This is a genomic window from Massilia jejuensis (assembly GCF_042656795.1).
In the GTDB taxonomy this organism is placed as follows: Bacteria; Pseudomonadota; Gammaproteobacteria; order Burkholderiales; family Burkholderiaceae_D; genus Telluria; species Telluria jejuensis.
On record NZ_JBHSMS010000062.1, the window covers coordinates 1 to 56,995 of the forward strand.

The window sequence follows — 56,995 nt, forward strand, 5'->3', positions numbered from 1 at the left end:
AACTTCCTCGCTGCCGTGACCGTGGCAACAATTATGTTATGGCTCCTATGAACTCAGTCAGACACGCCCTAGTGCCCCTTGCGCTGCACCAGCGCGCTGCCTACCCCATGGCGCCGGCCTTCGCTGACCGCCGTCACGGTGCCGTCCGGGTTGAAGACGAGCGCATTGGCGGCGCCGATTTCCTCTGGCGTCGCTTCCCAGGTGTGCCCGAACGCTTCCAGGGCGCGCGCCTGCGCCGAGCCGGCGAAGCCCGGCTCGACCGAGGTAGCGGCGCCGTTGCGCTCGGACAGGCGCGGGGCATTGATCGCCGCATCCATCGGCATGCCGAAGTCGACATGGTTGACGATTGTCTGCAGCACGGTGGTGATGATGGTCGAGCCGCCCGGGCTGCCGATGGTGAACGCCGGCTTGCCGTCCTTCAGGGCGATGGTCGGCGCCATGCTGCTGCGCGGACGCTTGCCCGCTTCCGGCACGTTCGGGCGCGGGCCGGAGAAATCGAAATCGGTCATCTCGTTATTGAGCAGGAAGCCATAGCCCGGCACCACGATGCCGCTGCCGCCCCAGGATTCGATGGTGAAGGTGTAGGAGACCACATTGCCGTCCTTGTCCGACACCGTGAAGTGGGTGGTGTGGGCGTTTTCCTTTTGCAGCGGGCGCGCTTGCGGGCGCAGCGGGATGCTCTGGTCCTCCTGGTACGCGTACGGGTCGCCGGCAGCGACGCTGGCAGCGGCGCGTTTCGGGTCGATCGCCGTGCGGCGCTGCGCCGCGAACGCTTTCGAGAGCAGGCCCGCCACCGGCGCATCGACGTATTCCGGGTCGGCCAGGTAGGCGTTGCGGTCGGCAAAGGCGAGACGGCTCGCTTCCAGGTAGAGGTGCTCGGCGTCGGCACGCGGCATCGCCTTGAGGTCGTAGCCCTCCAGGATATTGAGCGCCTCGGCCACCGTCACGCCGCCGCTGCTCGGCAGCGGCATGCCGTAGAGCGCATAGCCGCGGTAGGTGCTGGCGACCGGCTGGCGGATGCGCGCTTCGTAGTTGGCGAGGTCGGCCAGCGTCATCTTCCCGGCGCGTACGCCCGCGCCGCCCGCCACCGGCGGCCTGTTGACCGCGTCGACGATGGCGCGCGCCATCGGCCCCGTGTAGAAGGCGCGCTGGCCGCGGGCGGCGATCTCGCGGTAGGCCTTGGCCATGCCGGGATTGCGCAGCATGGTGCCGGCCGGGAGCGCCTTGCCGTCCCTTAGGTAAAGGGCGCTGGTCGTACCGAACTGCTGGAATTTCCTTTCATTTTCGCGCGTCAGGCGAGAGAAAATGTCGGTCACGGTGAAGCCTTGGTTGGCGACGTCGATGGCCGGCGCCAGCACCTGCTTGAAATTCATCGTGCCGTAGCGTTCCAGCGCCTCGTGCCAGCCACGCACCGTGCCCGGCACGCCGACGGCCGCGCCGCTGGCCACGGCCGTGTCGAAATCGATCTCCTTGCCGTTCTCCAGGAAGGTCGCCGGAGTGAAGGCGGCGGGCGCCGTTTCGCGGTGGTCGATCGTGATCACGCGCTTGTCCTTGGCCAGGTAAATCACCATGAAGCCCCCGCCGCCGATGCCGCAGCTGAACGGGTCGGTCACGCCCAGCGTCGCCGCCGCGGCCACGGCCGCGTCGATCGCGTTGCCGCCCTTGTCGAGGATGGCCAGGGCCGAGCGCGAAGCCTGTTCGCTGATGGTGGCGACCGCGCCGCCGGTGCCGGTGGCGACCGGCGTTTTGGCGAGCGCCAGCGGCGCGTGCAGGATGATCGAGAGGGTGAGGGTGCAGTTCAGGATGCGAGTGCGGGCGGTTGCGGATCGGGTCATGGAGTAGGCAAGGTCGGCGTAAGGCGGAGGGTGGCGCGGTAAACGATGGGGATGCCGGGCGCGGCCGGCGCGGGAAGCGCGGCTTCGTCGAGCAGGATGCGGCGCCCGGCCAGGGCCTGCGGTGCGGCGTCAAGCTGTCCGGGCGTGAGGGTGAAGGTGTCGGGCGCGGCGGCGCCTGCGCGGATGCTGAAGCGGTAGCGCAGCGCGCCGGCCCGGACGCAGCGCATGCCGGGCGGACAGCGGCTGTCGTCGACCGCTTCGAAGACGAGGGTGACGCCCGGCGCCACGTCGACGGCCTGGCCGCGTTCGAGCGTGAACGCGGCGCCCGGAATGGACGCGGCCGGCGCGGCGCAGGCGGCCAGCGTGGCGCAGAAAACGGGCAGGGCGGCGAGATGGCGCATCGGCAAAAGGCTCGTGTCGGTAGCCCGAGCATAACAAAAAGGCCACGGCGGCGGCGCGAATGCTCGCGTCATGCGCCTGTCATATTGGCTGGCTAGACTGCATCCATCACTTCAACGAACCGAGCCACCCGGAGCCAGCACAAAATGAAAAGCAAGCACATGTTTAAAACGATGGTCGCCGCTGCCGCCGCCGCGTTCGCGATGTCCTCCTCGTTCGCCGCCGACGTGACCGGCGCGGGCGCCACCTTCCCGTACCCGATCTACGCCAAGTGGGCCGAGATGTACAAGGCAGCCACCGGCACCGGCATGAACTACCAGTCGGTCGGCTCGGGTGCGGGCATCAAGCAGATCAAGGCGAAAACCGTCGACTTCGGCGCCTCGGACATGCCCTTGAAGGCGGCCGAGCTGGACGAGGCGGGCCTGATGCAGTTTCCGGCCATCATGGGCGGCGTGGTCGCGGTCGTCAACGTCGCAGGCCTGGCGCCGGGCCAGCTCAAGCTCACCGGCCCGGTCCTGGCCGACATCTATCTCGGCAAGATCAGCAAATGGAACGCGCCGGAAATCGCCGCGCTGAATCCTGGCGTCAAGCTGCCGGGCGACGACATCACCGTCGTGCACCGCGCCGACAGCTCGGGCACTTCCTTCCTGTTCACCGATTACCTGTCGAAAACGAGCCCGGAATTCCAGAGCAGGATCGGCGCCGGCACGGCCGTGAAATGGGCCACCGGCATCGGCGGCAAGGGCAACGAAGGCGTCGCCGCCAACGTCCAGCGCATCAAGGGGTCGATCGGCTACGTCGAGTGGGCCTACGCCAAGAAGAACAAGCTGTCGCATACCCAGCTGAAGAACAAGGACGGCCAGTTCCTGCAGCCTGACGACGAACATTTCAAGGCCGCCGCCGCCAGCGCCGAGTGGACCAGGACGCCGGGCTTCGCCGTGGTCCTGACCGACGCCGCCGGCAAGAACAGCTGGCCGATCACGGGCGTGTCCTACATCCTGATGCACAAGTCCCAGGCCGATGCCGCCAAGGGCAAGGAAGTCGTCAAGTTCTTCGACTACGCCTACAAGAACGGCACCGCCGCCGCCGCCGAACTCGACTACGTGCCGATGCCGGCGTCGGTCGTCAAACTGGTGCAGGGCGCGTGGAAAGCCCAGCTCAAGGATGCATCGGGTGCGGCAATTTATTGATGCACGAGCGGGCACCAGCCCGCGCTAGCGATAAGTCCGTTTGGCGGCGATCTTCGCGAGGATCGCCGTTTTTTTGTAACTAATAAGGCTGGGGTCAAGTCTGACATTCGGACATTTAAGGCTGGGGTCAAGTCTGACATTCGGACATTTGCTCTCGATTTTGACCTGTCCACAGCTGGCACTAGGCTGAATGGAGAGCGAAATTATGGCTGAGTTCGTGTCCGAATGACAGACCTGACACCGGCCTTCGTTATGGCTGAGTTCGTGTCCGAATGACAGACCTGACACCGGCCTTCGACATGACACCAGCCGTTCTGTATGACACCGGCTTTCGACACCGGCCTTCTGACACCGGCTTTCCGGCCTTTCCCGGAGTTATTGCTGAGCTCGTGTCTGAATGACAGACCTGACACCAGCCGTTCTGTATTTTTTCCGGCGACACAGCACACGATTCAAACAACGCAGTGCATGGGTTATAGTCCTCCTGAGGGCAAAGCCATTGGAGACGTGCGCGCTTTGCCGGGCTGCGTTGGCATCTACGCCTGGATAAAGGTTGATGTGATGAACATTCGTCTGCAAGGTTTGCATCACGCGTTTTATTGCTTGGGCCTGTCGATGCTGGCGCTTGCGGCCGGCGCGCAAGAAGCCCGGGCCCAGGCCATGCCGGACTCCTGGGCCGCATTCCAGCAAGCGCGCTTTCCCGGCAAGACACTCGAAGCGGCGCCCTTCATCCGCTTGACTGCACCCGCGCGCGCGGCCAGCGGCGAGCAGGTGCCGTTCGCGTTCAGCATCGATCACCCGATGACGGCAAGCCGGTACATCAAGTCCGTTACCCTGTTCGTCGATGCCAATCCGGTGCCCCTGACGGCAGTGTTTCACTTCTATCCGCAAAGCGGCAAGGCCGAACTTGCCACGCGCATCCGCTTTGAATCCGATTCGCCGGTGCATGTCGTTGCCGAAGCGAACGACGGCAGGGTGTACGTGAATTCCACGACCGTGAGGGCGTCCGGCGGTTGCGGCGGCACGACGCCGGGCGACAACGCGGCGGCGATGGCCGCCGCCGGGAAGATGAAGCTCGCGCTCGACGGACCCTTCAAGCGCGGCGAAGTCAACAAGGCTCGCCTGCTGATCAAGCATCCGATGTACACCGGCTTGCAGCGCGACCTGAACACGCACGGTTACCGGCCGGCGTTTTTTATCGACAAGGTCGAGGTCACCTACAATGGCATGCCGGTACTCACCGCCGATACGGCGATCGGCATCAGCGAAGATCCGTACATCGGCTTCGGCTTCGTCGCCGACCAGCCCGGCGCCCTGCAAGTGCTCATCCGCGACAACGCCGGCGCCACCTTCCGCCAGTCGCTCGCCGTCGGAGGCTAGGTGCGGCGCCTGCTGCTGGCCTGGCTGCTCGTGGCCGCTGCGCAGGCCGGCGCGGCGCCGTTGCGCGTCGAGCAAGTCGCGCCCGGCGTGTACGTGCACAGCGGGCAGCACAAGGATTTCGAGGACGGCTATGACGGCGATATCGCCAACATCGGCTTCGTGGTCGGCAGCGAGGCGGTCGCGGTCATCGATACGGGCGGCTCGTATGCCGTCGGCCTGGCCTTGAAGCAAGCGCTGCGCGCCATTACCCGCCTGCCGATCCGCTATGTCATCAATACGCACGGACATCCCGATCACGTCTTCGGCAACGCGGCCTTCATCGAGGCCGATGCCACCACGCCCGGCGCCCAGCCGCGCTTCATCGGTCACGCCATGCTGGCGCAGGCCCTGGCCGCGCGTGGCGACGCCTACCTGCGCAATCTGAAACAGCAACTGGGCGGCGCGGCCGACAGGAGCACGCTGATCGGCCCCGGCGAGACCGTGCGCGATCGCCTGGTCCTCGACCTCGGCCGGCGCAAGCTGGAACTGACAGCCTGGCCCAGCGCGCATACCAACAACGATGTGAGCGTGTTCGACGCCGCCAGCGGCACGCTGTGGACGGGCGACCTGCTGTTCATCGAGCGCACGCCCGCCATCGATGGCGATGTCGCGGGTTGGCTCGCCGCCATGGAGGCACTGGAAAAAGTACCGGCCATCGTCACCGTCCCCGGGCACGGCCCCGCGACCCGCGACAAGCGCGCGGCGCTGGACCGGCAGCGCCGCTACCTGGAGACCTTGCTGCGCGACGTACGTACCAGCATCCGGCACGGTACCGACATGACCGACACGATGACAGAGGCGGCCGCGTCCGAACGAACGCGCTGGCAACTGTTCGACGTCGTCAACCGCCGCAACGTCAACTTGCTGTACCCGGCCCTGGAATGGGAGTGAGGATGCGCAGGCGCGCTGTCCTCGAACTGGCACTGGCCGCGTCGGCCTGGTCGGCCATGGCCGCGGCGTTCGGCAAAGGACGCCATGCGCGCCAGGCGTCGCTCGGGCGCGTGGTCGTCGTCGGCGCCGGCTTCGGCGGCGCGACCGCGGCCAAGTACCTGCGCGTCCTGAGCGGCGGGCGCATCGAGGTCATCCTGGTCGACGAGAACCCCCATTTCATTTCCTGCCCCGTCAGCAACCGCGTGCTAGGTGCCCAGCGTACCCTTGCGCAACTGACCTTTGGCTACGACGCGTTGCGGCTGCAGCATGGCGTCCAATACATGCGCGCCCGCGTGACGGCGATCGACGCCGACAAGGCGCACATCGTGATGGCGGGTAACAAGCTGTCGTACGACCGGCTCGTCGTCGCCCCCGGTATCGATTTCATCCACGACGCCTTGCCCATGCCGGCCGACGCCTGGCGACAGATTCCCCATGCCTGGAAAGCGGGGCCGCAAACGCGCACCCTGCAGCGCCAGCTCATGGCCATGCCCGATGGCGGCGTCTTCACGATCGTGGTGCCGGCACAGCCTTACCGCTGTCCGCCCGCGCCCTACGAGCGCGCCTGCCAGGTCGCGTGGTATCTGAAAACGCACAAGCCCCGCTCCAAGGTCGTGGTGCTCGACGCCAATCCCGTCATCACCTCGAAACGCGCCTTGTTCGAACGGGCCTGGCGAGACTTGTATCCAGGCATGATCGACTACCTGCCCGGCAGCGAATTGCAGGGGGTGGACGTGGCGACGAAGACCGTCAGGACCGCCTTCGACACGGTCAGGTCGAACGTGCTCAACATCATTCCGCCCCAGCGCGCAGGCAAGATTGCACAAGCGTGCGGCCTGGCCGATGGCGAGGGGGGCTGGTGCGAGGTCGATTTCGTCTCGTACGCCTCGAAGGTCTTGCCAAGTGTCCATGTCATTGGCGATGCGATCGAATCGGGCTTGCCCAAGTCGGCGCACATGGCCAACGCCCAGGCGAAGATCTGCGCACGCGCCATCGTCGACTCGATGCTGGGACAAGCGCCCGACCCGGCGCCGGCCTTTGCCAACACCTGCTACAGCTTTATCGACGACAGGCAGGCGATGCATATCTCGACACTGTACCGCTACGACGCGGCAACGAAGAGCATGCTGGCCGGCGGCGCCAGCGTCCTGTCGGAGCAGCCGTCGGCACGGGAGGGCGACGACGCCGATGCCTGGGCACGGCGGATCTGGGCCGATACGTTGAACTAGCTACTGGGGCAGCGCCCGCACATCGGCCCGGCGCGCGCTGCGCATGCCCGAAAAAAAAAGCAGCCCGCGCGGGGCTGCCGTGTCCTGCATGCCGCCTGGCGCGTGTTACACGAACGCCGCCAGCGCACCTTTCATCTTCTTCAGGGCCGCCGATTCGATCTGGCGAATCCGCTCGGCCGACACGCCGAACTCTTCGGCCAGCGTGTGCAGCGTCGCACCCGAGCCATCGTCGTTCGCCAGCCAGCGCGCTTCGACGATGCGGCGCGAACGCGGGTCGAGCTTGCCCAGCGCCGTCTCTAGGCCTTCGGACTGCAGGCGCGTGACCTGCTCGGCCTCGAGCACGCGGGTCGGCTCCTGCTGGTCCGACGACAGGTAGGCGATCGGCGAAAACTTGTCGTCTTCGTCGTCGGTCGGCGCTTCCAGGGCGATGTCGCGCCCCGAGAGGCGGGTTTCCATCTCGATCACTTCCTCGCGCTTGACGTCGAGCATCTTCGCCAGGTCGTCGACCTGGGTCGGGGTCATCGCGTCCAGGCCGACCTTATTGCTGCGCAGGTTGAAGAACAGCTTGCGCTGGGCCTTGGTCGTGGCGACCTTCACCAGGCGCCAGTTCTTCAGGATGTATTCGTGCATCTCGGCCTTGATCCAGTGCATCGCGTACGACACCAGGCGCACACCCTGGTTCGGGTCGAAACGCTTCACGGCTTTCATCAGGCCGATATTGCCTTCCTGGATCAGGTCGGCGTGCGGCAGGCCGTAGCCGAGGTAGCCGCGCGCAATCGACACGACCAGGCGCAGGTGCGACAGCACGAGTTTTTGCGCGGCATCGAGATCGTTCGCTTCCCGCAGCCGCTTTGCCAGCGAAACCTCTTCCTCGTGGGTCAGCATTGGCAGGCGGTTGACGGCGGAAATATACGCGTCGATGTTACCGAGATTGCCAGTGAAACCGAGGTTCAGGGCACGACTGCTGGCCGGGACCAATGCGGATTGTGCGGACATCATAATTTTCCTCGTAAAATAATCTTTACTGCATCGTCATCGGAGCCGGGACATCCCGGCGGCTGACCGCACGCACAACGTCAACTGCGTGCCGGATGCATCTCAGACCTTGTTTACCTTCGCTTGAGCACCTATATTAGCACTCCCCATGGGAGAGTGCCAGCGACCCCACGGAAAGCTCGGGCCGTTTAAGTTTCATTAAAGTATTTCTTTAAGGAATCGAAAAAACATCTGCTTTACTGTAAAGGTGACCTTTGCATAACTATTGATATGCATCAAATGTGCCGGGCTGCGCTAACGGTCTGGAAGCAGGTTACGGGCCGTAGCGGCCTGCTTTCTGTTAGTTGGCGCACCTAGCATGGCCTTCGGCGCCTGCATGCGCGATTGTCTGGCGCGGCGGCGGCATGCATGCCTACAAGGCAGAATGTGAACAGGTGCCGCGGCCCGCATCATGGGCCCGTTTGAACGTGCCGAACGGGAAAAAAGAAACGGGTGATCGGCCTCGGCCATATCACCCGTTTTTCCCTGGCAAGCGCGGTCAGCGCATGCGCGCCAGGTGCCGCTGCACCGACAGCAAGGCCCCGAGCAAGCCGAGGCCTGCACTGATGGCGAGCAGGCCGCCCAGCTCCAGCGCGCCGAGCGGCGCGAGCTGGAATTCGGAGGCATACAGCCGCGCGAACTCGGCAATGGCCCCGTTCAGCGGCTGCAAGGCCAGCGTCACCGCGCCCAGGGCCACCGCGCCCGCGCACAGGCCGAGCAGGGCGCCCGTATAGTAGAACGGGCGGTGGATGAAGTTATCGGTCGCGCCCAGCAGCTTGGAGACGGCGATTTCCTCGCGCTGGGTCAGCACCTGCAGGCGGATCGTGTTGAACACGACCGCGATCACGACCACCCCCAGCGTGATGGCCAGCAGCAGCAGGGCCAGGCGCAGGATGCCGAGCAGGGCCGCCAGGCGTTTCACCCAGGCCGAGTCGACTTGCACGGTATCGACCTGCGCCAGCGCACCCATCTGCTCGACCAGGGCGTCGATGCGCGCCGCATCGGGCGTGTCGTTGACGCCCTCGAGCGTCATCACATAACTGTCGGGCAGGGGATTGTCGCCCAGCGTGTCGAGGGCCGCGGACAGGCCGCTGCGCTCCTTGAGGTCGTCGAGCGCCTGTTCGCGCGGCACGAAGACGATGCGGGCATTGCTGCCCTGCAGTATCTGGCGCAACTGCGGTTCGAGCGACTGCGCTTGTTCCCGCGTGGCGCCCGGTTTCACGAACAGGCTCACCTCGGGATCGACCGAGAGCTGCTCCGACATCGGCCGCACGTTGTCGAGCAGGGTGATGCCGGCGAACGGCAGCGCCAGCGCGACCGCCACCACCAGCACGTTGAACAGGAAACTGCCCGGCGACTTGCGCAGGTGGCTCAGCGCCGCGCCGAGGGCGAAGCGGTGCTCGCGCAGCCACGGGCTCATGCCGCACCCCCGGTAGGCGCGTGCGGCACGAGCGCGCCATGCTCGAGCCGGATCACGCGCGCCGCGCCGTCGAGCACTTGCTCGTCGTGGGTCGAGATCAGGCAAGTCACGCCGACCGAGTGGAAAGCGCGCAAGGCATCGAGCACCTTGTCGGCCGCCACCCGGTCGAGATTGGCGGTCGGCTCGTCGGCCAGGATGATCCGCGGGCGGTTGACGATGGCGCGCGCGATCGCCACGCGCTGCTGCTCGCCGCCGGACAATTCCAGCGGATGCGCCTTGGCCCGGTCGAGCAGGCCGACCTTGTCGAGGGCGGCACGCGCGCGCTGCTCGGCGCCTGCCTTCGGCGCGCCCGAGACCAGCAGCGGCAGCATCGTATTGGCCAGGATGGTACGGTCGTTCAGCAGGCGCTGGTGCTGGAAGATCAGGCCGAGTTTGCGGCGCAGGAAGGGGATGCCGGGCTTTTTCAGCATGCCGATGTCCTGGCCGAACACGATCACGCGACCGCTGCTGGGACGCTCGATGGCGGCGATCATCTTCATCAGCGTCGACTTGCCGGCCCCGGACGGGCCGGCCAGGTACACCAGTTCGCCCTTGTCGATGTTCAGGGACACCTCGCGCAGGGCGGTGGCATCGGCGCAATATTGCTTGGAAACTGAGTGGAATTCGATCATCGGCTCGTCGTTCTTGTGTCTTAACCCAGCAGCGCTTCGACGAACTCTTGCGCATCGAAGGGTTGCAGGTCGTCCAGCTTTTCGCCGACGCCGATGAAATACACCGGCACCGGCCGCGTGCGCGCGATCGCGGCCAGCACGCCGCCCTTGGCTGTGCCGTCGAGCTTGGTGATGACCAGGCCCGTCAGCTGCAGCGCGTCGTCGAAGGCCTTCACTTGCGCCAGCGCGTTCTGCCCCGTATTGCCGTCGATGACGAGCAGCAGTTCGTGCGGCGCGCCCGCCATGCCCTTGCCGATCACGCGCTTGATCTTCTTCAGCTCTTCCATCAGGTGCAGCTGGGTCGGCAGGCGGCCGGCGGTGTCGACCATGACGACGTCCACGCCACGCGCCTTGCCCGACTGCACCGCGTCGAAGGCCACGGCCGCCGGGTCGCCCGAAGCCTGCGAGATCACGGTGACGTTGTTGCGCTGGCCCCAGACCATCAATTGCTCGCGCGCCGCGGCGCGGAAGGTGTCGCCGGCGGCCAGCAGCACCGATTGCTCCGAGCGCTGCATGTGCTTGGCAAGCTTGCCGATGGTGGTGGTCTTGCCGGCGCCGTTGACGCCGGCAATCATCATCACCAGCGGCTCATGGCGGCCCAGTTCGAGCGGCTTTTGCAAAGGCTGCAGCATCTCGATCATCAGCGTTTTGAGCGCGGCCTTGACGGCGGCGGCGTCCAGCAGCTTGTCTTCCTTGACCTTGCGCCGCAGGCTGTCGAGCAGGAACTGGGTCGCGTCCATGCCGGCATCCGACATCAGCAATGCCGATTCGAGTTCCTCGTACAGGTCTTCGTCGATGCGGGCGCCGACGAACAGCAGCGACAGGTTGTTCGAGGTCTTGGACAGGCCGGCCTTCAGGCGCGTCATCCACGACCGTTTTTTTTCCGCTTCGGTGGTCGGGCGTTCGGCGGTTTCTTCGATGAAGAGGTCGGTCCCCGGCTCGGTGTGCAGGATCGGTGCCGGAGCCGGCGTGACTACCGGTGCGGCGGGCGGCGCGGCGGGCGCGCGCACGGAGGCGGGAGCAGGAGCGGGCGCCGGAGGCGCCGCTGCAAGCTCGACCTCGGCCGGCGTCTCGGGGGCGGCTTTTTTTCTCTTGAAAAAACTGAACATGGATTGAGTGGTGGCGGGTAGTGCATGCACATGCCGGGTTCGTTCACCGGCACGACGAAATGGGTCGCGCGTATTCTACCAGAGGGAGGTACTGACGAATCGGCAATGAACGGCGGGCGCGTGAGGCGCCACCCGTGCGCAAACGCGACAGTTCGGCTGCCGGCCCCGGCGGCCGTTCAACGACCTGGAGTGCGCCCGTCGTTCGTCTATCGTGCGCACTGGCGGGCCGGTGCGCGCCGGTCTAGAGTCGACCCGATGCCATCACCGGTAGAAAGGAGAGTGTATGCCATTACCGACACGCCCATGCCGCCTGGCCGGCGGAAACCGCGGGCTCGGCCTTGCCGCCTGGCTGTTCATCGCGCTTGTCGCGCTCTTCCTGACGCACCCCACGGCGGAGCAGCACAGCGTGTTCGAGGGGCCATTGCCGCTGCCGGCCGAACTCGAGCCGCTGTTGCCGGCCCCCGTACTCGACTGGAAAAGAGCCTGCATGCCGGCAAACAGAACCGCGGGCGGTGCAGGGCGGCGGGCGTGCCCCGGTGCGAGCACGGCAAGCACCCAAGCACCGCAGCCGGGGACATTCTGATTCCTGGCCAGTCCTGCGTGGAGCCGGCTGCCTTCTACTGCCGGTTGCGGGTCCACCAGTTGCCCTTTTTTTCCTGGGCGACCGGACTGAGGCGCCAGGCGCCGTAGGGGTTGTTGAACAGCGAGCCCGGGCCATAGTCGATGGGCGCGACCTGTTCGACGCGGTAGACCTGCTTGCCTTCGCTGACCGAAAACGTGTGGCCGTCGGCCAGCTGCGGCGCGTGTTCCAGCAGGTAGCGCGTGAAGAAACGCAGCATGTCGGCCGCCCCGGTCTTGTCGTCCGCGCTCGTGATCGCCTCGGGCAAGCCGAAGTTGTGCATGCCGCACGAATAGACGTCGGCGCCGGCCACGTAGACGACCAGTGCGCGGTGCGAGGTGAGGGCGTCGAGCTGCTCGCACATGTCGATCCAGTAAGCCGGGGCATGGGCGATGCCGGTGCTGTCGATCTTCACGCCCTGGCCGCCGGCATCGATGACCGCCGCGGCGGCGCGCATCATCGCATCGGCCGCCGCGCGCGAGCCGCCCGGTCCGACCAGGTAGGCAACCGTCGTATGGAAGGCGATGTCGGCCATCGCTTCGGTGGCGGCCCAATGCGGGCCGGCCCTGGCAAAATCGGTTGCCAGTTCCGGATCGGCCCGTTGCAGCACGAGTTCGCAGGCAAAGCCGGTCTCGGTGTCGCGCAACAGGGTTCCATCGAGGATATAACCGGTGCCGCTGGCGAGGATTTCGGCGGCCAGGGCGCTGCTGCTCTCCCATGGGCCGGGAATGCACAAGACCACTTCTGGGGTGTTGCTCACGGTGCTAGCTCTCCTCATTATTCTACGTCGGCGCCCGCCAGGAGCGCTTGATTGCTGTGTACGGCATGCCGCGGCGAAACGGCTGCGTTCGCAAGCCGCGCCAGCATGCCCGTCGAACAGCATAGCCTGTTCGGCAAAATGGTGCTTTTAACAATCGGGCAGGGGTGTGGGGGTATGCAGGCTGCCTGGCGAGCCGGGAAAGCGGGGGGAACTTTCGGCGGCGCCCGTGCCGGGCGCGGGGAGCGGCGTGCACGTGCACGCCGGGTCGCGTCGTCAGGCGCCGGCGGCGCCCGCGCCCGCGCTCAGCAGCCATGCCACCAGCAGCAGGAAGCCCATCGCCATCGCGAACAGGATGGCGACGCGGCGGCCGGTGGCGCCGTGCTCGAACAGGGCCGGCTTGTCGTAACTGAAACCGGCGAAATACGCATAGAACACCGTCGCCAGATAATGCACGGCGCCGAAGGTCTCGCCCAGTTCGCCCTTGCGCGGATGCTCGATCAGCAGGTGCGACAATGCCACCAGCACCACGTAGACGATGGAAGCGCCGAGCGGCGGCAGGTACAGGCCCATCCGTTCGATCCAGTGCCGCAGGGCCGGGCGCGAGCGCGCCAGGAAGGGCAGCACCAGATTATGGGTCAGGCCGGCGATCAGGATCAGTTTCAGCAGCACCGTCTTGTGCAGGCTGCCGCTGCCCATCGCCAGGTTGTGCAGGTTGGTTTCGGCCTGACGGTTATTTTCGACAAAGAACTCGGGCGAGGCGACCTTCAGCACGCGCTGGAACCAGCTGATCTCTTCGAGGGCGGCCAGCGCCACCAGCGCGCTCAGGCCGGCCAGCACCAGCAGCGCGAAGGCCGAGGTGGCCGGATCGTGGCGGCGTTCGGCGAAGACAAAGGCCAGCATGCCGGCAATGACCGTAAAGCACAGAAATTGCAACCATTCGACGATGCCGTCCTCGCCCAGCAGGCGCCACAGTGCCTTGGCATCCGGTCCCGACCATGCCAAGGCAAGTGCCAGCAGGAAGACATTGATGGCGACCGCCATGAGGATGACGGGATGTGACTGCCATTTCTTATTTGTCACGCACTTGCTCCTTACTGATTGAAAATGGTTCGATGGGCAAAGCCGCGCGCTGCGGGGCGCGGACCGCGCGGCGCCAGCCGCGCCTGCACAGCGCCGCCAGTGCCCAGCCCCACAGCAGCGGGTCGAGGACCGCATCCCACAGGTTGCCGGTCGGCAGGCGGAGCAGACTGAACAACACGAATGCGCCGAACAGGGCCGGGGCTTCGCGCCCGCCATGCCCGCGCAGGAGCGCCAGCGCACAGCCGGCCGCGCCAAGCAGGGCCAGGGCCGGCGCCGCGGTCGGGCCGAAGCCCGCATGGTAGAGCCCGAGCGAGAGCCAGCCGATCGCGTCCAGGTACAGCGCCGTGCCCGCCACGGCGAGAACGGCGGCGAGCGGGGTCGACATGAAGCTGCGCGGGGCCGCGCCCCGCCAGCGCGCGCACAGGCTGAGCAGGCACAGGCCCAGCAGCAGGCCGCTCGGATACTGGAGCGCCAGGCCCAGCCAGTACGCGGGCGAGGCCTTGCCGGGCAGCGCCATCAGCAAGCCGCAGGCGGCCGGCACCAGGACGGCCGCGGAGCGCGGCAGCCGCCATGATCGCGGCAGCAGGGCCAGCAGCAGGGCGGCCAGCACGGCGGTCCACCCCAGCCTTCCGTAGACGATTTGCCAGGCGAGATCGGGCAGCTGCATCAGATCTCGTCCCCGATCCGGATACGGTAGGCGTGGTAGGCAATCGCCTGGCGCTGGTGGGTATAGGTCACGTGCAATTCGTCGCCGGACTGGTGCATGGCCGGGTAGGAAAATTCATCGCCCGCCTTGCCGCTGGCGATGTCGTCGATCGTGCGCCAGGCGTGGCCGTCTTTCGAGATCGACAGGCGCAGGATGCTGCGCGCGGAGCCGCCGGCGGCGACATGGTTGTGCAGCATCAGGATGTCGCCGCTGCTCAGGCGGGTGGCCGCGAGCGAGGTACTGTGATTGGGCAAGTCGAGCGCCGGCAAGTCTTTCCAGCTGGCGCCGCCATCGTGGCTGTAGGCGTGCTGCACCCGCTGCTCGGCGCTCGCATCGCGCATCCAGGCCCGCACTTCCTTGTCCGACATCGGCACCAGCGCGGGCTGGAGCGTCGACATGCGCGCCCCGATCCGCTGCAGGCGGGTCGGCTCGCCCTGGGCGTCGAAAGCCATCAGCATCGGATACTTGATCCCGAGTTCGAAGTACACCGGCAGCCACCAGCCGCCGTCGGACAAGGCGATCGGCGCATTGCGCACCAGCACGCTGGTATTGAGCAGGGGCGAGAGGGGGAGCAGGCGGCGCACGGTGAAACTGGCGCCGGCATCGGGCGAAACCAGGTGCACGATGCGCGAGGCGGCCCAGCCGCCCAGGCCGGTGGCCACCACATACAGGTTGACCTGGCCGTCCGGGGCCGTCCAGGCGACCGGGTTGCCGATGCGCCGCACGCCGAAGCCGAGCGCCCGTCCAAGCGAATCGCGGCTTGCCACTTCCCAGGGCGCGCTCCATTTGCCGTCGCGCGAGCGGGCCGCGTAGACCTTGACGTCGGGACCGCTTTCACGGCTGCCGGCCCACCAGAAGGCCAGCATGCCGCCCGGTATTTTTGCGAGCGAACTCGCGTGCGCCGAGGGCGTATTGTCCGGCATCGGAATGAGCGACCTCGACAGTTCAGTCACGACCACCCGTCCGCTGGCATCGCTTGCCGGCGCCGTCAGCGTGGCCGGCGAGGGCGCCGCACGCGTCCAGCGCAGGGCTTCGGCGCCGGCCGCGGCAAGCAGGGCCAGGATGCAGACGGCAAGGATACGGTAGCGGCTGTATAGGGGTAAGGTAGCGGGACGTTGCATTATTGTCGGGAGGAGCAGACGAACAGCCAGCGCATGCCTGGGTGTTTCCAGTCGGCAGGCCGCCTTCGAAAGGCACCCCTTGCGGATGCGTTCTCAAATGAGCTGAAAGGGAGGATTCTAACCGAACTGAAGTTTTAGAAAATAAATTGCCGAATTTTTAGCAGCGGTCCGGCCCGCCTACCACGACGAAGCCCCTGGCGGGCAGGGGCTTGCGGATGGAAACCGGGGCGTCAACCTGCTTTCGCCGCCTGCGCCGCCTGGCGCAAGGTCTCCAGCGTGGCGTTCGGCGTGATCAGGTTGCCGTCGTAGCGCAGCTCGATCAGCGCCGGCAAGCCCTTGCCGTTCGCATGCGCCAGCGCCCGCTCCAGGGCCGGAGCGAAGTCGGCCGTCTTGCCGACGCGCTCGCCGTGCGCGCCATAGGCCTGCGCCAGCGCGGCGAAATCCGGATTGTGCAGGGTGGTGCCCGAGACGCGGCCTGGGTAGGTTTTTTCCTGGTGCATGCGGATCGTGCCGAACATGCTGTTGTTGAAGACGAGGATGACGACGCCCGCCCGGTACTGCACGGCGGTGGCCAGCTCCTGGCCGGTCATCATGAATTCGCCGTCGCCGGCGAAAGTCACGACGGTGCGGCGCGGCTCGACGATCTTCGCCGCCACGCCCGAGGGCACGGCGTAACCCATGGCGCCGTTGGTCGGCGCCAGCTGCGTGCGCATGCCGCCGTAGCGGTAGAAGCGGTGCGCCCAGGAGGCGTAATTGCCGGCGCCGTTGGTGACGATGGCGTCGCGCGGCAGCGCGGCCATCAGGTCCTGCACCACTTGCCAGAGGTCGAGCGGAGCCGGGGTGGAATCGGCAGCGTCGGCGAAGACCGGCGGCTGCGCCTGGAAGGCGGCCAGGTCGGACTTCGCCTCGGCCACCGTGTGGCGCCAGGCGCCGGCGTCGACCGGCTCCATGGCGGCCAGCATCGCGCTGACCTGCGGCGCGCCGCTGGCGATCATCAGGTCGGCCTGGTAGACGCTGCCCAGTTCTTCGGGATCGGCGTGGATGTGGACCAGGCGCTGGGCCGGGACCGGCGAGGCGAGCAGGGTGTAGCCGCCGGTCGTCATCTCGCCCAGGCGCGGGCCGATGGCGATGACCAGGTCGGATTGCTTGACGCGCGCGGCCAGCTTCGGATTGATGCCGATGCCGACGTCGCCGATGTAGTTCGGATGCGCGTTGTCCAATAAATCCTGGAAGCGGAAGGTGCAGGCCACCGGCAGCGCGTTGGCTTCGGCGAAGGCTTGCAGGTCGGCGCAGGCTTGCGCATTCCAGGTGCCGCCCCCGAGGAGGACGATCGGGCGCTGCGACTCGGCCAGCATGCCGCGCAGGGTCTCGATCTGGGCCGGGGAGGGCGCGGCCTGCACCGGCTGGTAGCGGCGGGTGTCGGCCACTTGCGCCGTCTCGACCAGCATGTCTTCCGGCAGCGCCAGCACCACCGGGCCCGGACGGCCGCTGGTGGCGACCTGGAAGGCGCGCGCGATGTATTCGGGGATGCGGTCGGCGCGGTCGATTTGCGCCACCCATTTCGCCATCTCGCCGTACATGCGGCGGTAGTCGATTTCCTGGAAGGCTTCGCGGTCGACGAAGTCGTTGCCGACCTGGCCGATGAACAGGATCATCGGCGTCGAGTCCTGATAGGCGGTGTGCACGCCGATCGAGGCGTTGGTCGCGCCCGGACCGCGCGTGACGAAACAGATGCCTGGCCTGCCGGTCAGCTTGCCGTAGGCCTCGGCCATGAAGGCCGCGCCGCCTTCCTGGCGGTTGACGACGAAGCGGATCTCGGAATCGTGCAGTGCGTCGAGCACGTCGAGATAGCTTTCGCCGGGCACGCCGAAGGCGGTGTCGACGCCGTGGATGTGCAATGCGTCGACCAGGATCTGGCCGCCGGTACGGGAAGGGTGCGTCATGTGTCGGTCATCCTTGGAGGTTGGGCCGGGCCAGGCCGGCATCGTGGCATTCTATGCAATCGATGCGGCCCGGGCTTTTCAAATGGCGACACCAAATTTCAGAAATCGCGGCCATGACCCCTATCGGTTACAATGTCGACCGTGAAGCAGGCCAGACAGCCGCTGGCTGGCACTCCCAAGGTGCCGGCGGGAGGAAGGTCCGGACTCCATAGAGCAGGGTGACGGTTAACGGCCGTCCGCCGAAAGCCCGGGTGCAAGCCCGGGTATAAGGCGAGGAACAGGGCCACAGAGACGAGCGTATTCAGTTACGGTGAAACGCGGTAACCTCCACTCGGAGCAATTCCAAATAGGCACGCGTTGATGTTGCTCGCGGAGCGTGCGGGTAGGAAGCTTGAGCGCCGGAGTAATTCGGCGCCTAGAGGAATGGCTGTCATAGGGGCGTCCCGCAAGGGAGACCACTACACAGAATCCGGCCTATCGGCCTGCTTTACACTGATTATTTTGCGCAAGGGGACCCAGGTGCCTCGATACGTCCTTGCTCTCGACCAGGGAACGACCAGTTCCCGCGCCATCCTGTTCGATCGCCAGGGGCAGGTCTTCGCCTGCGCCCAGCAGGAATTTCCCCAGCATTTTCCGCAGCCCGGCTGGGTCGAGCACGACGCGCTCGATATCTGGAACAGCCAGCTCGCCTGTGCGCGCCAGGTGCTGGCCGGCAGCGGCGTCCCCGCTTCCCAGGTCGCCGCCATCGGCATCGCCAACCAGAGGGAAACCACCGTCGTCTGGGACCGCGCCAGCGGCGACCCGGTCGCGCGCGCCATCGTCTGGCAGGACCGGCGCACCGCCGGCGCCTGCGACCGCCTGCGCGAAGCGGGCCACGCACGCCAGATCAGCCGCAGCACCGGCCTGGAGCTGGACGCCTACTTTTCCGCCACCAAGCTGCAATGGCTGCTCGACAACGTGCCCGGCGCGCGCGCACGCGCCGAACGCGGCGAATTGTGCTTCGGCACCATCGACAGCTGGCTCGCCTTCAAGCTGTGCGGGCGCCACGTTACCGATGTCAGCAACGCCTCGCGCACGATGCTCTACAACATCCACACGATGCGCTGGGATCCCTTCCTGCTCGACCTGTTCGGCGTGCCCGCGGCGATGCTGCCGGAAGTGGTGCGCAGCTCGGACCGGGTGGGCATGGCGATGGAAGAATGGTTCGGCCGGCCGATCCCGCTGTCGGGCATCGCCGGCGACCAGCAGGCCGCCACCTTCGGCCAGGCCTGCTACGACAAGGGGATGGTGAAAAACACCTATGGCACCGGCTGCTTCATGCTGATGCACGCCGGCTATGTGCCGCCGGTGTCGCGCAACCGGCTGCTGGCGACCATCGGGTGGAAGATCGACGGCCGCACCGATTACCTGTTGGAGGGCAGCGTGTTCATGGGCGGCGCCACGGTGCAGTGGCTGCGCGACGGCCTCGGCATCATCAAGGAGTCGAGCGAGGTCGAGGCGCTGGCGACCTCGGTGCCCGATTCCGGCGGCGTGATGCTGGTGCCGGCCTTCGTCGGCCTGGGCGCGCCGCACTGGGACCCGTATGCGCGCGGCACGATCGTCGGCATGACGCGCGGCACCACCGCGGCGCACGTCGCGCGCGCGGCGGTGGAAGCGATCGCCTACCAGAGCGCCGAATTGCTGGCGGCAATGCAAAAGGATGCCGCCTGCCCGGTGATGGAAGTGCGCGCCGACGGCGGCGCCGCGCGCAACGACCTGCTCATGCAGTTCCAGGCCGACTTGCTGGGCGTGCCGGTGGTGCGTCCGCTGGTGACCGAAACGACGGCGCTGGGGGCGGCCTACCTGGCGGGCCTGGCCGAAGGCTTCTGGGCCTCGCGCGAGGAAATCGGCGCCTTGTGGAAGGTCGAACGCCGCTTCGAGCCGGAAATGGCGTCCGACCTGCGCGCCGCGCTGCGGGCGCGCTGGGCGCGCGCGGTCGAGCATGCCAAGGGCTGGGCCGAGCACTGACACCGGAAATCGACGTGAATGCGGCAAGCCCGACCGACGCACCGGGCGCCGGAGCCGGCAGACGACGACACGTTAGTGTCCGGGTGAGTATCCGGACTTATCTTTCGACGATCTCCAGGTCGAATTCGTCCACGCCCGCCACTTCCCCATGCACCCGGTCGCCCGGTTTCAAGGCGCCGACCCCGCCCGGCGTGCCGGTGAAGATCACATCCCCCGGCGCCAGCGTCACCAGGCGCGACAGATGGCTGATGATGTCGGCGATCGGCCAGATCATCTCGTTCAGGCAGCCGTCCTGGCGCACTTCGCCGTTGACCAGGATGCGGATGCAGGCGTCCTCGGACGGGTGGCCGAAGGCGCTTACCGGGCGCAGCGGCGTGCAGGGCGCCGACGCATCGAAGCCTTTCGCCATGTCCCACGGCCGGCCCGCTTCCTTGGCCGCTGCCTGCAGGTCGCGCCGGGTCAGGTCGATGCCCACGCCATAGCCCCACACCTTGGCCAGGGCCTCGTCGGCCGGAATGTCGGCGCCGCCCGAGCGCAGGGCGACGACCAGCTCGATCTCGTGGTGCAGGTCGCTGGTGGCCGGCGGATAGCGCAGGGCGCCTTCGGCCGGCACCAGCGCGTCGGCCGGCTTGGCGAAGAAGAAGGGCGGTTCGCGCTCCGGATCGCTCCCCATCTCGCGCGCATGGGTCGCGTAGTTGCGGCCGACGCAGAACACGCGGCGGATCGGGAAGCGCGCGCTGCTGCCGAATACGGCAAGCGAGGGCGGCGCAGGAGGCGTGAAGGCGAATTCGGTCATGAGGCTCTCTGGTGGACGGTATCGCCCCATTATAAGTACCCGCTCGGGAATCGATGTGTTTTTGACTCTAGAAGCCAATTCGCCCGCGCCCCGCCGGCACCCGCAGCCGCACGTCGCCCGGCGCCACATGGCCGCGCCCCTCGGCCACCGCGTAGCCCAGGCTGTCGAGCAGGGTCTTGCGCAAGTCGCGCGGCGCGACCGGCGCCAGCCGGTCGAGCACGGCGTCGGCCAGCTGGGTGTCGAAGCCGGACAAGTTCAATTCCACCAGCAGCGCCGCATAGATGCGCTGGGCGATGCCGGCCGCCTGCGCCGGGGTCGGCGCCGGGACGTCGTAGACGGCCATGCGGTTGAGCAGCGGGGCCGGGATGCCCTCGGTCGAGTTGGCCGTCAGCACCCAGAAGATCTGGCTGGCATCGATCTCGACGTCGATGAATTCGTCGCGAAACGCCTTCGAGGTTTCCGGCTCCAGCAACTGGTAGAGGGCGGCCAGCGGATCGGACTGCGAGGAGCCGCTCGCCTTTTCGACTTCGTCGAGCACGACCACGGGATTGGCATACTGGCCGCGTACCAGGCGCTCGGCCACCTTGCCGCATTTGGCGCCGCGCCAGCTGGCCGAGCTGCCGGTGATGACGAAACCGGCGGAGAGGGCGTTCATGCTGATCAATTCGCAATCGGTGCCCATCGCGCGCGCCAGGCGCTTGGCGAAATGGGTCTTGCCGACCCCGGGGTCGCCCAGCAGCAGGATCGGCATCACGTTGAAACCCTTGTTGCCGGCATGGGCCAGGCGCAGATAGCGCGCCAGGTCGTCCAGCACGGCGTCGAAGTTCGGGCATTCCTCGAACAGCGGGGCGAGGGCGTCGATCGAGGAGGGGGTAGTGACGAAGCGCTCGGGCCCGGCGCCCAGCATGCGTTCGTAGAAGGCTTCGAGCTCGGGCGAGCGTCCGCGGCTACGCTCGAGCGCATCCTGCACGTCGAGCAGATCGTACACGGCACGGGTTCGGGCGATCGTGAGGCTCACCATCATCTCCTTGCTATATCACCAACTTCGGCCCGCGTTCGCCGAACAGCGGGCGATGAGAAATCCTAACCCGTCCCGCATGAATCCGCAATTTCCCGCTGTGCCGTGCGGGAGGGTCCCGCCGGAACGATCGATGCGAAAAAATTTTCCAGATTGCAACGATCGCGCTGACCTGTCTAGATGAGGTAAGACTTTCACACATTTACCTAAGTGCTTAATTTTCCGAGAGATTTTAACGCGACCATACTTCAGCGATGCGCGCTAAGTCCTTCATTTCATTAGCAAAATTCGGATTTTTCCTACGGGAATTCGCTTGACCAGTAACAACGCTTCCTCTAAAGTGGGAATCAGTGTGAAAAAGTGCAGTTTTGTGGGAGAAATTCAGGTCTCCCGGCGCGCAAAACAACTAAACTGATAACTCTCCAAAGCTAGGTATCTACGTGTTTCAAGGCGCGTCTGCGATCAATCTCGATGCGAAGGGCCGGATGTCGATTCCGGCAAAGCATCGTGACGCCCTCGCGCTGCAATGCGAAGGACGCCTCACGCTGACCCGCCATCCGCACGGCTGCCTGTTGTTTTTCCCCCGCTCGGTCTGGGAAACCCACCGCGAGCAGATTGCCGCCTGGCCCATGTCGGCCCGCGCCTGGCAGCGCATTTTCCTCGGTAACGCCTGCGATGTCGAGATCGACAGCGCCGGCCGTGTCCTGATCTCGCCCGAACTGCGCGCCGCTGTCGGCCTGGAAAAAGAAGTGATGATGCTCGGCATGGGCAGCCACTTCGAGATCTGGGATGCCGCCAGGCTGGCCGCCGATGAAGCATCCGCCATCGCCGGCGGCATGCCCGATGGCCTTTCGAATTTCTCTTTCTGAGGCACGGATGACGATTGCCACTCCGGTGCCCGAACTGTTGCATCGCACGGTACTGCTCGAAGAAGCGGTCGACGCGCTCGACCTGACCGGCGCGCGCGCGGGCGGCCTCTATATAGACGGTACCTTCGGCCGCGGCGGCCATAGCCGGCTGATCCTGTCGCGCCTGGCCCCGCACGGGCGCCTGGTCGCCTTCGACAAGGACTTGCAGGCCATCGCCACCGCCGCCCAGATCACCGATCCACGCTTTTCGATCGTCCACGACAGCTTCGCCACCATGGGAACGGCGCTGGCCGCCCAGGGCGTGTCGCACGTGGACGGCATCCTGCTCGACCTGGGCATTTCCTCGCCCCAGGTCGACGACGCCACGCGGGGCTTCAGCTTCCGCAACGACGGCCCGCTCGACATGCGGATGGACACGACACGCGGACTCTCGGCCGCCGAATGGATAGCCACGGCGACCGAACAACAACTGGAAAAGGTGATACGGGATTATGGGGAAGAACGGTTTGCTTTTCAGATTGCAAAGGCGGTTGTTGCTCGCCGGGCAGTCGAACCAATTTCAAGCACACGCCAGCTTGCCGCAATCGTGGCAGACGCGGTCAAGACTCGGGAAAAAGGCAAGGATCCGGCCACCCGTACCTTTCAGGCTATCCGGATTTTCGTCAATCAAGAGCTTGAGGACCTCGAGGCAGGGCTGACGGCCGCCTACGCCATGCTCGCGCCCGGCTCGCGCATGTCCGTGATCAGCTTCCACTCGCTCGAAGACCGCATGGTCAAACAATTTTTCGCCGGTAAAGCGAAGCTGCCGCAACCGGACCGCCGCCTGCCGATCCGCGCCGTCGACCTGCCGCAGCCGCAGATGAAACTGATCGCCAAGATCAAGCCGTCGAGCGAGGAAGTGGCGGCCAACCCGCGCGCCCGCTCGGCGGTGCTGCGCGTGGCCGAGCGCCTGGAGGATGTGGCGAAGGGCGCAATGCGATGAGCAACAAGCTCAACATCGTGCTGGCTGCCGGCCTGATCGCGTGCGGCCTGACCCTCGTTAACGCCCGCTACCAGGCGCGCCACCTGTTCATCGAACTCGAACGCCTGCAGCAGGCTTCGCGCCAGCTCGACATCGACTGGGCCCAGCTCCAGCTCGACCAGTCCACGCTGGGCAAGAGCGAGCGCATCGAACAGATCGCCCGCACCGAATTGAACATGGCGCCGCTGACCCCGGCCCGCACCCAGTACCTGACGGCGGAGGGCGCGCGATGAAACGCGACAAGCCGTTTACCACCGGGCGCGTGGCCGCCTCGAAAGGCATGGCCTTCTCGAAAAGCCCGGTGCTGGCCGTGCGCCTGCCCGACTGGCGCTCGCGCCTGATGCTGTTCGTGCTGTTCGCCGCCTTCGCCGCGCTCGGCCTGCGCGCGCTGTGGCTGCAGGCCATGTCGACCCAGTTCCTGCAAAAGCAGGGCAAGAGCCGTTACGAGCGCACGCTCGAACTGCCGGCCACGCGCGGCAAGATCATGGACCGCAACGGCCAGGTGCTGGCTTCCTCGCTGCCGGTGAAAGCCGTCTGGGCGATTCCCGAGGACGTGCTGTCCTCGCCGCCGGAAAAACTGGCCGAGCTGGCGCGCCTGCTCGAGATGCCGGAATCGGAACTGCGCAAGAAACTCGATTCGGACCGTACCTTCGTCTACCTCAAGCGCCAGGTCGAGATGGACATCATCGCCAAGATCGACAAGCTCAAGATCAACGGCCTGGACACGCGCAAGGAATACAAGCGCTTTTACCCGCAGGGCGAAGTCATGACCCACATGGTGGGTTTCACCAACGTCGAAGACGTGGGCCAGGAAGGCATGGAGCTGGCCCAGCAAAAATCCCTGGTCGGCGTGCCGGGCAGCCGCCGCGTGATCAAGGACCGCCTGGGCCGCATCGTCGAAGACCTGGGCTTTTCGCGCGCGCCGCACGACGGCAAGGACCTCACGCTCTCGGTCGACAGCAAGCTGCAGTACATCGCCTTCACCAGCGTGAAGAACGCGGTCGAGAAGTTCAACGCCAAGGCCGGCGCCGCCGTGGTGCTGGACGTGCACACGGGCGAAGTGCTGGCGCTGGCCAACTACCCGACCTACAACCCGAACGACCGCAAGAAGCTCACCGGCGAACAGCTGCGCAACCGCGTCATCACCGATACCTACGAGCCGGGTTCGATCATCAAGCCGTTCACGGTCGCGCTGGGCCTGGAAAAGAAGATCATCACTCCGAACACGGTGTTCGATACCGGTTCCGGACGCATCACCATCGGCGGGCGCACGATGCGCGACTCGCACCCGAAACCGATGCTGACCACCAGCGGCGTCGTCCAGAAGTCGTCGAACGTCGGCGTCATCAAGATCGCGCAGATGATCCCGCCGCAGGAAATGTGGGAGCTGTACACGAAACTCGGCTACGGCCAGGCCCCGCGCTTCGGCTTCCCGGGTCCGGCCGCCGGCCGCGTGCGGCCATGGAAATCCTGGCGTCCGGTCGAATACGCGAACATGGCCTTCGGCCACGGCCTGTCGGTCTCGTTGCTGCAGATGGCGCGCTCGTACATGATTTTCGCCCGCAACGGCGACATGATCCCGCTCTCGTTCGTGAAGCTGGACGAAGAGCCGGCCGGCCAGCAGATCATCTCGCCGAAGACGGCGGCCCAGGTGCGCACCATGCTCGAATCGGTGGTGAGCCCGGAAGGGACGGCCTCGCGCGCCCAGGTGGCCGGCTACCGCGTCGGCGGCAAGACCGGCACCGCGCAAAAGATCGTCGACGGCCGCTACTCGCAGACCAGCTATGTCGGTTCCTTCGTGGGCATCGCGCCGATGTCGAAACCGCGCTTCGTGATCGCCGTGATGATCGACGACCCGAGAGGCGCCGTGCACACCGGCGGCGGCGTGGCCGCGCCGACCTTCGCCGACCTGGCGGCCAGCGCGCTCAGGGCCGACAACATTCCGCCCGATTCGTCGGTTACCGACATCATCATTCCTGAAATTCCACTCGAGGAGAGTTTGTGATGACAGCAAGTGAGCGCGACATCGGCAAGCGAGACATCGCACGATGGATCGTCGCCGCCGCACCGGGCGGCAAACTCGTATCCGACTCGCGCCAGGTGGAGCAGGGCGACGTCTTCTTCGCCTATCCGGGCGACGCCGGCGACGGCCGCCGTTTTATCCAGGCTGCCATCGACGCCGGCGCCGCCGCCGTCGTCTACGATCCGCGCGATTTCGCCTGGGACGAGGAGTTTACCGTGCCGCACCTGGCCGTACCCGGCCTTAAGCCCCAGGCCGGCGTCATCGCGCACGCCGTGTTCGGCCAACCCGACGCCGACATGTTCACCGTCGGCGTGACCGGCACCAACGGCAAGACCTCCTGCACCGTCTGGCTCGGCCAGGCCTTCGCCAAGCTCGGCGAGACCGCCGCCGTCATCGGCACGCTGGGGGTGGCCATGTTCAAGGGCCGCGGCGAACCGACCTTCCAGGTCACCGGCTATACCACGCCCGACGCCGTGCTGCTCGCGTCGCGCCTGGCGGCCGTGCGCGAAGCGGGCGCGCGCACGCTGGCCATCGAAGTGTCGTCGATCGGGCTGGAGCAGGAACGCACCGCCGGCATGCATTTCGACGTCGCGATCTTCACCAACCTGACGCGCGACCACCTCGACTACCACGGCGACATGGCAAGCTACGAAGCGGCCAAGGCCAAGCTGTTCGCCTGGCCCGGCTTGCAAACGGCGGTCGTCAACCTCGACGACCCGGCCGGACAGCGCCTGGTGGCGCGCCTGCGCGCGACTAGTCCGGCGCTGGCCGTCACCGGCTACACGCTGGAGGACGAAGCGGCGCAACCGGCAATCGAGGGCGTGACGATCCTGCGCGCGGCGAACAAGCGCAGCCGCCCGGCCGGTTCCGAATTCCAGCTCCAGGCCCCGGGCGGCAGCATGCTCGTCAAGACCCGGCTGGTCGGCCAGTTCAACATCAGCAATGCGCTGGCGGTACTGGGCGCGCTGCTGGCCAAGGGCGTGGAACTGACGGCGGCCGTCGAGGCGATCGAAGCGCTGCTGCCGGCCCCGGGCCGCATGCAGCAGGTCGGCGGCCAGGATGCGCCGCTGGTCGTGATCGATTACGCGCACACCCCTGACGCGCTGGAAAAAACCCTGCAGGCGCTGCGCCAGGTGGCGACCGAACGCGGCGGCCAGCTGTGGTGCGTGTTCGGCTGCGGCGGCGACCGCGATCCGGGCAAGCGCCCGCAGATGGGCGCGATCGCCCAGGCGGCCGATTTCGTGCTCGTCACCAGCGACAATCCGCGCGGCGAAGAGCCGGGCGCGATCATCGCCCAGATCGTGGCCGGCATGGACGCAGGCGCGCAGCACCAGGCGATCGAGGACCGCGCCACCGCGATCCTGGCCGCCGTGAAGCAGGCGAACAAGCAGGACGTGATCCTGCTGGCCGGGAAGGGCCACGAGCCCTACCAGGAAATCAAGGGCAAGAAACTGCCGTTTTCCGACGCCGACCACGCCGCGCTGGCCTTGAGCGCGCGGCTCACCATGATGAGGACGAACTAGCATGCGCGGTACGCTCGCCGAATTGATCGCGTCGATGCCCGGCTCGCTGCTGCTCGCGAACGCCAGCTTCGACCAGGTCTCGACCGACAGCCGCACGGCCAATGCCGGCGCGCTGTTCGTCGCGTTGCGCGGCGAAACCTTCGACGCCCACGATTTCCTGCCGCAGGTGGCGGCCAATGGCGCGGCCGCGGTCGTGGCGGAACGCCTGCCGGAAGGCTGGAACCTGCCGGCCATCGTGGTGCCGGACACCCTGGCCGCACTGGGCCAGATCGCCAACCATTGGCGCCGCCGGCACGCCATCCCCGTCATCGGCGTCACTGGCAGCAACGGCAAGACGACGGTCAAGGAAATGATCGCGGCGATCCTGGCCGCCGCCTTCGGGGAAGAAGCGCGCCTGGCCACGCAAGGCAATTTGAACAACGAGATCGGCGTGCCGCTGACGCTGATGCGCCTGGGAGCGTCGCACCGCGCGGCCGTGGTCGAACTGGGCATGAACCATCCGGGCGAGATCGCGCGCCTGGCGGCGATCGCCGGGCCGACCGTCGCCATGGTCAACAACGCGCAGCGCGAGCACCAGGAATTCATGCACACCGTGGAAGCGGTCGCGCTGGAAAACGGCGCCGTGCTGTCGGCGCTGCCGGCCGATGGCGTAGCCGTCTACCCGGGCGACGACACCTACACGGCGCTGTGGCGGAAACTGGCCGCGCACTGCCGCAGCATCACCTTCGGCTTTACCGACGCCTGCGATGTGCGCGCCAGCCATGTCAGCACGGGATTTGGTAACAATTTGAAAGTGACGACCCCGGACGGCGAATTCGGGTTGAAACTGGCGGCGGCAGGCGAACACAATGTGCGCAATGCGCTGGCGGCGATCGCCTGCGCGCTGGCGGCCGGCATCGCGCAGGACCTGATCGTGCGCGGACTGGAAAGCTTCGCGCCGGTCGGCGGCAGGCTGCAGCAAAAGCGGTCCGCCTGCGGCGCGCTCGTGATCGACGACACCTATAACGCCAATCCGGACTCGATGCGCGCCGCGATCGACGTGCTGGCGAGCTACCCGGCACCGCGCATCCTGGTGGTGGGCGACATGGGCGAAGTCGGCACGCAGGGACGCGAGTTCCACGAAGAGATCGGCGCGTATGCGCACAGCCGCGGCATCGAGACGGTGCTGGCGACGGGCGAGCTCTCGACCTACCTTGTGGCCAGCGGCGCACACCATTACGAGCAGTTTGACGATTTATTGGCAGCACTGGACAAGCAACTGGGCGGCAATTCTGATGCAACTGTGTTGGTGAAGGGCTCGCGTTTCATGAAGATGGAACGCGTCGTCAATCACCTGACCGGATCCACACACACTGGCAAGGACGCCCACTAAATGCTGCTCTGGCTTGCACAATACCTGCAGGACTATATCGGTCCGATGCGCGTATTTAACTTCATCACCTTCCGCGCGGTGTTCGCCACGATCACGGCGACCGCGCTCGGCCTGTTTACCGGCCCCGCCGTCATCCGCAAACTGACCGAGATGAAGGTCGGGCAGGCGGTGCGCACCCAGGGTCCGCAGACCCACCTGAAAAAACACGGGACCCCGACCATGGGCGGGGTGCTGATCCTCATTTCGATCGCCATTTCGACGCTGCTGTGGTGCGACCTGTCGAACCGCCTGATCTGGCCGGTGCTGATCGTCACGCTCGGTTTCGGCGCCGTCGGCTGGGTCGACGATTACCGCAAGGTGGTCTACCAGGACCCGGAAGGCATGCGCTCGCGCGAAAAATACTTCTGGATGTCGCTGGTCGGCCTGGCCGCCTCGCTCTATCTCGCGTTCTCGGTGTCGGCCAAGTCCCCGTGGGGCGTGGCCCAGCTGTTCTGGGCCTGGGTGCAGTCGGGCTTTTCGCTCAGCCTGCCGCCCAAGGCCGACCTGATCGTCCCCTTCTTCAAGACCATCAGCTATCCGCTGGGCGTGTGGGGCTTCATCGCGCTGACCTATTGCGTCATCGTCGGCACCTCGAACGCGGTCAATTTCACCGACGGCCTCGACGGCCTGGCGATCATGCCGACCGTGATGGTCGGCGCGGCCCTCGGCCTGTTCGCCTACCTGACCGGCAACGCCACGTTCGCGAAATACCTGTTCATCCCGCATATCGAAGGCGCCGGCGAACTGCTGATCTTCTGCGGCGCGATGGCCGGGGCGGGCCTGGCTTTCCTCTGGTATAACGCGCACCCGGCCCAGATGTTCATGGGCGACGTCGGCGCGCTGGCCCTGGGCGGCGCGCTCGGCACCATCGCCGTCATCGTGCGCCAGGAAATCGTCCTGTTCATCATGGGCGGCGTGTTCGTCGCCGAGACGCTGTCGGTGATCATCCAGGTCGCCTGGTTCAAGTTCACCAAGAAGCGCTACGGCACCGGCCGCCGCGTCTTCCTGATGGCGCCCCTGCACCACCATTTCGAACAAAAAGGCTGGAAGGAGACCAAGGTCGTGGTCCGCTTCTGGATTATCACGATGGTCCTGGTCCTCATCGGCCTGTCCACCTTGAAGCTGCGTTGATGAACTACGAAGGCAAACTCGCCCTGGTCCTTGGGCTCGGAGAATCCGGGCTCGCGATGGCGCAATGGCTCAGCCGGTGCGGCGCCTCCGTGCGCGTGGCCGATACGCGCACGGAGGCGCAGCTCGCGCAGCGCCTGGCTGCGCTGCGCGCAGCCGTACCCGGCGCCGAGTTCATCGGCGGCGAATTCACGGCCGCCCTGGTCGAAGGCGTCGATTTCGTCGCCGTCAGCCCGGGCCTGGCGCCGCACAAGGAACTGGCCTGCATCACGCCGGCCGCGCAAGACAGGAACATCCCCGTCTGGGGCGAGATCGAGCTGTTCGCCCAGGCGCTGGCCGCCCTCGAGACGGAGCGCGGCTATGCGCCGAAAGTGATCGCCATTACCGGCACCAACGGCAAGACCACCGTCACCAGCCTGACCGGTTTGCTGTGCCGCCGCGCCGGTCTCGACACGCGCGTGGCCGGCAACATCAGCCCGGCCGCGCTGGACGTGCTGCGCGCGGCCCTCGATGCGGACAAGCTGCCGCAGGCCTGGGTACTGGAACTGTCGAGCTTCCAGCTGCACCTGACCTTCAGCCTGGGCGCCGACGCGGCCACGGTCCTGAACCTCACCCAGGACCACCTGGACTGGCACGGCGACATGGCGGCCTATGCGGCCGACAAGGCGCGCATCTTCGGCGCCGGCACGACGCGCGTGCTCAACCGCGACGACGCCATCGTCATGGGCATGGCCGCACCCGGCGTGGCGCAGCTGACTTTCGGCACGGGCGAGCCGCAGGAAGCGAACAGCTTCGGCCTCGTCAGCGAGCGCGGCGTGCTGTGGCTGGCGCATGCGGCCGCCCTCGAGGAGAGCGAAAAGAAGCCGGGCAAGGGCCGCTCGAAGGCCCTGGCCGGTGAAGCAGCGCCTGCCGTCGACACCGTCGTCAACCGCCTGATGCCGGCCGACGCCCTGAAAATCCGCGGCCTGCACAATGCCTCGAACGCGCTGGCCGCGCTGGCCCTGTGCCGCGCCGCCGGCTTGCCGCTCGCGCCGCTGCTGCACGGCCTGCGCGAGTACGCGGGCGAGCCGCACCGCGTGGAACTGGTCGCCACCATCGACGGCATCGATTACTACGACGACAGCAAGGGTACCAACGTCGGCGCCACGGTGGCCGCCTTGCTCGGCCTCGGCAAGGCCTTTACCGGCGGGGACCAGCAGATCGTCCTGATCGCCGGCGGCGACGGCAAGGGCCAGGACTTCACGCCGCTGGCCGAACCGGTCGCGCGCCATGCGCGCGCGGTGCTGTTGATCGGCAAGGATGCGCCGGCCGTGAGGGCGGCGATCGAGCCGTCCGGCGTGCCTTGCTTCGATCTCGACGACTTGCCGCAGGCAGTGCGCCGCGCCGCCGGCCTGGCACGCGCCGGCGACAGCGTGCTGTTGTCGCCGGCCTGCGCCAGCCTCGACATGTTCACCAATTATGCGCACCGCGCGCAGGTGTTCGTCGAGGCCGTGCGCGAGATCGGACTGGAAAAAGGGGTGGAGCCCTGATGGCCTTCCAGATTCCCTTCAAGTTCCCGGGTTCCGCCAGCGAGGCAGGCATCGCCGAGCGCAGCCGTCCCTCCAAGATGATGGACTACGACCAGCCGCTGGTCTGGGTCACCCTGATCCTGATGCTGTTCGGGATGGTGATGGTGTATTCGGCCTCGATCGCGCTGCCGGACTCGCCCAAGTTCGCCCACCTGCTGGGCCGCCACGAATACTTCCTGTACCGCCAGGCCGGCTTCATCGCGGTGTCGATCGCGGCCGCCTTCCTCGTTTTCCGGATTCCCGTAGCCGTGCTGCAGAAGCTGGCACCGATGATGTTCGTCGCCACGCTGGTGCTGCTGATGCTGGTCCTGGTCCCGGGCATCGGCGTGTCGGTGAACGGCGCGCGGCGCTGGCTGTCGCTGAAAGTGTTCAACCTGCAGCCGTCCGAGATGATGAAGATCGTCGCGGTGCTGTACGCCGCCGACTTCACGGTGCGCAAGCAGCAGTACATGCACAAGCTGACCAAGGGCTTCATGCCGATGGCGTTCGCCATCGGCGTGGTCGGCCTGCTGCTGCTGCTCGAACCCGACCTCGGCGCCTTCGGCGTCATCGTCTGCATCGCCATGGGCATCCTGTTCCTGGGCGGCTTCAACATGATCTGGTTCGGCGGCATCGGCGCCATCCTGGTCGTCATCTTCACCTCGATCATCGCGCTCTCGCCGTTTCGCCGCGCGCGCATGTTCGCCTACCTCGACCCGTGGCAGGAAGACAATGCGCTGGACAAGGCCTACCAGCTGACGCACTCGCTGATCGCCTTCGGCCGCGGCGAGATCGCCGGCGTCGGCCTGGGCAACAGCGTCGAGAAACTGCACTACCTGCCGGAAGCGCATACCGACTTCATCCTGGCCGTGATCGGCGAGGAACTCGGCCTGATCGGCGTGCTCGTCACGCTGGCGATGTTCTACTGGCTGGTCAAGCGTGCCTTCGACATCGGCCGCCAGGCCATCGCCCTCGACCAGTTCTTCGCCGGCCTGGCAGCGAAGGGCATCGGCATCTGGGTCGGCGTGCAGACCTTCATCAACATGGGCGTGAACCTGGGCTTGCTGCCGACCAAGGGCCTGACCCTGCCCCTGATGAGCTATGGCGGCTCGGGCGTCGTCATCAACTGCGTGGGACTGGCGATCCTGCTGCGCATCGACTACGAAAACCGCGTGCTGATGCGGGGAGGGCGGCTATGACGGCGCCGGTGAAAAAGCTCATGATCATGGCGGCCGGCACCGGCGGCCACATCTTCCCGGGCGTGGCGATCGCGCAGACGATGCGCGCGCGCGGCTGGACCGTGACCTGGCTCGGCACCGCGCACGGCATGGAACGCGAGTTCGTGCCCAAACACGGCATCGAGATGGACACGATCGACTTCGCCGGCCTGCGCGGCAAGGGCTGGAACCACACCCTGACCGGCGCGGTGAAGATGGCGGCCAGCTTCGGCGCCTGCCTGCGCTATCTCGGCCAGCGCCGACCCGACGTCGTGCTGGGCATGGGCGGCTATGTGACCGTGCCGGGCGGCCTGATGGCGCGCGCGCGCGGCATTCCGCTGGCGCTGGTGAACGCCGACGCGGCCCTGCTGCTGTCGAACAAGACCCTCAGCCCGATCGCCCAGCGCGTGCTGTTCGGCTTCCCGGCCGACTTCGGCAATGCCGCGGGCAAGGCCATCGTCACCGGCAATCCGGTGCGCCAGGCGATCCTCGACCTGCCCCTGCCTGCCGAACGCTTCGCCGGCCGCACGGGTCCCCTGCGCGTGCTGGTCGTCGGCGGCAGCCTGGGCGCCAAGGTGCTCAACGACAGCGTACCGGCGGCGCTCGGCCTGATCGACGCGAACGTGCGTCCGCTGGTGACCCACCAGTCGGGCAAGAAGAATATCGAGGCCCTGCGCCAGGCCTACCAGGGCGCCGGCGTGGAAGCGAACGTGGTCGACTTCATCGACGACATGGCGGCCGCGTACGCGCAGGCCGATCTCGTGATCTGCCGCGCCGGCGCCATCACCGTGTCGGAGCTGACCGCCGCCGGGGTGGCCAGCGTGCTGGTGCCGTTCGTCGCCAGCACCACCAGCCACCAGCGCGACAACGCGGTCTGGATGGAGCGGCAGGGAGCGGCGATCCACCTGGCGCAGGGCGACTTGTCGCCCGCGCGCCTGGCGCAATTGCTGACATCGACGAGCCGTGAACGCTGCCTGGCGATGGCGCAGGCGGCGCACGGCGTGGGCAAGCGCAACGCGAACGAGGAAATTGCAGACGTGCTGGAACAATTGGCGGACAAAGAAAAACAATGAAACACAAGATCAAACACATTCACTTCGTCGGTATCGGCGGCAGCGGCATGAGCGGCATTGCCGAGGTGCTGCTCAACCTCGGCTATCAAGTCTCGGGCTCGGACTTGGGCAGCAATGCGGCCAGCACCCGCCTCAAGGAGCTGGGCGCGCGCGTCTATCTCGGCCATGCGGCCGGCAACATCCTCGGCGCCGACGCCGTCGTCACCTCGACCGCGGTGAACGAAGCCAATCCGGAGGTCATGGCCGCGCGCGGCGCCCAGGTTCCGGTGGTGCCGCGCGCGATCATGCTGGGCGAACTGATGCGCCTCAAGCGCGGCATCGCCATCGCCGGGACCCACGGCAAGACGACCACGACCAGCCTGGTCGCCTCGGTGCTGGCGCAGGGCGGGCTCGATCCGACCTTCGTCATCGGCGGCAAGTTGAACAGCGCCGGCGCGAACGCGAAGCTGGGCACCGGCGACTACATCGTGGCCGAAGCCGACGAATCGGACGCCTCGTTCCTGAACCTGACGCCGATGATCGAGGTCATCACCAACATCGACGCCGACCACATGGAAACCTACGAGCACGACTTCGAGAAGCTGAAGGCCGCGTTCGTGAACTTCACCCACCGCCTGCCGTTCTACGGCCGCGTGATGATGTGCATCGACGACCGCCACGTGCGCTCGATCCTGCCGCAGGTGACCAAGCCGGTCACCACCTACGGCTTCTCGGAAGAAGCGCAAGTGCGCGCCATGGATGCCTACGCCGACGGCGTGCACATGCATTTCACCGTGCGCCAGGACGGCTATCCGGACACCAAGTTCGTGCTGAACCAGCCGGGCATGCACAATGTGCTCAACGCCTGCTCGGCCATTGCGATCGCGCGCGAGATCGGCATCGACGACGCCGCCACCGCGCAGGGCTTGCTGGAATTTCGTGGCGTCGGCCGCCGCTTCACGCGCTACGGCGAGGTGCAACTCGAGGGCGGCGGCAGCTTCACCCTGGTCGACGATTTCGGCCACCATCCGGTCGAGACCGAGGTCACGCTCGCCGCGGCGCGCGCCGCCTACCCGGGCCGGCGCCTGGTGCTGGCCTTCCAGCCGCACCGCTACAGCCGCACGCGCGACCTGTTCGAGGATTTCGTGAAAGTCCTCGCGGCGCCGGACGTGCTGCTGCTGTCGGAAGTCTACCCGGCCGGCGAAGCGCCGATCGTGGCGGCCGACGGCCGCGCCCTGGCGCGCTCGCTGCGCGCCGGCGGCAAGATCGAACCGATTTTCGTGGAAACGATCGCCGAGATGCCGGCGGCGATCCTCCAGGTGGCGAAGGACGGCGACGTCGTCCTCACCATGGGCGCCGGCTCGATCAGCGGCGTACCGGCAAAATTAACCGAGCTAACTGAACAACTCACCTCGCAAAAGGTTCCATCGTGAGCGATATCATCACCAACTTCGGCAAGGTCGGCGTCCTGTACGGCGGCCGCTCGGCCGAGCGCGACGTCTCCATCATGTCCGGCACCGGCGTGCTGCAGGCCTTGAAGAGCCGCGGCATCGACGCGCACGGCTTCGATCCCGCCGAGCGTTCGCTGGCCGAGCTGGCCGCCGAGCGCTTCGATTGCGTCTTCATCGCGCTGCACGGCCGCTATGGCGAAGACGGCAGCCTGCAGGGCGCCCTCGAGCAGCTCGGCATTCCCTACACCGGCAGCGGCGTCATGGCGTCGTCGGTCGGCATGGACAAGATCACGACCAAGATCATCTGGGTGTCGAAGAACATCCCGACCCCGCGCTACGCCAGCGTCGCCCCGGGCGACGACCTCGACGCCATCGTGGCCGACCTGGGCCTGCCGCTGATCGTCAAGCCGCCGCTCGAGGGCTCGACCATCGGCATCACCAAGGTCGAAGCGGCCGAGCAATTCGAGGCGGCCGTCGCGCTGGCCCTGGATTTCGACGAGACCGTGCTGGCCGAGGAATTCGTCACCGGCCGCGAGTTCACGGTCGCCGTGCTCGGCTCCGGCAAGAACGCGCGGGCACTGCCGATCGTCGAGATCGTCGCGCCTGCGGGCAATTACGACTACCAGAACAAGTATTTTTCGGACGACACCCAGTACCACTGCCCGGCGAAACTCGACGATGCATTGACGGCGCAGATCCAGCAGCACGCGGTCGACGCCTACCGCGCGCTCGGCTGCGAGGGCTGGGGCCGGGTCGACGTGCTGGTGCGCGAGAGCGACATGCGCCCGTTCCTGCTGGAAGTGAACACCTCGCCCGGCATGACCAGCCATTCGCTGGTGCCGATGGCGGCGCGCGCGGTCGGCATCGGCTATGAAGACCTGTGCATCGAGATCCTGCGTTCGGCGCGCTGCAAGATGGTGAAGGCACAAGGCTGAACTTATGTGGCATGACGTACGCGCCCTCAACGCCACTGCCAGTACCATGCTGGCAGCGACGCTGCTCGCCGCTATCGCGTCGGGGGTGTGGTGGCTGTCGCAGCGTCCGATGTTCACGCTGCGCGAAGTGCGTGTCGAAAGTATCTATCGCATCGACCTCAAGCATGTGAACGAATTGACGGTCAGAAATAGCGTGCTGGGCAAGATCCGCGGGAATTTCTTCACCACGGATCTCGAACAGGTGCGCACCACCTTCGAAGCGGTGCCCTGGGTGCGCCGCGCAACGGTGCGCCGCGAGTGGCCGGACCGCCTGATCGTGGAAGTGGAAGAGCATGAAGCGCTCGGTACCTGGGGCGAGGGACGCCTGCTGTCGGTGAAGGGCGATGTCTTCACCGCCAACCTCGCCGAGGCCGACGACGATCATGCACTGCCTGCCTTCGTGGGACCGGTCGGCAGCGAAAAGGATGTGCTGGCACGCTTTTCCGAACTGCGCGCGTGGTTTGCGCCGGTCAAGCTGGTACCGCAGGAGTTGTCGCTGTCGTCGCGTTATGCCTGGACCGTCAAGCTCGACAACGGCATGAGCGTGGAGCTCGGCCGCGAGCAGGACAAAAATACCGTCAAGGCGCGCGTGCAGCGCCTGGTCGGGGTCTACCCGCAGCTGGTCGCCCGGCTGCAGGAAGGCCGTATCGATACGATCGACATGCGCTACCCGAACGGGCTGGCGCTGTCCTCCGCGGCATTGACCGTGCCGGCGGATGCCACCAAGCCTGTGAAGGCCGCGGTAAAGAAGAAAAAAACTCCGACTAACAAGACAACAAAGAACATCTAAGCAGGCGAGCAATGACAAAAGACGCGAAAAACCTGATCGTCGGCCTCGACATCGGCACCTCGAAGGTGGTGGCGGTCGTGGCCGAGGTGATGTCCGACGGACGCCACGAGGTCATCGGCCTCGGTCAGCACGAGTCGAAGGGATTGAAGAAGGGCGTCGTGGTCAACATCGAGGCCACCGTCGAGTCGATCCAGCGCGCGCTCGAGGAGGCCGAGCTGATGGCCGACTGCAAGATCCGCAATGTCTACGCAGGCATCGCCGGCAGCCATATACGTTCGTTCAACTCGAGCGGCATGGTGGCGATCAAGGACAAGGAAGTCACGCAAACGGACGTCGCGCGCGTGATCGAGACGGCCAAGGCGGTCAACATCCCGACCGACCAGCAGCTGCTGCACACGGTGCCGCAGGAGTTCATCGTCGACAACCAGGAAGACGTGCGCGAGCCGATCGGCATGAGCGGCATCCGCCTGGAAGTGCGCGTGCACATCGTCACCGGCGCGGTGTCGGCGGTGCAGAACATCGTCAAGTGCGTGCGCCGCTGCGGCCTGGAAGTGTCGGACCTGATCCTGCAGCCGATGGCGTCGGCCGACGCCGTGCTCACCACCGACGAGAAGGAACTGGGCGTCGTCATCATCGATATCGGCGGCGGCACCACCGACATCGCTGTCTTTTCCGACGGTGCGATCCGCCACACGGCCGTGATCCCGATCGCCGGCGACCAGATCACCAGCGACATCGCGATGGCCTTGCGTACGCCGACCGGCGAAGCGGAGGAAATCAAGCTGCGCTACGGCGTGGCCAAGCAGGTGCTGGCCGATCCGGGCGAGACGCTCGAAGTGCCGGGCCTGGGCGACCGCGGCCCGCGTGCGTTGAGCCGCCAGGCGCTGGCCGCCGTCATCGAGCCGCGCGTGGAAGAGCTGTTCGCGATGGTGCACCAGGTGGTGCGCGAGTCCGGCTACGAGGGCGTGCTCTCGTCGGGCATCGTGCTCACCGGCGGCACCTCGATGATGCCGGGGATGATCGAGATGGCGGAAGACATGTTCCTGAAGCCGACGCGCCTGGGCACGCCGGACTACCGCGGCCAGCTCGCCGACGTCGTGCGCAGCCCGCGCTACGCGACGGTATTGGGGCTGTTGATGGAAGCGAAAAAACAGTATTTGCGGGGCCACATCGTCACGCGTCAGGATGGCTCGGTAAAGGCGGTGTGGCAGCGCATGAAGGAATGGTTCTTGGGGAATTTCTAAGCAGCAAGCAACAGACTCAAACAAGCGTCTTTGATTCGATACAAAACACATATTTTTTATAATACCAAGCAGTATCCATGCGCTAGGCCTGATAACCTTATGAGGTTTGGTGCATGGATAGCGCACTTTGAAAATTAGGAGTCACATCATGGAGTTCGATATGGTCGATAACGCAGCACTGGGAACGGTGATCAAGGTCGTCGGCGTGGGTGGTGCAGGCGGCAACGCGGTGCAGCACATGATCAACAAAGGTGTATCGGGCGTCGAGTTCATCGCCGCCAACACCGATGCCCAGGCGCTTGCCGTGTCGAGTGCGGACAACATCATCCAGATCGGCGAATCGGGCCTCGGCGCCGGCATGCGCCCTGAAGTCGGCCGCCAGCTGGCCGAACAGACCCGCTCGCGCATCGAGGACTCGCTGCGCGGCGCGCACATGGTCTTCATCGCCGCCGGCATGGGCGGCGGCACCGGCACCGGCGCCGCGCCGATCGTGGCCGAAGTGGCCAAGACGATGGGCGCCCTGACGGTGGCCGTGGTCTCGAAGCCGTTCTCGTACGAAGGCCAGAAGTGCATGGACGTGGCCGAAGCGGGCCTGGAAGAGCTGTCGAAGCACGTCGATTCGCTGATCATCATCCTGAACGAAAAGCTGGAAGAGATCTACGAAGACGAATCGATGCTCGACTGGATGAAGCACGCCGACGACGTCCTGAACAACGCCGTTGCCGGTATCGCCGAGATCATCAACGTGCCGGGCCACATCAACGTCGACTTCAACGACGTCAAGACGATCATGAGCGAGCAGGGCAAGGCGATGATGGGCACCGCCACCGCGTCGGGCGTGGACCGCGCGCGCATCGCCGCCGAACAGGCAGTCGCTTCGCCGCTGCTCGACGGTATCGACCTGTCGGGCGCCAAGGGCGTGCTGGTCAACGTGACGGCGAGCCGCGGCCTGAAGGGCAAGGAGATCAAGGAAGTCATGGCCGCCGTGCGCGCCTTCGCCGCACCGGATGCGTCGATCGCCCAGGGCATCGCCTACGACGACGCGATGGGCGACGAAATCCGCGTGACGGTCGTCGCGACGGGCCTGGGCAAAGCCAAGAAGATGCAGCTGGTGCAGCCGCAGCAGGTGCTGCGCACCGGTACCTACAACGCGCCGATGATGGCCGGTACTGCCGCCGTCCCCGCCGGCGTGAGCATGGGCCACGCGGCCGTCGGCGGCGACGCCGGCATGAAGCAGCCGGCCGTCTGGCGCCGCGAGCAGGCGTCCGAACAGGTGCAGGCAATGCAGCGCAACGGTGTCGAGACCTACGACATTCCGGCTTTCCTGCGCAAGCAAGCCGACTAAGCTTTTCGACGCTTCATGAAAAACCGGGATCGGAGCGTGGCTCCGGTCCCGGTTTTTTCATTCGTCCGCGTTCAGCGGCAGCTGACGTGGCGCAGCAGCATGCGTTCGATCGCGTTGAGCAGGCCGTAGACGGGCGCGAAGTCGGCGAACAGGGCCGCGTTGTCGGGTAGCGGGCCGCCGCCGGCCAGGCCCGCGCGCACCAGGTCGAAGATCTGGCCGAAGCTGCGCTTGCCGTCGACCAGGCCGAGCACCCGGCCCGCATACAGGCCGGCGTCGACCGCGGCGGTAAGGCGCAGGTGCGGGTGGGCCAGCATCGTCGGCGCGCCGTTCTTCGGCGCGAACATCTGCGCCAGCGCCTTCGGGTCGAGCGGCTCGTGGAAATAGAAGGGAATGAAGTCGGCCTGTCCGTAGGGCGCCCTGGCCGCAGCGCCCGGGGTCAGGTACATGGTGTGGCGGGTAATGTCGCCGATCAGCAGTTCCGACATCGCATGGCGCGCGCGTTCGCTCATGGCCGGCAGGCGCGCGCGCAACTGGCGCGCATCGAGCCCCAGCGTCAATTCGGGCAGGTAGGGAAAACGCCCGCGGTTGACGTCCGACAGCTCGATGTTGAAACCGTGGCCGTCGCCCAGCCAGGCATGAATTTCCTCGACCGTATAGGCACGGTCCTGCGTGTGCAAGAGCGAATCGTAGATGCCGGCGTCGGTGTCGTTGTCGCCGTACAGCTCGCCGGCGCGGCGGTACCAGTTTCCCTGCGGGAGCGCCTGCAGCACTTCCCTGGCCTGCGCGATCTTGTCCTGCTCGCTGCAGCCGGCGTTCGACAGGCGCAGCAGCTGCTGCATGTGATAGACACCGGTGCGGCCGATGGCGCCGTAGACCATCAATGCGATCGCGCCGTCCGGGGCCAGCACGCTCTTCAGGGCGCGCAGGCCGGCATCCGGATCGGCCAGGTGGTGCAGCACGCCGCAGCAGTTGATGTAGTCGAAGCGGCCGAGGCCGAGTTCCGGAATGTTCAGGATCGAATCGTGGACCCAGCGGATGTTGGCCAGGCGCCGGATGTGGGCGCGCTGCTGCGCCAGCGCGATGCTGGCCATGCTGAGGTCGAGGTGCACGATCTCGGCATTCGTCCCGCGCAGCTGCTCGGCCAGGAAGATGGTTGCGTCGCCAGTCCCGCCGCCCGCCACCAGCACCCGGAAGCCGCTGCCGAAGGTTTGCCGGCCGCCGAAGCAGTAGTGATTGATCATCGGCAGGTCTTCGAGCCAGGTGCGCTGCAGGCGCCGGTGTTCGTCGCGGGGATCGACCGGAGGGTAGGGCAGGCGTTCGTACTGCGCCTTCACGTCGGGAAGATAGTTCTCGTTGTTCATCTGGAAGCCGGGGCGGGTGGTGTCCTTCATCTTGCTGGCAATTGTTTAAATAAGCAAGACGGCGGCGACCAGCAAAAACGGCGTGATTCCGGCATACTTGGGGTTTTGGCACGACCACATCAAGGAACCATCATGACCGTCAAGATTGGCGACCGCCTGCCGGAAGGCACCCTGGCCGAATTCATCGAAACCGAAACCGAAGGCTGCGCGCTCGGCCCGAACATGTTCCAGGTGAGCGAGCTGGCCAAGGGCAAGAAGATCGCCATCTTCGGCTTGCCGGGTGCCTTCACGCCGACCTGCTCGGCCAAGCACGTGCCGGGCTACGTCCAGAACGCGGACGCATTGAAAGCCAAGGGCGTCGACGAAATCTGGTGCATCTCGGTGAACGACGCCTTCGTCATGGGCGCCTGGGGCCGCGACCAGAAATCGACCGGGATCGTGCGCATGATGGCCGACGGGAACGCCGCTTTTTCCAAGGCCCTCGGCCTGGACGCGGACTTCTCCAGCAAAGGCATGGGCACGCGCTCGCAGCGCTACTCGATGCTGGTCGAGGACGGCGTGGTTACCCGGCTCAATGTCGAGCAGGGCGGCTTCGATGTCTCGAGCGCCGAAACGATGCTGTCGCAACTGGGCTGATCGCCCCCTTCCGTGTTATTCGACGGCGCCGCGGCGCCGTTTTTTTGTCTGCCAGCCCATGCATATCGAACCCGAAACCCCGGACCAGCCGGAAGTGGCCGCCCTGCTCGCGCAGCTCCACGCGCTGCTTCTCGCGCTCTATCCCGCGGCGCGCCGTTCCCCGCCTGCGCTCGCGGCCTTGCAGCAGCCCGAGGTGCGCTTTCTCGTCGCGCGCGACGACGCCGGACGCGCCGCGGGCTGCGTCGCGCTCAAGCGCCATGATGGATATGGCGAGGCCAAATGCATGGTCGTCGACGCGGCCGCGCGCGGGCAGGGCATCGGCCGCGCGCTGCTCGAGCAGCTGGCGCTGCACGCGCTGGCGGCCGGGGTGCACGAACTCAGGCTCACGACCGGCGCGCGCCAGCGCGATGCGATCGCCTTGTACGAGCGCTTCGGCTTCACCCGCTGCGCGCCCTACGGCGGCGCAGTCGGCGCGGACGAGGTCTGCATGGAGAAGCGCTTGTGACCGGAACGGGCGCGATGAGCGGCAACCTGCGCAGCATCTACGCGATGCTGGTCGCCGTCTTCATGTTCTCGCTGATGGACACGGCCATGAAGCTGCTGGCCGCGCACTATCCGTCGATGCAGGTGGCGGCCTTGCGCTCGCTGTCCTCGCTGCCGCTGGTGTGCGCCTACGTCGCCTGGCGCGGCGGCTTCGGCACCATGCTGAAGGTGCGCTGGCCGCTGCACCTGCTGCGCGCGGGGCTCGGTATCGCCATGCTGGCGCTGTTCGCGTTCGGGCTGAAAAAACTGAGCCTGGCCGAAGCCTATTCGATCTTCTTCATCGCGCCGGCGCTGATCACGGCCATGTCGGTGTTCTTCCTGAAAGAGACGGTGGATCTGGCGCGCTGGATCGCCATCGCCGTCGGCCTGGGCGGCGTGCTGGTCGTGCTGCGTCCCGAAGGCGAGGGCATGCTGACCCTGGGCGGGCTGGCGATCCTGGGCTCGGCCGTGTGCTACGCCATTTCGGCGATCGCCGCGCGCGTCCAGTCGCGCACCGACAGCACGCGCCAGATGATGTTCTGGCTGATGCTCCTGATGTCGATCGGCGCGACCGCGCTGGCGGCGCCGGAATGGGTGGCGCTCGACCCGGCGCACGCTTGGCTGCTGGCCGGGCTGGCGGTGAGCGGCTTCTTCGGCCAGCTGGCGATCACCGAAGCGTTCAGCCATGGAGAGGCTTCGGTGGTCGCCCCTTTCGAGTACTCGGCCCTGGCCTGGGGCGTGGCGATCGACTGGCTGCTGTGGCAGGCGCTGCCGGACCGCTACACGCTGGTCGGCGCGGCCATCATCATCGGCAGCGGCATCTACCTCGTCCGTCACGAGAAGGTCCACGCGGAAGCCGAGCATCCCTGACAAGGTGGCATTGCCGAGCTGCAAGTGCCGAGCCCGGCACCGATTTTCAAGCGGCGATATAATCGGTCCATGCTCAAACAACGAACCATCAAAGAACTGGTACGCACGACCGGCGTCGGGCTGCACTCGGGCCGCAAGGTCGAACTGACGCTGCGTCCGGCCGCGGTCGATACCGGCATCGTGTTCCGCCGCGTCGACCTCGATCCGGTCGTTGAATTCCCGGCGAGCGCCGAGGTCGTGGGCGACACGCGGATGGCCTCGGTGCTGATCAAGAACGAGGCCCGCGTCTCGACGGTCGAACACCTGATGTCGGCCTGCGCCGGTCTCGGCATCGACAACCTGTACATCGAGGTGACGGCCGAGGAAATTCCGATCATGGACGGCTCGGCGTCGTCCTTCGTGTTCCTGCTGCAGCAGGCGGGCGTGCAGGACCAGGGCGCGCCGAAGAAATTCATCCGCGTGCTGAAGGAAGTCGAAGTGCGCCAGGGCAGCGGCAACAACGAAAAATGGGCGCGTCTGCTCCCGCACGACGGCTTCAAGCTCGACTTCTTCATCGAATTCAACCACCCGGCGGTCGACGGCACGATGCAGAATGCCACGGTCGACTTCGCCCACGTATCCTACGTGCACGACGTGGCGCGCGCGCGTACCTTCGGTTTCATGCAGGACGTGGAAAGCCTGCGCGGCATGGGCCTGGCCCGCGGCGGCTCGCTGGAAAACGCGATCGTGATGGACGAGTACCGCATCCTGAACGCGGACGGCCTGCGCTACGACGACGAATTCGTGCGCCACAAGATTCTCGATGCGATCGGCGACCTGTACCTGGTCGGGCACCCGCTGCTGGCGGCCTACCAGGCGCACAAGTCGGGGCATGCCTTGAACAACGATTTGCTGCGCGCGCTGCTGGCGCGGCCGGACGCCTACGAAATCGTGTCCTTCGATGCGATCGACGGGGCGCCGCCGTCGTATGTGAAGCAGATGCAGCAGGAGTGGGCGCAGACCTGAGTACGCGCCCATGCGGAAAGACCGCCGCGGCTGCTTGCAGCGTCTTGCCTAGCGCCGCTTCGCCGCCAATCGCTTGATGGCCGCCACCAGCGCCGCATTCTGCGGCGTATCCGGCAAACTGTCGCCGAGTTCCTCGAAAGCATCGACTGCCGTCGGCGGCAATTCCAGCACCCGCGTTTCCACCCGGGGCGGCATCGCGCGCGTGACCTGCACTTTCAGGCGCATCGAGGCGACTTGCCAGCCGCGCGCCAGCAGGGTGCCTTGCAGCTTCGGCAGCTGCTGCTTCAGGCGCGCCGCCACCGCCGAACTCGGCACGGCGAGGGTCAGCACGCCGTCCTGGAAAGCGAGCACGTCGCAGTTGCCGGCCATGGCCGGCAGCGCCAGGCCGACGTCGCGCTGCAGGTCGGCCATGCGCAAGGCCGTCGGCAGCAGGCTCGCCATGCGTTCGTTCGAACGCAGGAAGTCCGTGACGTCGAACGAAGTCTTGCGGTTGCGGGTGCCGTAAATGTGCATCGAGCGCGGATGAAAGAGTGGGCGACAAGGCCGCAACATACCATACGCGGCCACGGGACGCGGCAATCCGTTGCGAACCAGTCAATCTGACAACATTCTTTCGGGCACGATACTTGTTATCCTGCCTATCATCCCCAAGTGTGGCCGCATCGCATGATAAAATCATTCGCTTTATGCCACCCGTCAGCCTTGGGGAACCCGGCAAAACCGCAGCGAGCGGCAGGCCAGCGCGCAGCAGGTTTTCAGGATTGCCTTGAGTAGGTATCTCGTTTGATATCATCCCTGGCTCTTTTTGCGGCGTCTTTTTAAGAAACCTAGCATGTCATTACTGACCCAGATTTTCGGTAGCCGCAACCAGCGGCTGCTCAAGCAATATCAAAAAACCGTGCGTCAGATCAGCGCGCTCGAGCCGCAGATGGAGGCGCTGTCCGACGCCGAACTCCAGGCCAAGACGCCGCAATTCAAGGACCGCGTCGCCAAGGGCGAGTCGCTCGACGCCATCCTGCCCGAGGCGTTCGCCGTCTGCCGCGAAGCCGCCAAGCGCGTCCTGAAGATGCGCCACTTCGATGTCCAGATGATCGGCGGCATGGTCCTGCACGAAGGCAAGATCGCCGAGATGGGCACGGGCGAGGGCAAGACCCTGATGGCGACGCTGCCGGTCTACCTGAATGCGCTGGCCGGCAAGGGCGTGCATGTCATTACCGTCAACGATTACCTGGCGCAGCGCGATGCCGACTCGATGGGCCGCCTGTACGGCTGGCTCGGCCTGACCACCGGCGTGAACCTGTCGCAGATGGACCACGGCACCAAGCAGGCCGCCTACGGTTCCGACATCACCTACGGCACTAACAACGAATTCGGTTTCGACTACCTGCGCGACAACATGGTCTACGAGGCGCGCGAACGCGTGCAGCGCGGCCTGAACTTCGCCGTGGTCGACGAGGTCGACTCGATCCTGATCGACGAAGCGCGTACGCCCTTGATCATCTCGGGCCAGGCCGAGAACCATACCGACCTGTACCACCGCATGAACGAAGTGCCGCCGCAGCTGGTGCAGCAGATCGGCGAGGAAACCCCGGACGGCAAGGGCGTCATCGAAGTTCCGGGCGACTATATCAAGGACGAGAAAGCGCACACCGTGCTGCTGACCGAAGCCGGCCACGAGAACGCGGAAGCCATCCTCACCAGGATGGGCCTGCTGCCGGAAGGCGCCTCGCTGTACGACGCGGCCAACATCACGCTGATCCACCACCTGTATGCGGCGCTGCGCGCCCACGTCCTGTACCACAAGGACCAGCATTACGTGGTGCAGAACAATGAAGTCGTGATCGTCGACGAATTCACCGGCCGCCTGATGACGGGCCGCCGCTGGTCCGACGGCCTGCACCAGGCGGTCGAAGCCAAGGAAGGCGTGCGCATCCAGAACGAGAACCAGACCCTGGCCTCGATCACCTTCCAGAACTACTTCCGCATGTACACCAAGCTGGCCGGCATGACCGGTACGGCCGACACCGAAGCCTACGAGTTCCAGGAAATCTACGGCCTCGAAACCGTCGTCATCCCGCCGAACCGTCCTTCGCAGCGCAAGGACCGCCAGGACCAGGTCTATAAGTCGTCGCAGGAAAAATACAATGCGATGCTGGTCGACATCCAGGATTGCTACGAGCGCGGCCAGCCCGTGCTGGTGGGCACGACCTCGATCGAGAACTCGGAACTGCTCTCCGGCATCCTGACCAAGGCCGGCCTGCCGCACAACGTCCTCAACGCCAAGCAGCACGCCCGGGAAGCGGAAATCATCGCCCAGGCGGGCCGTCCGAAGATGATCACCATCGCGACCAACATGGCCGGCCGCGGTACCGACATCGTCTTGGGCGGCAACGTCGAGAAGCAGATCCAGATCATCGAAGCGAACGCCAGCCTGTCGGAAGCCGAGAAAGCGGCCCAGTCGCAGCAGCTGCACGACGAATGGCAATCGCTGCACGACCACGTGGTGGGCGCCGGCGGATTGCACATCGTCGGCACCGAGCGCCACGAATCGCGGCGCGTCGACAACCAGCTGCGCGGCCGTTCGGGCCGCCAGGGCGATCCGGGCTCGTCGCGCTTCTACCTGTGCCTGGACGACACGCTGCTGCGCATCTTCGCGGGCGACCGCGTGCGCGCCATCATGGAACGCCTGAAGATGCCGGAAGGCGAGCCGATCGAAGCGGGCATCGTCAGCCGTTCGATCGAGACCGCCCAGCGCAAGGTCGAGGCCCGCAACTTCGACATCCGCAAGCAGCTGCTCGAGTACGACGACGTCGCCAACGACCAGCGCAAGGTGATCTACACCCAGCGTAACGAGTTGCTGGAAGCGGCCGACATTTCGGAACTGATCGCCTCGCTGCGCGCCGGCACCTACACCGACCTGGTGCGCACCTACGTGCCGGCCGAATCGGTCGAGGAGCAGTGGGACATCAAGTCGCTGCAATCGGTGCTGGCCTCGGAGTGGGCGCTCGACGTACCACTCGAGCAGATGCTGGTCGACGAGCCGAACCTGAACGACGACGACATCCTGGAACGGGTGCTGGCCGCGGCCGATGCCTCGTACAACGCCAAGATCGCTGTCGTGGGCAAGGAATCCTTCGGCGGCTTCGAGCGCAACGTCATGCTGCAAAGCGTCGACACGCACTGGCGCGAACACCTGGCGGCGCTGGATCACCTGCGCCAGGGTATCCACCTGCGCGGCTATGCGCAGAAGAACCCGAAGCAGGAATACAAGCGCGAAGCCTTCGAGCTGTTCGGCAGCATGCTCGACCAGATCAAGAACGAGGTCATTCGCACCGTCATGACGGTCCGGATCCAGTCGCGCGAAGAAGTCGAGGCGGCGGAGGCGGCCATGGCGGCGCAGCATGCGCAGCTGGAAAACATCAACTACCAGCACTCCGACTTCAACCCGTCGGCCGCGCCGGAAGAACTGCTGGCGCCGGTCGCCACGCCGTCCACCACGCCGGTCGCCGCCGAAGACCATAGCACCTACCTGGGTGTGAAGGTGGGCCGCAACGATCCATGCCCTTGCGGCAGCGGCAAGAAGTTCAAGCAGTGCCACGGCAAGCTGGCCTGAGCCGGCTGCCGCAGACAGAAGGCGTCCCGCGGGACGCCTTTTTCGATGGCATCCGCCGGCAGCCCGTGGCCGCTCCGGTCGAGCCGGCTCCGTAGCGCACGCACCCACGCGCCCGCGTCGCCCTGCCGGGTGGCGATGGCCAGCGCCGCGCGCCGCCTGCCGCGCGCGCAGTACAATATCGGATTCGAAATCTTTCCATTGAGACCACCATGGCCGTGAATTCCCCCCTGCCTGTCGCCGCCGACCTGACACCGGTCGCCGGCATCGAGATCGGCTTCGCCCAAGCCGGCATCAAGAAGCCCAACCGCAAGGATCTGCTGGTAATGCGCCTGGCCGACGGCGCCACCGTTGCCGGCGTGTTTACCCTGAATCGCTTTTGCGCGGCGCCGGTGCAGGTCAGCAAGGCCAACCTGGCGGCGGTGCACGGCGGCGGCAAACCGATCCGCGCGCTGGTGATCAACACCGGCAATGCGAACGCCGGCACCGGCGAGCCGGGCCTGGCCCATGCCCGGGCCACCTGCGCCGAAGTGGCGCGCCTGCTCGGCTGCGACGCGCAGCAGGTGCTGCCATTCTCCACCGGCGTGATCCTCGAACCGCTGCCGCTGCCGAAGATCGTCGCCGGCCTGCCGGCCGCGGTCGCCAATCTCCGCGCCGACAACTGGTTCAACGCGGCCGAGGCGATCATGACGACCGACACCCAGCCGAAAGCGGCCTCGCGGTCGGTCACCATCGGCGGCCACGTGGTCACCATGACCGGCATCAGCAAGGGCGCCGGCATGATCAAGCCGAACATGGCGACCATGCTCGGCTACCTGGCCTTCGACGCCAGGGTGGCGCAGCCGGTGCTCGATGAACTCGTCAAATACGCGGCCGACCGCTCCTTCAACAGCATCACCATCGACGGCGACACCTCGACCAACGATTCCTTCATGCTGATGGCCACCGGCGCCGGCGGCCTGGTCGTGAACGAAGCGTCCGGACCCGATTACGAGGCGCTGCGGGATGCGGTCACCGAGCTCTCGCGCAACCTGGCGCAGCAGATCATCCGCGACGGCGAAGGCGCGACCAAGTTCATCACCATCACGGTCGAGCAGGGCCGCAGTCTGGAGGAATGCCGCAAGATCGCCTACGCGATCGCCCACTCGCCGCTGGTGAAGACCGCCTTCTTCGCCTCGGACCCGAACCTGGGCCGCATCCTGGCCGCGGTCGGCTATGCCGGCGTCGACGACCTGGACGTGACCAAGCTCGACCTCTACCTGGACGACGTGCTGGTGGCGCAAGCGGGCGGACGCAATCCAGGCTACCAGGAAGCGGACGGCCAGCGCGTGATGAAGCAGGCCGAGATCCTGGTGCGCGTGACGCTCGGACGGGGCGACGCCTCGGCCACGGTCTGGACCTGCGACCTGTCGCACGACTACGTCAGCATCAACGCCGACTACCGTTCGTAGGCGCAGGATGACGCCGCTCGAACAGTTCCTGCAGCGCGCCGAGGGCTTGCTGGCGCGGGTCGAGGCGATGCTGCCGCCGATACCGCGCGAGCCGGACTTCAAGCGCGCGTTTGCTTTCCGCTGGCGCCGGCGCGCCGGCGGCGGGGGGTGTTACCTGCAGCCGGTGCTGCACGCCTCCACCATCCGCTTCGAGGATCTGCAACACGTCGAGGCGCAGAAACGCCAGATCGAGCAGAACACGCGCCAGTTCGTGGCGCGCCGGCCGGCCAACAACGTCCTCCTGACCGGCGCGCGCGGCACCGGCAAATCCTCGCTCATCAAGGCCTGCCTGAACGGTTTCGCCGACCAGGGCCTGCGCCTGATCGAGGTCGACAAGGCCGACCTGGCGGACCTGCCCGACATCGTCGACCTGGTGGCAGGACGCCCCGAGCGCTTCGTCGTCTTTTGCGACGACCTGTCGTTCGAGGAAGGGGAGGCCGGCTACAAGGCGCTGAAGGTGGCGCTCGACGGCAGCATCGCCACGCAGTCGGACAATGTGCTGATCTACGCGACCTCGAACCGGCGCCACCTGATGCCCGAGAAAATGTCGGACAACACGGGCTATTCGCACAGCGACGAGGGCGAGCTGCATCCGGGCGAGGCGGTCGAGGAAAAGATTTCGCTGTCCGAGCGCTTCGGCCTGTGGCTGTCGTTCTATCCGTTCCGCCAGGACGACTACCTCGGGATCGTGGCGCACTGGCTGCACAGTTTCGGCTGCACGCCACAGCAGATCGAGGCCGCGCGCGGCGCGTCGCTGCAATGGGCGCTGGGGCGCGGCTCGCGCTCCGGGCGCGTGGCCTGGCAGTTCGCCAAGGACTACGCCGGCAAGCTTGCCGAGGCCGCGGACCGGGCTTGACGGGGGGGGGCGCATGGCCGCAAGGCCGGCCCCTGCGGCGGTGCTTTACGCATCAGCCTGGCGTACAATATCGGATTTTCCGGACGGACCCGCCATGCAGGAAATACCAGCCCGGCCGATCGATGTGGCGGTCGGCATCTTGATGCGCCCGAACGGCGACGTGCTGCTCGGCCAGCGCCCGGCGGGCAAACCCTATGCCGGCTACTGGGAATTCCCGGGCGGTAAAGTCGAGGCGGGCGAGGACATTTTTGCCGCCCTGCAGCGCGAATTCGTCGAGGAACTCGGCATCGAGGTCGTCGGCGGCGCACCCTGGTGCTGCGTCGAACACGTCTACGAGCACGCCCACGTGCGGCTCCATTTTTATATCAGCCGCCACTGGCGCGGCGAACCGCAAAGCCTGGAAGGCCAGGCCTTTGCGTGGCAAGGGACAGTCGGCCTTACCCCGCTGCTGCCCGCAACCGTCCCTCTGCTGGCGTGGCTCGATCAGCTGCGCCATGCGGAGCAAGAAAGCAGTCAACCAATCTGTTGAAGGATCCTTGTGAAAATCATCGTCTTGGGTAGTGGTGTCATCGGCACCACCACGGCGTATTACCTGGCCCAGTCCGGGCACGACGTCACGGTCATCGACCGCCAGCCGGCCGCCGGCATGGAAACGAGTTACGGCAACGCCGGCGAAATCTCGCCCGGCTATGCGTCCCCATGGGCCGGTCCCGGCGTGCCGGCCAAGGCTGTCAGGTGGCTGATGATGCGGCACAGCCCGCTGGTCGTGCGTCCGACGCTCGACCCGAACCAGTGGCGCTGGATGCTGTCGATGCTGGCCAACTGCAATCACAAGAGCTACGCCGTCAACAAGGGACGCATGGTGCGCATGGCCGAGTACAGCCGCGACGTGCTGGTGCAGCTGCGCCGCGATACCGGGATCGGCTACGACGAGCGCAGCCAGGGCACCCTGCAGCTGTTCCGCACCCGCAAGCAGCTCGACGGCGCCGCCACCGACATCGCCGTGCTCCAGCAATACGGCGTGCCGTATGAAGTGCTCGATCCGGCCGGCTGCGAAGCCTATGAACCGGCGCTGGCCAAGGTACGCGGCAAATTCGTCGGCGGCCTGCTGCTGCCGAACGACGAGACCGGCGACTGCTTCAAGTTCACCCAGAAGCTGGCCGCCATGGCCCAGGAGCTGGGGGTCAAATTCCGCCACGGGGTCGAGATCAGGCGTTTGTCGAGCGAAGGCGACAAGGTCACCGGCGTGGTCACCTCGCAGGGCGAACTGAAGGCCGATGCCTTCGTGCTGGCGCTGGGCAGCTATTCGCCCATCGTGCTGAAACAGATCGGCATCCATATCCCGGTCTATCCGGTCAAGGGCTATTCGATCACGGTGCCGATCACCGACGCCGCCGGCGCGCCGGAATCGACCATCATGGACGAGACCTACAAGGTGGCGATCACGCGCCTGGGCGAGCGCATCCGCGTCGGCGGCACCGCCGAACTGGCCGGCTACGACCTGCGCCTGCACCAGGCACGCCGCGACACGCTGGAGCACTCGGTGACCGACCTGTTCCCGCAGGGCGGCGACGTGTCGAGGGCCGAGTTCTGGTGCGGCCTGCGTCCGATGACGCCGGACGGCACGCCGGTGGTCGGGCCGACCCCGTACCGCAACCTGTTTCTGAACACCGGGCACGGCACGCTCGGCTGGACCATGGCCTGCGGCTCGGGCCGCGTGCTGGCCGATATGGTGTCGGGACGCCAGCCGGAGATCGGGCTGGAAGGCTTGTTCATGGACCGGTACGGCCGGCGCAACAAGCCGGTGCTGGTGCCGGGCGGGATCAGCGTCAGCGCCTGAGGTTTCCCCGGCGCGGCGGGGCCGCCCCGCCCGGCGGGCCGGGTCAGTGCTTGTCTTCGTCGAGCGGATTGTCCTGCAGTGCGTCGGGCGCGGCACCCGGAATGGTGTACTTCTCTTCGGCCCAGGCACCCAGGTCGATCTGTTTGCAGCGCTCCGAGCAGAACGGGCGGAATGTGTTTTCCGGCTTCCATTCGACTGGCTTGGCGCAGGTAGGGCAGGCAACGACGGTCATGGCGGTTCTTGGAACTTAAAAATTACAGAGGGTCAGCTCGAACGGCACGTCTTCTTCCAGCGACTTCGGCTTCAAGTCGCCGCCCTGGGTGGTGAAGCGCACCCAGAGCATGTACTTGTTGGCCGAGATCTCGGGAATGGCGCCGAGCGACTCGTCCAGGCCGAGGCGCAGCATGTGGTAGACCTTGCCTTGCAGCATCTGCTGGTAGCTGCCGGCGGCGGCGACCATCCTGGTCGGCCGGCCGGAATCGCGCAGCAGGCGCAGCACGAGGGCGAGCGCGTCGCACAGCGGCATCAAGGGGCCGAACCAGCCCATGATGTCGGCATGGCGCTGTTCGGCCGGTCGTTTCTGCCAGGCGTAGTACGAGGGTAAATCGAATTCGCAGGCGCCGCCGGGGATGATGGTGCGGCCGCGGATGCTCATCAGCCACTCGTTGTCGCGCACGTTCTGGCCGGTCTTGCCCTGGCTGGCCACCAGGGCGCCGCTCACCTGGTCGAGCTCGGCAAGGATGGCGTCCAGCGCTTCGGGCGCGACGTTGGGATTGCTGCGATAGGCCAGCAGGCTTTGCTTCTGGCGTTCGAGTTCCTGCAGCAGGTCCGATTTCAGGTCGGCGCGGCCAGCCACTTCCAGCATGTCGAAGATCGTCGAGAGCGCGACATGGTGCTGCATCGGATGCTCCTGGCGTACGAAGAACTTGAACTTCTCGTACAGGTCCTCCAGCCGCAACAAGGTACGAATGCGCTCGTTGAAAGGATATTCGTAGACGATCAAAGTGACATTCCCCTGAATGTGGGCTGGCGAGCAACTCCATGATTCTGAACCATGCGGAGCAAAATTACAAACCCTGCATGGATGAACTGGCCAGACGCGCGGCCTCGGCCAGGTAAAAGGCATGCAGGCGCTCGACCTGGGGCCGCAGGGCGGCGATGCCGTCGTCGTTGACGACGACGTCGTCGGCGGCCGCCAGGCGCTGCGCGCGCGTGACCTGGGCCGCCATGATGGCGCGTACCTGCGCCTGCGTCAGGTGATTGCGGGCCATGACGCGCGCGACCTGGACCGCCTCGGGACAGTCGACCGCCAGCACCCGCGTCACGCGCTCGCGCCAGGTGCCCGACTCGATCAGGAGCGGCACCACGAATATCACATAGGGTCCGGTGGCGACCGCGGCCGCGGCGGCGGTCGCCTCGCGGATGAGCGGATGCAGGATCGCTTCCAGGCGCGCGCGCGCGCCGGGGTCGGCAAACACCAGCTCGCGCATCTTCGCACGGTCCAGGGCTCCTTCGGGCGTGGCGAAATCGGGACCGAATGCGGCCAGCAGGGCCGGCATCGCGGCGCCGTGCGGCGCCGTCAGGGCGTGGGCGATGGCGTCGGTGTCGACCAGCGAGGCGCCGAGCGCGCCGAACATGTCGGCCACCGTCGTCTTGCCGCAGCCGATGCCGCCGGTCAGGCCGACGGAAAATGCGCGTGTCTGGCCCGGTTCCATGGTTTTCAAGCAATCACGCCCTGGAAGATGCCGCCGATTTGCTCGCCATACAGCAGGGCGATCATGCCGGCTGCGGCGAGGTAGGGACCGAACGGGATCGGCTTGTCGCGCCCGCGCCGCGCGAATACGATCAGGCTGATGCCGACGATGGCGCCCACGACCGAGGACAGCAGGATGATCGTCGGCAGCATCGCCCAGCCGAGCCAAGCGCCGAGGGCCGCGAGCAGCTTGAAATCGCCATAGCCCATGCCCTCCTTGCCGGTGACGAGCTTGAAGAGCCAATACACGGCCCACAGCACCAGGTAGCCGGCCGCCGCGCCGATCACCGCGTCCCGCAGCGGCACGAAGGTGCCGTCCAGGTTGATCAACAGGCCCGCCCACAGCAGCGGGAAGGTCAAATCGTCGGGCAGCAGCTGGGTGTCGACGTCGATGAAGGTCATCGCGATCAGGAGCCAGGCGAACAGCAAGGTCGCCATGCCGGCCACGCCGCTGCCGAAGGTCCAGACCAGCAGGGCCGAGAGCAGGCCGGTCAGCAGCTCGACCGCCGGATAGCGCGCCGAGATCGGCGCCTTGCATTTGCGGCACTTGCCGCGCAGCGCCAGCCAGCTGATCACGGGGATGTTTTCCATGGCCGTGATCGGGTGCCCGCAATGCGGACAGGCCGAACGCGGCACCATCAGGTTGTAGCGGTCGGTGTGCGGCAATTCCTTGCCGCCCTCGTGGGCCACGTAATTGTCCGATTCGCGCTGCATCATCTTCGGGATGCGGTGGATGACCACGTTCAGGAAACTGCCGATCAGCAGGCCCAGCAGTCCAGCGACCAGGGTGGGACCGAACAAGCCCGGTGCGGCGAAGAGAAGAGTTTCCAATGCAGGCTTCCAAAAAATGAATGGTTCCGTAGATCAACCTATTTTAGGGGGTTTCCGCCGTTTTGGCGAAGAGACCTTGCGTTGGCTGCGCCGTTCGCCACAGGAATGTGGCGCGACCGTGCAAGGAGCTTGTCCCAGCCGCGGTAGTGGCTCGGGCGCCGGCGGGAAAAAGCGGAGACAATGCCGGGATTGCCACCATCGAACAACGACCATGAAAATCTCGCAACGCGCCCAGTCGATCGATCCCTTCTTCGCCATGGAGTTCGGCAAACGCGCCGCCGTGCTGGAGTCGGAGGGACACGAAGTCATCAAGCTCAGCCTCGGCGAGCCCGACTTCGGCCCGCCTCCCGCCGTGCTGGAAGCGGCGCGCGCGGCCGTCGACAGCGGCACGCTGCCCTATACCGCGGCGCTGGGCATCGCCGCCCTGCGCGAGGCGATCGCCGGCTTCTACCGGCTGGAACACGGCCTCGCGATCGACCCGCGTCGGATCGTCGTCACCGCCGGCGCCTCGGCGGCGCTGCTGCTGGTCACCGCCGCGCTGGTCGATGCCGGCGACGAAGTCATCGTCGGCGACCCGTCCTACCCCTGCAACCGCCAGTTTCTGAGCAGCTTCGGCGCCCAGGTAAAACTCGTCGGTACCGATGCCGGCAGCCGTTTCCAGCTCAGTGCCGACAGCGTGCGCGCCAACTGGACGGCGCAGACCACAGGGCTGATGATCGCCACGCCCTCCAATCCCACCGGTACCTCGGTGCCGCCCGACGAATTGCGCGCCATCTGCGAGTGGGCGCGCGCGCGCGGCGCCTGGCGCATCGTCGACGAGATCTACCTGAACCTGGGCGACCGCGATGCCGCGGGCCGGCCGCCGCAGACGGTACTGGCGTTCGACGACGGCGCCATCGTCATCAACAGCTTCTCGAAGTATTTCGGCATGACCGGCTGGCGCCTGGGCTGGGCGGTGGTGCCGGAAGCGATGGTGCCGACCATCGAGCGCCTGGCCCAGAATTACTATATTTGCGCCTCGCACCTGTCGCAGCAGGCGGCGCTGGCCTGTTTCACGCCGCCCTCGCTGGCGTTGTGCGAAGCGCGGCGGGTCGAGTTCGGGCGCCGCCGCGCACTGGTATTGAAAGGGCTGGCGGGGATCGGCCTGCCGGTGCCGGTGCCGCCGGACGGCGCCTTCTACGTGTATTTCGACGTGAGCGGAACCGGTCTGACGGCCTGGGAATTCTGCGAGCGGGTGCTGGAGGAAGCGCACGTGGCGCTCACGCCGGGCAAGGATTTCGGGCACGTGGGCGCGGACCGCTACGTGCGCCTCTCGTATGCCGCCAGCGCCGCGCACCTGGAGGAGGCGATTCGCCGGCTGGGAAGATTCATGGAGCGTCTCGGCCAATGAAGCGTCGCGTGGCACGGTCATTTAATGCACGCATTACAATAGTTGATTGCACTCTTCCATGACAGTCATGCCGAATCCGTCCGCTTTGCGCCTGTGCGCTTCCTTTGCCGGCAAGGTCGCCACTGCCGTCCTCCTCGCGTTGTCGATCGGCGCCACGGCGGCCGCGGCTGCGCCGGTGCCGGTTCTTGTGGGGCTCGACGCCGAATTCGGGCTCGATAACAGCACGTCGGCCCAGGCCGTGGAATTGGGCCTGCGCAGCGCCATCGGCGAAATCAACCGTGCCGGCGGCGTGCTGGGCGGCCGCCCGATCGAGTTGGTGACCAAGGATCACCGGTCCATCCCGGCGCGCGGTATCCGCAATATCGAAGAGTTCGCGCGCATGCCCGAGCTGGTTGCCGTGTTCGGCGGCCGCTTCAGTCCGGTGATCATCGAGGAACTGCCGACCCTGAAGGCGACGAAAACCTTGTTCATGGCGCCATGGTCCTCGGCCGACATGATCGTCGATAACGGCATGCAGCCCAATTACGTCTACCGCCCGTCGCTACGCGACAGCCTGGCCATGCCCAAGTTGCTGGAAACGGCGAAGAAACGGGGCCTGCGCCAGGTCGGCCTGTTGCTGACGAATACGTCCTGGGGGCGCAGCAACCTGGCGGCCGCGGAAAAATTCGTCGCTTCCGGCAAGGGCATCCGGATCGTTCAGACCGCCTGGTACAACTGGCGCGACCAGACGCTCGTGGCCCGCTACAAGGCCTTGCGCGACGCCGGCGCCCAGGCCATCGTCCTGGTCGCCAACGACGACGAAGCGGCGGTGCTGGTGCGCGAAGTGGCGGCCTTGCCGGCCGCTGAACGCATGCCGATCCTGAGCCACTGGGGTGTCACCGGCGGCGAGTTCACCAGGCAGGCCGGACCTGCCCTGCACCAGGTCGACTTTTCCGTGATCCAGACCTTTTCGTTCTTCACGGCCGACAAGCAGCAGCTCGCCCGCTTCATGGCCAGTGCGGCTGCCGTGTCGCCGATCCGCAAGATCGAGGACATCCATGGTCCGGTGGGCGTGGCGCACGCGTACGACCTGATGCACATCCTGGCCAAGGCAATCGACCTGGCCGGCAGTGCAGACAGGAAGGCCGTGCGTGACGCGCTCGAGAAAGTGCGCGAGCACCGTGGACTGATCAAGCATTATGCGCCGCCGTTCACCCCGGGCCGCCATGAAGCGCTGGGCGCGCGCGAACTGCTGATCGCCCGCTACCGCGCGGACGGCGTGCTGGCACCGACTGGCGATTGATGACGCCCTGGCTGCCGCTCCGGACCGGGAGCCTGACGCGGCGTTTCGCCATTACGGCGGCCATCCTGGCCGCCGTCGCCGTGTTGCTGGTGGCGGCAGTGTCGTTCTGGCTGGTCAAGCGCCAGCACATCGCGGCCGTCGCCTTGCTCCAGCAGGGTGAGGCCGCCTTCCATGCGCGCACCGTCGGCAATACGCTGCACACCCTGGCCGCGCGCATGGACGAAGTGGCCGACAGTCCGATCCTGGCCACCGCGCTGGTCGACAGCGCCGGACGCGAAACTTATCTAGCACCTTTCCTGAACGGCCTGCGCCAGATCAACGGGATCCCGGTCCAGGTCTTGTTCACCGATTTCGAAGGCAAGCCGATTGCGGGCAATGGCCTGGAACGCTTCGATTCCGAGCAGCTGGCCTGGCTGCGCGCGCGCATCGAACAAGGCGACAAGAGCGCGGCCATCTTCGAGCGCCCCGGCGGCGCGGAGCTGGTCGGCGCGACCTTGCTGCGCTATTCGCGCACCAACACGCCCGAAGGGGCGCTGGTCTACAAGCTCAGGCTGCACGACCTGCGGCCCGATCCCGCATCGACATTGACCTGGAAGCGACAGGCGCCGGCGGCCGCGGGCGGGTCTCG

Annotated in this window: 52 protein-coding genes and 1 other RNA gene (1 of these 53 cut by a window edge); 34 read left to right on the forward strand and 19 right to left on the reverse strand. The window is 66.3% G+C overall.

What is annotated here, in order from left to right; genetic code table 11:
• Window positions 1–68 precede the first annotated feature (68 nt).
• On the reverse strand, window positions 69–1,835 hold the full coding sequence (gene ggt, locus ACFPOU_RS18750) for a gamma-glutamyltransferase (RefSeq protein ID WP_379724744.1): 1,767 nt from the start codon (window positions 1,833–1,835) through the stop codon (window positions 69–71).
• Window positions 1,832–2,236 (reverse strand): hypothetical protein, encoded by a 405-nt coding sequence (locus ACFPOU_RS18755; protein WP_379724747.1) that lies wholly within the window; start codon window positions 2,234–2,236, stop codon window positions 1,832–1,834. Before ACFPOU_RS18755 ends, ggt begins: the two co-directional genes overlap by 4 nt.
• 144 nt (window positions 2,237–2,380) lie before the next feature.
• Between ACFPOU_RS18755 and pstS the strand changes: the two genes are divergently transcribed.
• From pstS to ACFPOU_RS18775, 4 genes are all read left to right on the forward strand, one after another.
• Window positions 2,381–3,424, forward strand: coding sequence for a phosphate ABC transporter substrate-binding protein PstS (pstS, locus tag ACFPOU_RS18760; protein WP_379724750.1), 1,044 nt, complete (start codon window positions 2,381–2,383; stop codon window positions 3,422–3,424).
• A 318-nt stretch (window positions 3,425–3,742) separates the two neighbouring features.
• Window positions 3,743–4,804 (forward strand): quinoprotein dehydrogenase-associated SoxYZ-like carrier, encoded by a 1,062-nt coding sequence (locus ACFPOU_RS18765; RefSeq protein WP_379724753.1) that lies wholly within the window; start codon window positions 3,743–3,745, stop codon window positions 4,802–4,804.
• Window positions 4,805–5,734: a quinoprotein relay system zinc metallohydrolase 2 gene (locus tag ACFPOU_RS18770; protein WP_379724756.1), complete on the forward strand. Its 930-nt coding sequence runs from the start codon at window positions 4,805–4,807 to the stop codon at window positions 5,732–5,734. It abuts the gene before it with no gap.
• Between the two features lie 2 nt (window positions 5,735–5,736).
• On the forward strand, window positions 5,737–7,002 hold the full coding sequence (locus ACFPOU_RS18775; protein ID WP_379724759.1) for an NAD(P)/FAD-dependent oxidoreductase: 1,266 nt from the start codon (window positions 5,737–5,739) through the stop codon (window positions 7,000–7,002).
• Between the two features lie 105 nt (window positions 7,003–7,107).
• Here ACFPOU_RS18775 and rpoH read toward each other — a convergent pair whose 3' ends face one another.
• From rpoH to ftsY, 4 genes are all read right to left on the reverse strand, one after another.
• Window positions 7,108–8,001 carry an RNA polymerase sigma factor RpoH gene (gene rpoH / locus ACFPOU_RS18780; RefSeq protein ID WP_379724763.1) on the reverse strand — a complete coding sequence of 298 codons (894 nt, stop codon included), beginning with the start codon at window positions 7,999–8,001 and terminating at the stop codon, window positions 7,108–7,110.
• A gap of 535 nt (window positions 8,002–8,536) precedes the next feature.
• Window positions 8,537–9,457, reverse strand: coding sequence for a permease-like cell division protein FtsX (gene ftsX / locus ACFPOU_RS18785; RefSeq protein ID WP_379724766.1), 921 nt, complete (start codon window positions 9,455–9,457; stop codon window positions 8,537–8,539).
• On the reverse strand, window positions 9,454–10,128 hold the full coding sequence (locus ACFPOU_RS18790; RefSeq protein WP_379724769.1) for a cell division ATP-binding protein FtsE: 675 nt from the start codon (window positions 10,126–10,128) through the stop codon (window positions 9,454–9,456). Before ACFPOU_RS18790 ends, ftsX begins: the two co-directional genes overlap by 4 nt.
• Before the next feature lie 20 nt (window positions 10,129–10,148).
• On the reverse strand, window positions 10,149–11,276 hold the full coding sequence (gene ftsY / locus ACFPOU_RS18795) for a signal recognition particle-docking protein FtsY (protein ID WP_379724772.1): 1,128 nt from the start codon (window positions 11,274–11,276) through the stop codon (window positions 10,149–10,151).
• Window positions 11,277–11,559: 283 nt separating this feature from the next.
• On the opposite strand from ftsY, the gene ACFPOU_RS18800 reads away from it, so the two are divergent.
• Complete coding sequence (locus ACFPOU_RS18800) at window positions 11,560–11,859, forward strand: hypothetical protein (protein WP_379724775.1); 300 nt, start codon at window positions 11,560–11,562, stop codon at window positions 11,857–11,859.
• Between the two features lie 34 nt (window positions 11,860–11,893).
• Here ACFPOU_RS18800 and ACFPOU_RS18805 read toward each other — a convergent pair whose 3' ends face one another.
• From ACFPOU_RS18805 to ACFPOU_RS18825, 5 genes are all read right to left on the reverse strand, one after another.
• A complete protein-coding gene (locus ACFPOU_RS18805) occupies window positions 11,894–12,655 on the reverse strand; it encodes a DUF4261 domain-containing protein (protein ID WP_379724778.1) in 762 nt (253 codons plus the stop codon).
• Between the two features lie 273 nt (window positions 12,656–12,928).
• The gene (locus ACFPOU_RS18810; protein ID WP_379724781.1) at window positions 12,929–13,735 is read right to left on the reverse strand and encodes a hypothetical protein; all 807 of its coding nucleotides are present in this window, start codon (window positions 13,733–13,735) and stop codon (window positions 12,929–12,931) included.
• Window positions 13,725–14,402, reverse strand: coding sequence for a hypothetical protein (locus ACFPOU_RS18815; protein ID WP_379724784.1), 678 nt, complete (start codon window positions 14,400–14,402; stop codon window positions 13,725–13,727). Before ACFPOU_RS18815 ends, ACFPOU_RS18810 begins: the two co-directional genes overlap by 11 nt.
• Window positions 14,402–15,562 (reverse strand): sialidase family protein, encoded by a 1,161-nt coding sequence (locus ACFPOU_RS18820; protein ID WP_379724787.1) that lies wholly within the window; start codon window positions 15,560–15,562, stop codon window positions 14,402–14,404. Before ACFPOU_RS18820 ends, ACFPOU_RS18815 begins: the two co-directional genes overlap by 1 nt.
• A gap of 230 nt (window positions 15,563–15,792) precedes the next feature.
• Window positions 15,793–17,505 carry a thiamine pyrophosphate-binding protein gene (locus ACFPOU_RS18825; protein ID WP_379724790.1) on the reverse strand — a complete coding sequence of 571 codons (1,713 nt, stop codon included), beginning with the start codon at window positions 17,503–17,505 and terminating at the stop codon, window positions 15,793–15,795.
• Window positions 17,506–17,648: 143 nt separating this feature from the next.
• Here ACFPOU_RS18825 and rnpB point away from each other — a divergent pair.
• Window positions 17,649–17,998, forward strand: an RNA gene (rnpB, locus tag ACFPOU_RS18830) — RNase P RNA component class A.
• A 26-nt stretch (window positions 17,999–18,024) separates the two neighbouring features.
• A complete protein-coding gene (glpK, locus tag ACFPOU_RS18835; RefSeq protein ID WP_379724793.1) occupies window positions 18,025–19,512 on the forward strand; it encodes a glycerol kinase GlpK in 1,488 nt (495 codons plus the stop codon).
• A gap of 97 nt (window positions 19,513–19,609) precedes the next feature.
• On the opposite strand, the gene ACFPOU_RS18840 is transcribed toward glpK, so the two are convergent.
• Together ACFPOU_RS18840 and ACFPOU_RS18845 are read right to left on the reverse strand one after the other, a co-directional pair.
• Window positions 19,610–20,308: a fumarylacetoacetate hydrolase family protein gene (locus tag ACFPOU_RS18840; protein WP_379724796.1), complete on the reverse strand. Its 699-nt coding sequence runs from the start codon at window positions 20,306–20,308 to the stop codon at window positions 19,610–19,612.
• Window positions 20,309–20,375: 67 nt separating this feature from the next.
• Entirely contained in the window at window positions 20,376–21,326 is a 951-nt protein-coding gene (locus ACFPOU_RS18845) for an AAA family ATPase (RefSeq protein WP_379724799.1), read from the reverse strand.
• Window positions 21,327–21,766: 440 nt separating this feature from the next.
• Here ACFPOU_RS18845 and mraZ point away from each other — a divergent pair, with 440 nt between their 5' ends.
• From mraZ to ftsZ, 15 genes are all read left to right on the forward strand, one after another.
• Entirely contained in the window at window positions 21,767–22,195 is a 429-nt protein-coding gene (gene mraZ / locus ACFPOU_RS18850; RefSeq protein WP_379724802.1) for a division/cell wall cluster transcriptional repressor MraZ, read from the forward strand.
• A 7-nt stretch (window positions 22,196–22,202) separates the two neighbouring features.
• The gene (gene rsmH, locus ACFPOU_RS18855) at window positions 22,203–23,177 is read left to right on the forward strand and encodes a 16S rRNA (cytosine(1402)-N(4))-methyltransferase RsmH (RefSeq protein WP_379724940.1); all 975 of its coding nucleotides are present in this window, start codon (window positions 22,203–22,205) and stop codon (window positions 23,175–23,177) included.
• A complete protein-coding gene (gene ftsL, locus ACFPOU_RS18860) occupies window positions 23,174–23,449 on the forward strand; it encodes a cell division protein FtsL (protein ID WP_379724805.1) in 276 nt (91 codons plus the stop codon). The genes rsmH and ftsL overlap by 4 nt, the downstream gene beginning before the upstream one ends.
• Window positions 23,446–25,221 (forward strand): peptidoglycan D,D-transpeptidase FtsI family protein, encoded by a 1,776-nt coding sequence (locus tag ACFPOU_RS18865; protein ID WP_379724808.1) that lies wholly within the window; start codon window positions 23,446–23,448, stop codon window positions 25,219–25,221. Before ftsL ends, ACFPOU_RS18865 begins: the two co-directional genes overlap by 4 nt.
• Complete coding sequence (locus tag ACFPOU_RS18870; protein ID WP_379724943.1) at window positions 25,221–26,762, forward strand: UDP-N-acetylmuramoyl-L-alanyl-D-glutamate--2,6-diaminopimelate ligase; 1,542 nt, start codon at window positions 25,221–25,223, stop codon at window positions 26,760–26,762. Before ACFPOU_RS18865 ends, ACFPOU_RS18870 begins: the two co-directional genes overlap by 1 nt.
• A 1-nt stretch (window position 26,763) precedes the next feature.
• Window positions 26,764–28,134, forward strand: coding sequence for a UDP-N-acetylmuramoyl-tripeptide--D-alanyl-D-alanine ligase (locus ACFPOU_RS18875; RefSeq protein WP_379724811.1), 1,371 nt, complete (start codon window positions 26,764–26,766; stop codon window positions 28,132–28,134).
• Entirely contained in the window at window positions 28,135–29,304 is a 1,170-nt protein-coding gene (mraY, locus tag ACFPOU_RS18880; protein ID WP_379724814.1) for a phospho-N-acetylmuramoyl-pentapeptide-transferase, read from the forward strand. It abuts the gene before it with no gap.
• Window positions 29,304–30,830 carry a UDP-N-acetylmuramoyl-L-alanine--D-glutamate ligase gene (murD, locus tag ACFPOU_RS18885; RefSeq protein WP_379724817.1) on the forward strand — a complete coding sequence of 509 codons (1,527 nt, stop codon included), beginning with the start codon at window positions 29,304–29,306 and terminating at the stop codon, window positions 30,828–30,830. The genes mraY and murD overlap by 1 nt, the downstream gene beginning before the upstream one ends.
• Window positions 30,830–32,047: a putative lipid II flippase FtsW gene (gene ftsW, locus ACFPOU_RS18890; RefSeq protein WP_379724820.1), complete on the forward strand. Its 1,218-nt coding sequence runs from the start codon at window positions 30,830–30,832 to the stop codon at window positions 32,045–32,047. Before murD ends, ftsW begins: the two co-directional genes overlap by 1 nt.
• Window positions 32,044–33,138, forward strand: coding sequence for an undecaprenyldiphospho-muramoylpentapeptide beta-N-acetylglucosaminyltransferase (gene murG, locus ACFPOU_RS18895; RefSeq protein ID WP_379724823.1), 1,095 nt, complete (start codon window positions 32,044–32,046; stop codon window positions 33,136–33,138). Before ftsW ends, murG begins: the two co-directional genes overlap by 4 nt.
• A complete protein-coding gene (murC, locus tag ACFPOU_RS18900; protein WP_379724826.1) occupies window positions 33,135–34,550 on the forward strand; it encodes a UDP-N-acetylmuramate--L-alanine ligase in 1,416 nt (471 codons plus the stop codon). The genes murG and murC overlap by 4 nt, the downstream gene beginning before the upstream one ends.
• Before the next feature lie 5 nt (window positions 34,551–34,555).
• Window positions 34,556–35,503: a D-alanine--D-alanine ligase gene (locus tag ACFPOU_RS18905; RefSeq protein WP_379724946.1), complete on the forward strand. Its 948-nt coding sequence runs from the start codon at window positions 34,556–34,558 to the stop codon at window positions 35,501–35,503.
• A gap of 4 nt (window positions 35,504–35,507) precedes the next feature.
• Window positions 35,508–36,332, forward strand: coding sequence for a cell division protein FtsQ/DivIB (locus ACFPOU_RS18910; protein ID WP_379724829.1), 825 nt, complete (start codon window positions 35,508–35,510; stop codon window positions 36,330–36,332).
• An 11-nt stretch (window positions 36,333–36,343) separates the two neighbouring features.
• Window positions 36,344–37,576: a cell division protein FtsA gene (ftsA, locus tag ACFPOU_RS18915; protein ID WP_379724832.1), complete on the forward strand. Its 1,233-nt coding sequence runs from the start codon at window positions 36,344–36,346 to the stop codon at window positions 37,574–37,576.
• Window positions 37,577–37,724: 148 nt separating this feature from the next.
• Window positions 37,725–38,921, forward strand: coding sequence for a cell division protein FtsZ (ftsZ, locus tag ACFPOU_RS18920; protein ID WP_379724836.1), 1,197 nt, complete (start codon window positions 37,725–37,727; stop codon window positions 38,919–38,921).
• 71 nt (window positions 38,922–38,992) lie between these two features.
• Here the strand turns inward: ftsZ and ACFPOU_RS18925 are convergent, their stop codons facing one another.
• The gene (locus tag ACFPOU_RS18925; RefSeq protein WP_379724839.1) at window positions 38,993–40,312 is read right to left on the reverse strand and encodes a class I SAM-dependent methyltransferase; all 1,320 of its coding nucleotides are present in this window, start codon (window positions 40,310–40,312) and stop codon (window positions 38,993–38,995) included.
• Between the two features lie 102 nt (window positions 40,313–40,414).
• On the opposite strand from ACFPOU_RS18925, the gene ACFPOU_RS18930 reads away from it, so the two are divergent.
• The 4 genes from ACFPOU_RS18930 (at window position 40,415) to lpxC (ending at window position 43,315) form a co-directional block, all read left to right on the forward strand.
• Complete coding sequence (locus ACFPOU_RS18930; RefSeq protein WP_379724842.1) at window positions 40,415–40,918, forward strand: peroxiredoxin; 504 nt, start codon at window positions 40,415–40,417, stop codon at window positions 40,916–40,918.
• Between the two features lie 58 nt (window positions 40,919–40,976).
• The gene (locus tag ACFPOU_RS18935; RefSeq protein WP_379724845.1) at window positions 40,977–41,423 is read left to right on the forward strand and encodes a GNAT family N-acetyltransferase; all 447 of its coding nucleotides are present in this window, start codon (window positions 40,977–40,979) and stop codon (window positions 41,421–41,423) included.
• 44 nt (window positions 41,424–41,467) lie between these two features.
• Window positions 41,468–42,310, forward strand: a complete 843-nt coding sequence (locus ACFPOU_RS18940; protein WP_379724949.1) for a DMT family transporter — start codon at window positions 41,468–41,470, stop codon at window positions 42,308–42,310.
• Between the two features lie 69 nt (window positions 42,311–42,379).
• Window positions 42,380–43,315 (forward strand): UDP-3-O-acyl-N-acetylglucosamine deacetylase, encoded by a 936-nt coding sequence (gene lpxC, locus ACFPOU_RS18945; RefSeq protein WP_379724849.1) that lies wholly within the window; start codon window positions 42,380–42,382, stop codon window positions 43,313–43,315.
• Between the two features lie 48 nt (window positions 43,316–43,363).
• Here lpxC and ACFPOU_RS18950 read toward each other — a convergent pair whose 3' ends face one another.
• On the reverse strand, window positions 43,364–43,828 hold the full coding sequence (locus tag ACFPOU_RS18950) for a DciA family protein (RefSeq protein ID WP_379724852.1): 465 nt from the start codon (window positions 43,826–43,828) through the stop codon (window positions 43,364–43,366).
• A 319-nt stretch (window positions 43,829–44,147) separates the two neighbouring features.
• On the opposite strand from ACFPOU_RS18950, the gene secA reads away from it, so the two are divergent.
• From secA to ACFPOU_RS18975, 5 genes are all read left to right on the forward strand, one after another.
• Window positions 44,148–46,928 (forward strand): preprotein translocase subunit SecA, encoded by a 2,781-nt coding sequence (gene secA, locus ACFPOU_RS18955; protein WP_379724855.1) that lies wholly within the window; start codon window positions 44,148–44,150, stop codon window positions 46,926–46,928.
• A 209-nt stretch (window positions 46,929–47,137) separates the two neighbouring features.
• Complete coding sequence (gene argJ, locus ACFPOU_RS18960; RefSeq protein WP_379724858.1) at window positions 47,138–48,376, forward strand: bifunctional glutamate N-acetyltransferase/amino-acid acetyltransferase ArgJ; 1,239 nt, start codon at window positions 47,138–47,140, stop codon at window positions 48,374–48,376.
• A 7-nt stretch (window positions 48,377–48,383) separates the two neighbouring features.
• Entirely contained in the window at window positions 48,384–49,271 is an 888-nt protein-coding gene (locus tag ACFPOU_RS18965; protein ID WP_379724861.1) for an ATP-binding protein, read from the forward strand.
• 94 nt (window positions 49,272–49,365) lie between these two features.
• Window positions 49,366–49,800: an NUDIX domain-containing protein gene (locus ACFPOU_RS18970; RefSeq protein WP_379724864.1), complete on the forward strand. Its 435-nt coding sequence runs from the start codon at window positions 49,366–49,368 to the stop codon at window positions 49,798–49,800.
• Between the two features lie 9 nt (window positions 49,801–49,809).
• Window positions 49,810–51,111: a D-amino acid dehydrogenase gene (locus tag ACFPOU_RS18975; protein ID WP_379724866.1), complete on the forward strand. Its 1,302-nt coding sequence runs from the start codon at window positions 49,810–49,812 to the stop codon at window positions 51,109–51,111.
• A gap of 43 nt (window positions 51,112–51,154) precedes the next feature.
• On the opposite strand, the gene yacG is transcribed toward ACFPOU_RS18975, so the two are convergent.
• From yacG to ACFPOU_RS18995, 4 genes are all read right to left on the reverse strand, one after another.
• Complete coding sequence (gene yacG, locus ACFPOU_RS18980) at window positions 51,155–51,343, reverse strand: DNA gyrase inhibitor YacG (RefSeq protein WP_379724869.1); 189 nt, start codon at window positions 51,341–51,343, stop codon at window positions 51,155–51,157.
• A 15-nt stretch (window positions 51,344–51,358) separates the two neighbouring features.
• Complete coding sequence (gene zapD, locus ACFPOU_RS18985) at window positions 51,359–52,114, reverse strand: cell division protein ZapD (protein ID WP_379724872.1); 756 nt, start codon at window positions 52,112–52,114, stop codon at window positions 51,359–51,361.
• Window positions 52,115–52,178: 64 nt separating this feature from the next.
• Window positions 52,179–52,826, reverse strand: coding sequence for a dephospho-CoA kinase (gene coaE, locus ACFPOU_RS18990; RefSeq protein WP_379724952.1), 648 nt, complete (start codon window positions 52,824–52,826; stop codon window positions 52,179–52,181).
• A 5-nt stretch (window positions 52,827–52,831) separates the two neighbouring features.
• Window positions 52,832–53,695: a prepilin peptidase gene (locus tag ACFPOU_RS18995; RefSeq protein WP_379724875.1), complete on the reverse strand. Its 864-nt coding sequence runs from the start codon at window positions 53,693–53,695 to the stop codon at window positions 52,832–52,834.
• Between the two features lie 211 nt (window positions 53,696–53,906).
• On the opposite strand from ACFPOU_RS18995, the gene ACFPOU_RS19000 reads away from it, so the two are divergent.
• The 3 genes from ACFPOU_RS19000 to ACFPOU_RS19010 form a co-directional block, all read left to right on the forward strand.
• A complete protein-coding gene (locus ACFPOU_RS19000) occupies window positions 53,907–55,085 on the forward strand; it encodes a pyridoxal phosphate-dependent aminotransferase (RefSeq protein ID WP_379724878.1) in 1,179 nt (392 codons plus the stop codon).
• Between the two features lie 67 nt (window positions 55,086–55,152).
• The gene (locus ACFPOU_RS19005; RefSeq protein WP_379724881.1) at window positions 55,153–56,367 is read left to right on the forward strand and encodes an ABC transporter substrate-binding protein; all 1,215 of its coding nucleotides are present in this window, start codon (window positions 55,153–55,155) and stop codon (window positions 56,365–56,367) included.
• On the forward strand, window positions 56,367–56,995 hold the 5' end (the start) of the coding sequence (locus tag ACFPOU_RS19010; RefSeq protein ID WP_379724884.1) for a hybrid sensor histidine kinase/response regulator. 1,474 nt of this gene lie beyond the right edge of the window; the window shows 629 of its 2,103 coding nt (coding positions 1–629); the start codon lies at window positions 56,367–56,369; its stop codon lies off the right edge, out of view. The genes ACFPOU_RS19005 and ACFPOU_RS19010 overlap by 1 nt, the downstream gene beginning before the upstream one ends.

Bases quoted from the DNA above. Each gene is read 5' to 3' on its own strand.
- ggt (WP_379724744.1), bottom strand. From the start codon at position 1,835: ATGACCCGATCCGCAACCGCCCGCACTCGCATCCTGAACTGCACCCTC.
- ACFPOU_RS18755 (WP_379724747.1), bottom strand. From the start codon at position 2,236: ATGCGCCATCTCGCCGCCCTGCCCGTTTTCTGCGCCACGCTGGCCGCC.
- pstS (WP_379724750.1), top strand. From the start codon at position 2,381: ATGAAAAGCAAGCACATGTTTAAAACGATGGTCGCCGCTGCCGCCGCC.
- ACFPOU_RS18765 (WP_379724753.1), top strand. From the start codon at position 3,743: ATGACACCGGCTTTCGACACCGGCCTTCTGACACCGGCTTTCCGGCCT.
- ACFPOU_RS18775 (WP_379724759.1), top strand. From the start codon at position 5,737: ATGCGCAGGCGCGCTGTCCTCGAACTGGCACTGGCCGCGTCGGCCTGG.
- rpoH (WP_379724763.1), bottom strand. From the start codon at position 8,001: ATGATGTCCGCACAATCCGCATTGGTCCCGGCCAGCAGTCGTGCCCTG.
- ftsX (WP_379724766.1), bottom strand. From the start codon at position 9,457: ATGAGCCCGTGGCTGCGCGAGCACCGCTTCGCCCTCGGCGCGGCGCTG.
- ACFPOU_RS18790 (WP_379724769.1), bottom strand. From the start codon at position 10,128: ATGATCGAATTCCACTCAGTTTCCAAGCAATATTGCGCCGATGCCACC.
- ftsY (WP_379724772.1), bottom strand. From the start codon at position 11,276: ATGTTCAGTTTTTTCAAGAGAAAAAAAGCCGCCCCCGAGACGCCGGCC.
- ACFPOU_RS18800 (WP_379724775.1), top strand. From the start codon at position 11,560: ATGCCATTACCGACACGCCCATGCCGCCTGGCCGGCGGAAACCGCGGG.
- ACFPOU_RS18815 (WP_379724784.1), bottom strand. From the start codon at position 14,402: ATGCAGCTGCCCGATCTCGCCTGGCAAATCGTCTACGGAAGGCTGGGG.
- ACFPOU_RS18820 (WP_379724787.1), bottom strand. From the start codon at position 15,562: ATGCAACGTCCCGCTACCTTACCCCTATACAGCCGCTACCGTATCCTT.
- ACFPOU_RS18825 (WP_379724790.1), bottom strand. From the start codon at position 17,505: ATGACGCACCCTTCCCGTACCGGCGGCCAGATCCTGGTCGACGCATTG.
- ACFPOU_RS18840 (WP_379724796.1), bottom strand. From the start codon at position 20,308: ATGACCGAATTCGCCTTCACGCCTCCTGCGCCGCCCTCGCTTGCCGTA.
- rsmH (WP_379724940.1), top strand. From the start codon at position 22,203: ATGACGATTGCCACTCCGGTGCCCGAACTGTTGCATCGCACGGTACTG.
- ftsL (WP_379724805.1), top strand. From the start codon at position 23,174: ATGAGCAACAAGCTCAACATCGTGCTGGCTGCCGGCCTGATCGCGTGC.
- ACFPOU_RS18865 (WP_379724808.1), top strand. From the start codon at position 23,446: ATGAAACGCGACAAGCCGTTTACCACCGGGCGCGTGGCCGCCTCGAAA.
- ACFPOU_RS18870 (WP_379724943.1), top strand. From the start codon at position 25,221: ATGACAGCAAGTGAGCGCGACATCGGCAAGCGAGACATCGCACGATGG.
- ACFPOU_RS18875 (WP_379724811.1), top strand. From the start codon at position 26,764: ATGCGCGGTACGCTCGCCGAATTGATCGCGTCGATGCCCGGCTCGCTG.
- mraY (WP_379724814.1), top strand. From the start codon at position 28,135: ATGCTGCTCTGGCTTGCACAATACCTGCAGGACTATATCGGTCCGATG.
- murD (WP_379724817.1), top strand. From the start codon at position 29,304: ATGAACTACGAAGGCAAACTCGCCCTGGTCCTTGGGCTCGGAGAATCC.
- ftsW (WP_379724820.1), top strand. From the start codon at position 30,830: ATGGCCTTCCAGATTCCCTTCAAGTTCCCGGGTTCCGCCAGCGAGGCA.
- murG (WP_379724823.1), top strand. From the start codon at position 32,044: ATGACGGCGCCGGTGAAAAAGCTCATGATCATGGCGGCCGGCACCGGC.
- murC (WP_379724826.1), top strand. From the start codon at position 33,135: ATGAAACACAAGATCAAACACATTCACTTCGTCGGTATCGGCGGCAGC.
- ACFPOU_RS18910 (WP_379724829.1), top strand. From the start codon at position 35,508: ATGTGGCATGACGTACGCGCCCTCAACGCCACTGCCAGTACCATGCTG.
- ftsA (WP_379724832.1), top strand. From the start codon at position 36,344: ATGACAAAAGACGCGAAAAACCTGATCGTCGGCCTCGACATCGGCACC.
- ftsZ (WP_379724836.1), top strand. From the start codon at position 37,725: ATGGAGTTCGATATGGTCGATAACGCAGCACTGGGAACGGTGATCAAG.
- ACFPOU_RS18925 (WP_379724839.1), bottom strand. From the start codon at position 40,312: ATGAAGGACACCACCCGCCCCGGCTTCCAGATGAACAACGAGAACTAT.
- ACFPOU_RS18930 (WP_379724842.1), top strand. From the start codon at position 40,415: ATGACCGTCAAGATTGGCGACCGCCTGCCGGAAGGCACCCTGGCCGAA.
- ACFPOU_RS18935 (WP_379724845.1), top strand. From the start codon at position 40,977: ATGCATATCGAACCCGAAACCCCGGACCAGCCGGAAGTGGCCGCCCTG.
- ACFPOU_RS18940 (WP_379724949.1), top strand. From the start codon at position 41,468: ATGCTGGTCGCCGTCTTCATGTTCTCGCTGATGGACACGGCCATGAAG.
- lpxC (WP_379724849.1), top strand. From the start codon at position 42,380: ATGCTCAAACAACGAACCATCAAAGAACTGGTACGCACGACCGGCGTC.
- ACFPOU_RS18950 (WP_379724852.1), bottom strand. From the start codon at position 43,828: ATGCACATTTACGGCACCCGCAACCGCAAGACTTCGTTCGACGTCACG.
- secA (WP_379724855.1), top strand. From the start codon at position 44,148: ATGTCATTACTGACCCAGATTTTCGGTAGCCGCAACCAGCGGCTGCTC.
- argJ (WP_379724858.1), top strand. From the start codon at position 47,138: ATGGCCGTGAATTCCCCCCTGCCTGTCGCCGCCGACCTGACACCGGTC.
- ACFPOU_RS18965 (WP_379724861.1), top strand. From the start codon at position 48,384: ATGACGCCGCTCGAACAGTTCCTGCAGCGCGCCGAGGGCTTGCTGGCG.
- ACFPOU_RS18970 (WP_379724864.1), top strand. From the start codon at position 49,366: ATGCAGGAAATACCAGCCCGGCCGATCGATGTGGCGGTCGGCATCTTG.
- yacG (WP_379724869.1), bottom strand. From the start codon at position 51,343: ATGACCGTCGTTGCCTGCCCTACCTGCGCCAAGCCAGTCGAATGGAAG.
- coaE (WP_379724952.1), bottom strand. From the start codon at position 52,826: ATGGAACCGGGCCAGACACGCGCATTTTCCGTCGGCCTGACCGGCGGC.
- ACFPOU_RS19000 (WP_379724878.1), top strand. From the start codon at position 53,907: ATGAAAATCTCGCAACGCGCCCAGTCGATCGATCCCTTCTTCGCCATG.
- ACFPOU_RS19005 (WP_379724881.1), top strand. From the start codon at position 55,153: ATGCCGAATCCGTCCGCTTTGCGCCTGTGCGCTTCCTTTGCCGGCAAG.